The 57,322-nt window shown below is 60.8% G+C and carries 48 protein-coding genes (1 of these 48 cut by a window edge); 25 read left to right on the forward strand and 23 right to left on the reverse strand.

Annotated elements, in window-relative coordinates; genetic code table 11:
- Window positions 1-144 precede the first annotated feature (144 nt).
- The 5 genes from BSF44_RS19335 to betI all read right to left on the reverse strand — a co-directional run bounded on the left by BSF44_RS19335 (window position 145) and on the right by betI (window position 7,189).
- Window positions 145-1,482, reverse strand: coding sequence for a TldD/PmbA family protein (locus BSF44_RS19335; protein ID WP_095944872.1), 1,338 nt, complete (start codon window positions 1,480-1,482; stop codon window positions 145-147).
- Window positions 1,482-2,924 (reverse strand): TldD/PmbA family protein, encoded by a 1,443-nt coding sequence (locus BSF44_RS19340; RefSeq protein ID WP_095944873.1) that lies wholly within the window; start codon window positions 2,922-2,924, stop codon window positions 1,482-1,484. Before BSF44_RS19340 ends, BSF44_RS19335 begins: the two co-directional genes overlap by 1 nt.
- A gap of 284 nt (window positions 2,925-3,208) precedes the next feature.
- Window positions 3,209-4,909, reverse strand: coding sequence for a choline dehydrogenase (gene betA / locus BSF44_RS19345; protein WP_095944874.1), 1,701 nt, complete (start codon window positions 4,907-4,909; stop codon window positions 3,209-3,211).
- A gap of 151 nt (window positions 4,910-5,060) precedes the next feature.
- Window positions 5,061-6,533, reverse strand: a complete 1,473-nt coding sequence (gene betB / locus BSF44_RS19350) for a betaine-aldehyde dehydrogenase (protein ID WP_095944875.1) — start codon at window positions 6,531-6,533, stop codon at window positions 5,061-5,063.
- Between the two features lie 62 nt (window positions 6,534-6,595).
- Complete coding sequence (gene betI / locus BSF44_RS19355) at window positions 6,596-7,189, reverse strand: transcriptional regulator BetI (protein ID WP_095944876.1); 594 nt, start codon at window positions 7,187-7,189, stop codon at window positions 6,596-6,598.
- Window positions 7,190-7,570: 381 nt separating this feature from the next.
- Between betI and BSF44_RS19360 the strand changes: the two genes are divergently transcribed.
- Window positions 7,571-9,511, forward strand: a complete 1,941-nt coding sequence (locus BSF44_RS19360) for a BCCT family transporter (RefSeq protein ID WP_224789981.1) — start codon at window positions 7,571-7,573, stop codon at window positions 9,509-9,511.
- A 197-nt stretch (window positions 9,512-9,708) separates the two neighbouring features.
- On the opposite strand, the gene choV is transcribed toward BSF44_RS19360, so the two are convergent.
- The 3 genes from choV to BSF44_RS19375 form a co-directional block, all read right to left on the reverse strand.
- A complete protein-coding gene (gene choV / locus BSF44_RS19365; protein ID WP_095944878.1) occupies window positions 9,709-10,887 on the reverse strand; it encodes a choline ABC transporter ATP-binding protein in 1,179 nt (392 codons plus the stop codon).
- The gene (gene choW / locus BSF44_RS19370; RefSeq protein ID WP_095944879.1) at window positions 10,884-11,729 is read right to left on the reverse strand and encodes a choline ABC transporter permease subunit; all 846 of its coding nucleotides are present in this window, start codon (window positions 11,727-11,729) and stop codon (window positions 10,884-10,886) included. The genes choV and choW overlap by 4 nt, the downstream gene beginning before the upstream one ends.
- Before the next feature lie 66 nt (window positions 11,730-11,795).
- A complete protein-coding gene (locus tag BSF44_RS19375) occupies window positions 11,796-12,740 on the reverse strand; it encodes a choline ABC transporter substrate-binding protein (protein ID WP_095944880.1) in 945 nt (314 codons plus the stop codon).
- Window positions 12,741-13,175: 435 nt separating this feature from the next.
- Between BSF44_RS19375 and BSF44_RS19380 the strand changes: the two genes are divergently transcribed.
- Both BSF44_RS19380 and BSF44_RS19385 read left to right on the forward strand, forming a co-directional pair.
- Entirely contained in the window at window positions 13,176-14,552 is a 1,377-nt protein-coding gene (locus BSF44_RS19380) for an L-serine ammonia-lyase (protein ID WP_095944881.1), read from the forward strand.
- A 522-nt stretch (window positions 14,553-15,074) separates the two neighbouring features.
- A complete protein-coding gene (locus BSF44_RS19385) occupies window positions 15,075-16,178 on the forward strand; it encodes a GlxA family transcriptional regulator (protein ID WP_007975492.1) in 1,104 nt (367 codons plus the stop codon).
- A 91-nt stretch (window positions 16,179-16,269) separates the two neighbouring features.
- On the opposite strand, the gene BSF44_RS19390 is transcribed toward BSF44_RS19385, so the two are convergent.
- From BSF44_RS19390 to BSF44_RS19420, 6 genes are all read right to left on the reverse strand, one after another.
- A complete protein-coding gene (locus BSF44_RS19390; protein ID WP_095944882.1) occupies window positions 16,270-16,536 on the reverse strand; it encodes a hypothetical protein in 267 nt (88 codons plus the stop codon).
- 385 nt (window positions 16,537-16,921) lie between these two features.
- Window positions 16,922-18,085 carry a gamma-butyrobetaine dioxygenase gene (locus BSF44_RS19400; protein WP_095944883.1) on the reverse strand — a complete coding sequence of 388 codons (1,164 nt, stop codon included), beginning with the start codon at window positions 18,083-18,085 and terminating at the stop codon, window positions 16,922-16,924.
- 13 nt (window positions 18,086-18,098) lie between these two features.
- Window positions 18,099-18,575, reverse strand: coding sequence for a thioesterase family protein (locus BSF44_RS19405; protein ID WP_095944884.1), 477 nt, complete (start codon window positions 18,573-18,575; stop codon window positions 18,099-18,101).
- A 124-nt stretch (window positions 18,576-18,699) separates the two neighbouring features.
- Window positions 18,700-19,665 (reverse strand): L-carnitine dehydrogenase, encoded by a 966-nt coding sequence (locus BSF44_RS19410; protein WP_095944885.1) that lies wholly within the window; start codon window positions 19,663-19,665, stop codon window positions 18,700-18,702.
- 141 nt (window positions 19,666-19,806) lie between these two features.
- Complete coding sequence (locus BSF44_RS19415) at window positions 19,807-20,694, reverse strand: 3-keto-5-aminohexanoate cleavage protein (RefSeq protein ID WP_057712986.1); 888 nt, start codon at window positions 20,692-20,694, stop codon at window positions 19,807-19,809.
- Window positions 20,695-20,789: 95 nt separating this feature from the next.
- Window positions 20,790-21,734, reverse strand: coding sequence for a choline ABC transporter substrate-binding protein (locus tag BSF44_RS19420; protein WP_095944886.1), 945 nt, complete (start codon window positions 21,732-21,734; stop codon window positions 20,790-20,792).
- A 224-nt stretch (window positions 21,735-21,958) separates the two neighbouring features.
- Between BSF44_RS19420 and BSF44_RS19425 the strand changes: the two genes are divergently transcribed.
- On the forward strand, window positions 21,959-22,903 hold the full coding sequence (locus BSF44_RS19425; protein ID WP_095944887.1) for a GlxA family transcriptional regulator: 945 nt from the start codon (window positions 21,959-21,961) through the stop codon (window positions 22,901-22,903).
- Window positions 22,904-23,034: 131 nt separating this feature from the next.
- Here the strand turns inward: BSF44_RS19425 and BSF44_RS19430 are convergent, their stop codons facing one another.
- Window positions 23,035-23,451, reverse strand: a complete 417-nt coding sequence (locus BSF44_RS19430; protein WP_095944925.1) for a DUF3010 family protein — start codon at window positions 23,449-23,451, stop codon at window positions 23,035-23,037.
- 61 nt (window positions 23,452-23,512) lie between these two features.
- Entirely contained in the window at window positions 23,513-23,914 is a 402-nt protein-coding gene (locus tag BSF44_RS19435) for a lysozyme inhibitor LprI family protein (protein WP_095944888.1), read from the reverse strand.
- 235 nt (window positions 23,915-24,149) lie between these two features.
- Here BSF44_RS19435 and BSF44_RS19440 point away from each other — a divergent pair, with 235 nt between their 5' ends.
- From BSF44_RS19440 to BSF44_RS19470, 7 genes are all read left to right on the forward strand, one after another.
- Window positions 24,150-25,127, forward strand: a complete 978-nt coding sequence (locus BSF44_RS19440) for a dipeptidase (RefSeq protein WP_032829497.1) — start codon at window positions 24,150-24,152, stop codon at window positions 25,125-25,127.
- A gap of 78 nt (window positions 25,128-25,205) precedes the next feature.
- A complete protein-coding gene (locus BSF44_RS19445) occupies window positions 25,206-25,736 on the forward strand; it encodes a DUF5943 domain-containing protein (RefSeq protein ID WP_095944889.1) in 531 nt (176 codons plus the stop codon).
- A 15-nt stretch (window positions 25,737-25,751) separates the two neighbouring features.
- Complete coding sequence (dgcA, locus tag BSF44_RS19450; RefSeq protein ID WP_095944890.1) at window positions 25,752-27,812, forward strand: dimethylglycine demethylation protein DgcA; 2,061 nt, start codon at window positions 25,752-25,754, stop codon at window positions 27,810-27,812.
- A gap of 175 nt (window positions 27,813-27,987) precedes the next feature.
- On the forward strand, window positions 27,988-29,934 hold the full coding sequence (dgcB, locus tag BSF44_RS19455; protein WP_095944891.1) for a dimethylglycine demethylation protein DgcB: 1,947 nt from the start codon (window positions 27,988-27,990) through the stop codon (window positions 29,932-29,934).
- Window positions 29,934-31,154, forward strand: coding sequence for an electron transfer flavoprotein subunit alpha/FixB family protein (locus tag BSF44_RS19460; RefSeq protein ID WP_095944892.1), 1,221 nt, complete (start codon window positions 29,934-29,936; stop codon window positions 31,152-31,154). The genes dgcB and BSF44_RS19460 overlap by 1 nt, the downstream gene beginning before the upstream one ends.
- A 15-nt stretch (window positions 31,155-31,169) precedes the next feature.
- Window positions 31,170-31,940: an electron transfer flavoprotein subunit beta gene (locus BSF44_RS19465; RefSeq protein WP_095944893.1), complete on the forward strand. Its 771-nt coding sequence runs from the start codon at window positions 31,170-31,172 to the stop codon at window positions 31,938-31,940.
- Window positions 31,941-32,163: 223 nt separating this feature from the next.
- Window positions 32,164-33,384 (forward strand): retropepsin-like aspartic protease, encoded by a 1,221-nt coding sequence (locus BSF44_RS19470; protein WP_095944894.1) that lies wholly within the window; start codon window positions 32,164-32,166, stop codon window positions 33,382-33,384.
- Window positions 33,385-34,174: 790 nt separating this feature from the next.
- On the opposite strand, the gene gbcA is transcribed toward BSF44_RS19470, so the two are convergent.
- On the reverse strand, window positions 34,175-35,470 hold the full coding sequence (gene gbcA / locus BSF44_RS19475) for a glycine-betaine demethylase subunit GbcA (RefSeq protein WP_095944895.1): 1,296 nt from the start codon (window positions 35,468-35,470) through the stop codon (window positions 34,175-34,177).
- Between the two features lie 282 nt (window positions 35,471-35,752).
- Here gbcA and gbcB point away from each other — a divergent pair, with 282 nt between their 5' ends.
- Window positions 35,753-36,853, forward strand: coding sequence for a glycine-betaine demethylase subunit GbcB (gene gbcB / locus BSF44_RS19485; protein WP_095944897.1), 1,101 nt, complete (start codon window positions 35,753-35,755; stop codon window positions 36,851-36,853).
- 130 nt (window positions 36,854-36,983) lie between these two features.
- On the opposite strand, the gene BSF44_RS19490 is transcribed toward gbcB, so the two are convergent.
- Window positions 36,984-37,808, reverse strand: a complete 825-nt coding sequence (locus tag BSF44_RS19490) for an NAD(P)-dependent oxidoreductase (RefSeq protein WP_095944898.1) — start codon at window positions 37,806-37,808, stop codon at window positions 36,984-36,986.
- A 200-nt stretch (window positions 37,809-38,008) separates the two neighbouring features.
- Complete coding sequence (locus BSF44_RS19495) at window positions 38,009-39,049, reverse strand: low specificity L-threonine aldolase (protein ID WP_095944899.1); 1,041 nt, start codon at window positions 39,047-39,049, stop codon at window positions 38,009-38,011.
- Between the two features lie 131 nt (window positions 39,050-39,180).
- Between BSF44_RS19495 and BSF44_RS19500 the strand changes: the two genes are divergently transcribed.
- From BSF44_RS19500 to BSF44_RS19545, 9 genes are all read left to right on the forward strand, one after another.
- Window positions 39,181-39,933 (forward strand): TraX family protein, encoded by a 753-nt coding sequence (locus BSF44_RS19500; RefSeq protein ID WP_095944900.1) that lies wholly within the window; start codon window positions 39,181-39,183, stop codon window positions 39,931-39,933.
- Between the two features lie 284 nt (window positions 39,934-40,217).
- Window positions 40,218-41,471, forward strand: a complete 1,254-nt coding sequence (gene glyA, locus BSF44_RS19510; RefSeq protein ID WP_046039380.1) for a serine hydroxymethyltransferase — start codon at window positions 40,218-40,220, stop codon at window positions 41,469-41,471.
- A 23-nt stretch (window positions 41,472-41,494) separates the two neighbouring features.
- Window positions 41,495-42,745 (forward strand): sarcosine oxidase subunit beta, encoded by a 1,251-nt coding sequence (locus BSF44_RS19515; protein ID WP_007947735.1) that lies wholly within the window; start codon window positions 41,495-41,497, stop codon window positions 42,743-42,745.
- Between the two features lie 14 nt (window positions 42,746-42,759).
- Window positions 42,760-43,089 (forward strand): sarcosine oxidase subunit delta, encoded by a 330-nt coding sequence (locus BSF44_RS19520; RefSeq protein ID WP_046039383.1) that lies wholly within the window; start codon window positions 42,760-42,762, stop codon window positions 43,087-43,089.
- On the forward strand, window positions 43,086-46,103 hold the full coding sequence (locus tag BSF44_RS19525; RefSeq protein WP_095944902.1) for a sarcosine oxidase subunit alpha: 3,018 nt from the start codon (window positions 43,086-43,088) through the stop codon (window positions 46,101-46,103). Before BSF44_RS19520 ends, BSF44_RS19525 begins: the two co-directional genes overlap by 4 nt.
- 158 nt (window positions 46,104-46,261) lie before the next feature.
- Entirely contained in the window at window positions 46,262-46,894 is a 633-nt protein-coding gene (locus BSF44_RS19530) for a sarcosine oxidase subunit gamma (protein WP_095944903.1), read from the forward strand.
- A gap of 151 nt (window positions 46,895-47,045) precedes the next feature.
- Window positions 47,046-47,903 (forward strand): formyltetrahydrofolate deformylase, encoded by an 858-nt coding sequence (gene purU, locus BSF44_RS19535; RefSeq protein WP_007981374.1) that lies wholly within the window; start codon window positions 47,046-47,048, stop codon window positions 47,901-47,903.
- 175 nt (window positions 47,904-48,078) lie between these two features.
- Entirely contained in the window at window positions 48,079-49,278 is a 1,200-nt protein-coding gene (gene fdhA / locus BSF44_RS19540; protein WP_056726583.1) for a formaldehyde dehydrogenase, glutathione-independent, read from the forward strand.
- Window positions 49,279-49,512: 234 nt separating this feature from the next.
- Window positions 49,513-50,067, forward strand: coding sequence for a DUF2780 domain-containing protein (locus BSF44_RS19545; protein WP_095944926.1), 555 nt, complete (start codon window positions 49,513-49,515; stop codon window positions 50,065-50,067).
- A 1-nt stretch (window position 50,068) separates the two neighbouring features.
- Here the strand turns inward: BSF44_RS19545 and BSF44_RS19550 are convergent, their stop codons facing one another.
- On the reverse strand, window positions 50,069-50,956 hold the full coding sequence (locus BSF44_RS19550; RefSeq protein ID WP_095944904.1) for an acyltransferase: 888 nt from the start codon (window positions 50,954-50,956) through the stop codon (window positions 50,069-50,071).
- Between the two features lie 164 nt (window positions 50,957-51,120).
- Between BSF44_RS19550 and BSF44_RS19555 the strand changes: the two genes are divergently transcribed.
- From BSF44_RS19555 to creD, 4 genes are all read left to right on the forward strand, one after another.
- Window positions 51,121-51,627, forward strand: coding sequence for an ATP-dependent zinc protease (locus BSF44_RS19555; RefSeq protein WP_150672033.1), 507 nt, complete (start codon window positions 51,121-51,123; stop codon window positions 51,625-51,627).
- A gap of 59 nt (window positions 51,628-51,686) precedes the next feature.
- Window positions 51,687-52,367, forward strand: a complete 681-nt coding sequence (gene creB / locus BSF44_RS19560) for a two-component system response regulator CreB (RefSeq protein ID WP_095944906.1) — start codon at window positions 51,687-51,689, stop codon at window positions 52,365-52,367.
- Complete coding sequence (creC, locus tag BSF44_RS19565; RefSeq protein ID WP_095944907.1) at window positions 52,367-53,785, forward strand: two-component system sensor histidine kinase CreC; 1,419 nt, start codon at window positions 52,367-52,369, stop codon at window positions 53,783-53,785. Before creB ends, creC begins: the two co-directional genes overlap by 1 nt.
- 94 nt (window positions 53,786-53,879) lie before the next feature.
- Window positions 53,880-55,250 carry a cell envelope integrity protein CreD gene (gene creD, locus BSF44_RS19570; protein WP_095944908.1) on the forward strand — a complete coding sequence of 457 codons (1,371 nt, stop codon included), beginning with the start codon at window positions 53,880-53,882 and terminating at the stop codon, window positions 55,248-55,250.
- 181 nt (window positions 55,251-55,431) lie between these two features.
- On the opposite strand, the gene BSF44_RS19580 is transcribed toward creD, so the two are convergent.
- The 3 genes from BSF44_RS19580 to BSF44_RS19590 all read right to left on the reverse strand — a co-directional run.
- Window positions 55,432-56,061 (reverse strand): glutathione S-transferase family protein, encoded by a 630-nt coding sequence (locus BSF44_RS19580; protein ID WP_172435377.1) that lies wholly within the window; start codon window positions 56,059-56,061, stop codon window positions 55,432-55,434.
- Between the two features lie 158 nt (window positions 56,062-56,219).
- A complete protein-coding gene (locus tag BSF44_RS19585) occupies window positions 56,220-56,408 on the reverse strand; it encodes a hypothetical protein (protein WP_095944911.1) in 189 nt (62 codons plus the stop codon).
- Window positions 56,405-57,322: the 3' portion of a PepSY domain-containing protein gene (locus BSF44_RS19590; protein WP_095944927.1), read on the reverse strand. The gene runs 213 nt beyond the window's last position; 918 of the gene's 1,131 nt are visible here — the last part of the coding sequence; its start codon lies beyond the right edge, outside the window; its stop codon occupies window positions 56,405-56,407. The genes BSF44_RS19585 and BSF44_RS19590 overlap by 4 nt, the downstream gene beginning before the upstream one ends.

Consider the following 57,322-nt stretch of genomic DNA (forward strand, 5'->3'; position numbering starts at 1 on the left):
ACCCCCTGTAGGAGCGAGCCTGCTCGCGATGGTAGGAGCGAGCCTGCTCGCGATGGTCGTGAACGATGACGCGTGCTGCCTGGAAAAACGCAGCGCCTTCACATTCATCGCGAGCAGGCTCGCTCCTACAGGGGGTAGGCGTGTTTACAGTGTTAGAGTCAATCGGCTGACCAGTGCCCCCGGCAATAACGCCGAAGCCGTCGCCCGCTGACTATAGGTACTCGCCGACAGCAACATTTCGCGCTCCTCGGTCAACGCTTCCAGCTGTGAACCGAGCAGGCTGAACGCACTGTCATCGAAACGCATGGTGCTTACCGGTGCCTGAATCTCGCCGTTCTCGACCCAGAATGTGGCAAACCGGGTCATGCCGGTCAGGCGTGCGGCCGGTTGATCCGAGAAGTTCAGGTACCACAGGTTGCTGATGTACAACCCCGTGCCCAATTGCTTGAGGATGTCCGCGTCAGGCAATGCCCCGGCTTTCATATTCAACGCGCTCGGCGATTCACCACCGCTGGCGCCATTGGCGGTCAAGCCGTATTCGGCGGCGCTGCGCGAGCTGACCAGTTGTGCCCCGGCCTTGCCGTCGACGATCAACTTAAGATCGTTGCGTGGATAACCTTCATCGGAAAACGCCGGGCTCAGCGAGCCGCTGACTTTTTCATCCAGCGAGACCAGCGGGCTGAACGCGCTGTCGCCACCGTAGAGCTTTTGCAGCGGGCTGCTTTTGCTGGCAATCGACTGTGCCGAGAAACCACCCCAGCACAGCATGCCCATGATTTCTTCCAGCGCCGCCGGTGCCAGGTAGGCGCGGTATTGGCCGGGCGGCAAAGTGCGCAGCGGCCGGCCCAGAAACTCAAGCTGTTCGCGGGCCTGCTGGAAGCGTCTGGCAAAGCCTTCGCTGTTCCAGTCGTGCCCGGCGTAGCTGGCTTTCACGGCCTGGCCGTTCTCGTGGAACAGGCTGAAGTCGAAGTTGAAACTGTTGGCCTGATGCCAGCCAAAGGCGCCCGAAGAATTGGCAAAGCCACGACTGATCGGGCCGGCAGCGTAGAACCCGACAAGGTCCAGGCCTTCGGCGGCCTGGGTGATTTGCGCGACGACCTGCTCGGTGTCCGGCAGCGGGTGCGACTGCACGTTGTTGCTCTGCCAGCCGTTGTGGTTGAGCAGCAGGTACGGGTCCGCAGGCAGCAGTGGCAGGGTTTCACGCAACTGTTGCAGACCTTCGCTCAGGCGCTGCGCATCCACCTGCGGATCGCCGGCCAGGGTGATGTGCAGGTCGGCATGGCGGCCTTCGTTGATCAGTTTCAGGCCGATACTCGCCTGCTGCACCTGACCGGCCTGACGCACCTTGGCATGGTTGAATCGTACGAAGGCCGACGATTCTGCGGCGTAGCTGAGGGTGAACTGCTCGGGCTCGAGAAGCGCCTCACGCAAGCTGTTGACCAGCGCCTTGAACGACGCGGACTGGCTGTTTGAAGGATTCATCAGGCGTCTCCTCCGAATACATCAACGTTGCTGAACACGCAGGCCGGTGATGCGTGGCCGACGCGGATCACCTGGTTCGGTTCACCCTTGCCGCAGTTCGGTGTGCCGAGGACCTTCAAGGTACTGGCATCGCCGACGGCGCTGAGGCTCTTCCAGAATTGCGCGGAGATGCCCCGGTAGTTGGGGTTCTTCACCACGCCCTTGAGTTCGCCATTTTCGATCAGTTGGCCCCATTCGCAGCCGAACTGGAATTTGTTGCGCGCATCGTCGATCGACCATGAGCGGTTGGTCGACATCAGCACGCCGTGTTCGATGCCGCCGATCATCTGTTCGATGGATTGATCACCGGGCTCGATGTTGAGGTTGGCCATGCGGTCGATCGGCGGGCGGTTCCAGCCACAGGCACGGCTGTTGGCGACACCGTCCATGCCGGCACGGAATTGCGATAACGCGCCGCCCAGCGGACGCAGCAACAGGCCTTCGCGGATCAGGAACTGTTTGCTGGCAGGCGTTCCGTCGTCGTCATGGCCATAGCTGGCGAGCTCTTCGGGGATGTCCGGGTCAAAGGTCACGTTGAGCAGGCCGGAGCCGTATTGCAGGCGGCCGAAATCGCAGGCAGTGACGAAACTGGTGCCGGCGTAATTGCGCTCGTCGCCGAGGATGCGGTCCAGTTCCAGTGGATGGCCGATGGACTCGTGGATTTGCAGCATCATCTGGTCGGGCATCAACAGTAGGTCGCGTTTGCCTTGCGGGGTATTCGGCGCCAGGAGCAATTGCAGGGCCTGATCGGCCACCTGGGCTCCGGCACCGATCAGGCCGCAGCGGCTGATGACGTCCGCCGCGCCTTGCTGACCGAAGTTCTCGCGGCCAAGGCTGCGGGTCTGGCTGTCGCTGCCGTCGTAGGCCGTGACGTCCAGGCCGGGGTACACAAAGCGTTGGGCCTGGCGCAGTTCGGCACCGGCGCTGTTGAGGTAGATCTGCTCGACGTGGGTGATACCGAGGCTGACCTGCCAGTTCACCAGGCGGTCATCCTTGGGCACTGCGGCGGATTCGGCGCCGAGCAACTGGTAGCAGTCGCTCAGGGACGGGAAAGCCTGATCGAGGTTGGGTGAAAAGTAATCGGCGCGGTCGCTGGAAACGGCTTGTTCGCGCAGGTCCAGCAAGGCGTGGGGCTTGAGTCGACGGGCCTGGAGTTCGGCGCGTTCGAGGGCGGCTTGCAGGCCCTGTTGCGACAGATCGTTGGTGGCCGCATAGGCCTCGACGCCATTGACCCGCACGGTCAGCATCGCCCCTTCGTCACGGCTCAGGCTCGGCGGTTCGGCGACGTTCTTGCGCACCGACAGGTACTGCCCGGATTCGCGCACATAACGCAGGGAAAAAAATTCGGCACCCGTGCGCAAGGCAGCGAAGCGCTGCTTGAGCTGGGGATGGAAATCGAACATTCGTGAACCTCCTGGAAATGGAGTGGCGATGGCGCGGTGCTGCGAGGAGAGGAGTGAAACGATTGCGTGGCGCTAGATTAGGCCTGCAAGGGGGGAGGATCAAGTGAAGAGGGGGTGTGGTAGGCATTACTGTGAATCAGGGAGAGGTGCGCTGATTTGTAGGGCCTCATCGCTGGCAGGCCAGCTCCCACATTTGATCTTCAGTGTTCACAAAATATGTGTTCACTACCGATCCCCTGTGGGAGCTGGCCTGCCAGCGATTAGCCGTAACGCAGTGTAGCGCCTTACGCAGTCTGGCTCAGTTCCCGCACCGGCTTGCCCTTCACCGGCGCTTCACCCGCCACATAGTAAGTGGCGGTGCTGCGCGGCAACGGCTTGCGGCCACGGATCTTGTCGGCGATTTTCTCGGCCATCATGATCGTTGGTGCGTTGAGGTTGCCGGTGGTGATGATCGGCATGATCGACGCATCGACCACCCGCAGGCCTTGCATGCCATGCACGCGACCTTCGCCATCGACCACGGCCATTTCGTCGGTGCCCATCTTGCAGGAGCAGGACGGGTGGAACGCGGTTTCGGCGTGTTCGCGGATGAACTTGTCCAGTTGCTCGTCGCTCTGCACGTCGATGCCCGGGCTGATCTCGCGACCACGGAAGGCGTCCAGTGCAGGTTGCTGCATGATTTCCCGGGTCAGGCGGATGCCGTCGCGGAATTCCTGCCAGTCCTGCTCGGTGGCCATGTAGTTGAACAGGATGCTCGGGTGCTGGCGCGGGTCCTTGGACTTGGCCTGGATGCGCCCGCGGCTTGGCGAACGCATGGAGCCCATGTGCGCCTGGAAACCGTGCTCTTTCACACCGTTGCTGCCGTTGTAGTTAATCGCTACCGGCAGGAAGTGGTACTGGATGTTCGGCCATTCGAATTCCGGACGGGTACGGATGAAACCGCCGGCTTCGAACTGATTGCTGGCGCCAATGCCGGTGCCGTTGAACAGCCACTCGGCACCGATGGCCGGCTGGTTGTGCAAGAGCAGCGACGGGTACAGCGAGACCGGTTGGGTGCAAGCGTATTGCAGGTACAACTCAAGGTGATCCTGCAGGTTTTCACCGACGCCCGGCAGGTCGTGGACCACCGGAATGTCGAGCTTGTTCAGCAGTTCGGCCGGGCCGACGCCGGAGCGTTGCAGGATCTGCGGCGAAGCGATGGCGCCGGAGCACAGCAGCACTTCCTTGCGCGCCTTGACCTCAACGCGCTCTTCAGCGGCGCCGACCAGGTAACGCACGCCGACCGCACGCTTGCCTTCGAACAGGATCTTGTCGGTCAGGGCGTGGGTGACGATGGTCAGGGTCGAACGCTTCTTGGCCACGTCCAGGTAACCACGGGCGGTGGAGGCACGACGACCTTTGGGTGTCACGGTGCGGTCCATCGGGCCGAAGCCTTCCTGCTGGTAGCCGTTCAAGTCTTCGGTACGCGGGTAACCGGCTTGCACGCCGGCTTCAACCATGGCGTGGAACAGCGGGTTGTTGCCGGCTTTCGGCGTGGTCACGCTGACCGGACCATCGCCACCGTGGTAGTCGTTCGGGCCGATGTCGCGGGTTTCCGCTTTACGGAAATACGGCAGGCAGTCCAGGTACGACCAGTCTTCCAGGCCTGGCAGTTTCGCCCAGCCGTCGTAGTCCATGGCGTTGCCGCGGATGTAGCACATGCCGTTGATCAGCGAGGAACCACCCAGGCCCTTGCCGCGACCGCATTCCATGCGACGGCCATCCATGTGTGGTTCTGGGTCGGTTTCGTAGGCCCAGTTGTAGCGACGGCCTTGCAGCGGGAACGCCAGGGCGGCCGGCATCTGCGTGCGGAAGTCGAAACGGTAGTCCGGGCCGCCCGCTTCGAGCAGCAGGACGGTGACGCCGGCGTCTTCGGTCAGACGAGTCGCCAGGGTGTTACCGGCCGAGCCGGCACCGATGATGATGTAGTCGAATTCTTGGGACATTGAATGCACCCTCTTTGATGTTGGTCAGGTCTGGCCTTGGCGAGTGCTGTGCACTCGATCGCCAGCAGGCTGGCTCCCACAGGAGTACGCGTTCCAATGTGGGAGCCAGCCTGCTGGCGATGACGGCCTCGCAGGCGAAGCGGATATCGCCTTAGAACACCGAGACGTAATCGCCCAGCTCGACCTGTACCGATTTGATGCGGGTGAAGTTGTTCAGCGAACTGATGCCGTTCTCACGGCCGACACCCGACTGCTTGTAGCCGCCAACCGGCATCTTCGCGTCGGACTCGCCCCAGGCGTTGATCCAGCAGATACCGGCTTCCAGTTGATGAATCACGCGGTGCGCGCGGTTCAGGTCCTTGGTGACGATACCGGCAGCCAGGCCGAAGTCGGTGTCGTTGGCGCGGCGGATCACTTCTTCCTCGGTTTCGTAGGACAGGATCGCCATCACCGGGCCAAAGATTTCTTCACGCACGATGGTCATGTCGTCGGTGCAGTCGGTGAACACGGTCGGCGCCACGAACGCACCCTTGGCGAATTCGCCGTCGGTCAGGCGCTCACCGCCGCACAGCAGGCGGGCACCTTCTTCCTTGCCCTTGGCGATGTAGCCCAGCACGCTTTCCATGTGCGCAAAGCTGACCAGCGGACCGAAGTTGGTGTTTTCGTCTTCCGGGTTGCCGATGCGGATGCGTGCAACGCGCTCGGCGATCCTGGCTTCGAAAGCGGCCTTCAGGTGAGCCGGTACGAACACGCGAGTGCCGTTGGTGCAGACCTGGCCGGAGCTGTAGAAGTTGGCCATCATCGCGGTGTCGGCGGCGCGATCGAGGTCGGCGTCGTCGCAGATGATCAGCGGGGATTTGCCGCCCAGTTCCATGGTCACGTCCTTGAGCGAAGAGCTCGAAGCGCTGGCCATGACTTTCTTGCCGGTGTCGGTGCCGCCGGTGAACGAAACTTTCTCGATGCGCGGGTGCTCGGTCAACCAGGTGCCGACTTCACGGCCGCTACCGGTCAGGACGTTGAACACACCGTTTGGCACGCCGGCTTCGGTGTAGATCTCGGCCAGTTTCAGGGTGGTCAGCGAGGTGACTTCGCTTGGCTTGAAGATCATCGCGTTACCGGCCGCCAGGGCTGGCGCGGATTTCCACAGGGCGATCTGGATCGGGTAGTTCCATGCGCCGATACCGGCCACGACGCCCAGCGGCTCGCGACGGGTGTAGACGAACGAAGTGGTGCGCAGCGGAATCTGCTCGCCTTCGATGGCCGGTACCAGGCCTGCGTAGTACTCCAGCACGTCAGCGCCGGTGACGATGTCGACGTAGCGGGTTTCAGAGTAGGCCTTGCCGGTGTCCAGGGTTTCCAGGGCGGCCAGTTCGTCGTTGCGCTCGCGCAGGATTTCCACGGCGCGACGCAGGATGCGCGAACGCTCCATGGCGGTCATGGCGGCCCAGATTTTCTGGCCCTTCTCGGCGCTGACGACGGCACGCTCGACGTCATCGAAGGTCGCACGTTGCACTTTTGCGAGGACTTCACCGTTAGCCGGGTTGATGGCTTCGAAAGTGGCGTCGCTGCTGGCGTCGCTGTACGCGCCATCGATGTAGAGTTTTTGCAGTTCGAAACGGGCCATAAAGTCCTCGCAAGAGCATTAAGTGGCTGGCGCGGTTCGGTGGTTGAGCGTTTATGTGTGCTCTAACTCACCCGCTTTGCCAGTTGGGTATCCATGTATTCGTAAGCAATCTGTTGCGCCTGCTCGGTGTCGAAAGCGTCTCCCGACAGCGCGCCGCGCAACCACAAGCCGTCAATCAACGCTGCCAGGCCTCGGGCGGCACTGCGCGCATCCTTGAGCGGCAGCACACGGCGGAACTGGCAGCACAGGTTGGAATACAGGCGGTGATCGTTGATCCGCTGCAACCTGTGCAAAGACGGCTGGTGCATGCTGGTGGCCCAGAAGGCCAGCCAGGTTTTCATTGCCGGGCCATTGACCTGGCTGGCGTCGAAGTTGCCTTCGATGATCACCTGCAGATGTGCCCTCGGGCTGTCATCTGTCAGCGCCAGTCGGCGCAGGGTGACGTTCTCGCTCAGGACGGCCATCAGGTACCCCATGGTGGCGGCAATCAGGCCGTTCTTGTCCTGAAAGTAGTGACTGATGATGCCATTCGAGACACCGGCCAAACGGGCGATCAGCGCAATGCTGGCGTCCCCCATTCCGACCTGATCGACGGCCTGCAAAGTGGCTTCGATCAATTGCTGGCGACGGATGGGTTGCATACCGACCTTGGGCATCTTGCACATCTCCTTAGGCCTTCCGGTGGACGTACGACGGCAACCGGGTTGAAGGCCAGTCTATTTTGTTTTGATTGAACGTTCAATCAACAAAGAATAAGATCTGCGACAAATCGTCGCTGCCTGCAGATTTTTCCTATATGTAGCGGCGGAAAAAACGACTTCCGAAACTGCTCGAAACCTACGCGCTGCGGCGCTCCAGGGGTTTCGGGCTTTTTTCGGGCTGTCTTTATATCACCCGCCGGTCGGCTGCCCACTAACCGATTGGTCGGGTAACCCGTTTGCCTTGCGTTCTTCTCTCGCACTGCCCGGAGCATCTGTGCCATGAGTTCTGCCTCGCTAATAAAGACCCCACCCGAGAAGGTGACGGTCAACGGTTGGGTGTTCTACACCTCTACCGCGTTGATTCTGTTGTTGACCGCCATTCTGATCATCGCCCCGCAAGAGGCCGGCAGAATGCTGGGTACGGCGCAAGCCTGGTTGTCCCGCAGCTTCGGCTGGTACTACATGGTGGTGATTGCCGCCTATCTGATTTTTGTCGTCGGCCTGGCGTTTTCGTCCTACGGCAAACTGAAACTGGGCAGCAAGGACGACACCCCGGACTTCAGCTACGGCGCCTGGGCGGGAATGCTGTTCTCCTCGGGTATCGGCATCTCGCTGCTGTACTTCGGCGCGTCGGAGCCCCTGGACCATTACTTCAACCCGCCGGAAGGCGTGGCCGGCAGCAACCTTGCCGCCCGTCAGGCCGTTCAACTGACGTTCCTGCACTGGGGCTTGCATGGCTGGGCGATCTACGCGCTGGTAGGTTTGGCCGTGGCGTACTTTGCCTACCGGCATAACCAGCCGCTGGCGTTGCGTTCGGCGTTGTATCCGCTGGTGGGCGAGCGTTGGGTCAAGGGCGCGGCCGGACACGCGGTGGACGGCTTCGGCATGTTCGTGACCCTGCTGGGCCTGGTGACGAACCTGGGGATCGGTTCGCTGCAAGTGTCATCGGGGCTGGAAAACCTGTTCGGCATGGAACACAGCAACACCAACCTGCTGATCGTGATCATCGTGATGAGCACCGTGGCGACCATCGCTGCCGTGTCGGGCGTGGAAAACGGCATCCGTCGTCTGTCCAACCTCAACATCGTGCTGTTCAGCGGCCTGCTGATTTTCGTCCTGCTGTTCGGCCCGACCCTGCACCTGCTCAACGGCTTCGTGCAAAACGTCGGTGACTACCTGAACGGCGTGGTGCTCAAGACCTTCGATCTGTATGTGTACGAAGGCGACAGTGAGAAGTCCGACCGCTGGCTCGGCCTGTGGACCCTGTTCTACTGGGCCTGGTGGATTTCCTGGGCGCCATTCGTGGGCATGTTCATCGCGCGTATTTCCCGTGGTCGCACCGTGCGCGAACTGGTGGCCGGTGTGCTGCTGATTCCGCTGGGCTTCACCCTGGCGTGGCTGTCGATCTTCGGTAACTCGGCTTTGGACCTGGTGATGAACCATGGGGCGGTGGAGCTCGGAAAGACTGCGCTGGAACAGCCGTCCATGGCGATCTACCAGTTGCTTGAGCATTACCCGGCGTCGAAGGTTGTGATCGGCGTGTCGATCTTTGTCGGTTTCGTGCTGTTCCTGACCCCGGCGGACTCCGGCGCGGTGATGATGGCCAACCTTTCGTGCAAGGGCGGCAATGTCGATGAGGATGCGCCGCACTGGCTGCGGATTTTCTGGTCGGCGGTGATCACCCTGGTGACCATCGGCCTGCTGTTCGCCGGCAACTTCGAAGCCATGCAAACCATGGTAGTGCTGGCCGGTCTGCCGTTCTCGGTGGTGCTGGTGTTCTTCATGTTCGGCTTGCACAAGGCCATGCGCCAGGACGTGCAGATCGAACAGGAGCAAGCGGAGCTAGCAGCGCGCGGTCGCCGTGGTTTCAGCGAGCGTTTGACCCAACTGGACTTGCAACCGAGCCAGTCGGTGGTGCAGCGCTTCATGGACAAGCACGTGAGCCCGGCGCTGGAAGACGCGACGGCGCAAATGCGTGCTCAAGGCCTGCAAGTGCAGACACTGCTGGGCAAGTCCAAACGTTGCATGGGCGTACGGGTGGAGATGGAAGAGGGCAACCCTTTCGTCTACGAAGTGAGCCTGGATGGCTACCTGGCCACACCGACCGAGTCGGCGCAGTCCGATGAAGCACGTCAGCGTTTCTATCGCGCCGAGGTGTACCTGCACAACGGCAGCCAGGACTACGACTTGATGGGCTTCACCCAGGATCAGATCACCCGTGACGTGCTCGATCAGTTTGAAAGCCATCGGCAGCTCCTTGGCCGGGTTTACAGCTAAGGTGTGAGTGACGCGGTGTTTCAGTCAGAAGCTCCGCGTCGGCATCATCGCCAGCAGGCTGGCTCCCACATTGGATGCATTCCCCTGTGGGAGCCAGCCTGCTGGCGATGGGGCCTTCAACTTCAACACAGCAGCGCCCGCTGTCCCGATAAACAAAAACGCCGCGATTCTATCGCGGCGTTTTTGCATCTGTTGCCTTACCCCAGGTTCTTGCCGAGCAGTGCGTGATACAGCTCGCTGTCGCCAAGGATCCCCACCACCTTGTTGTTGTCGTGCAGCACCAGCTTGTTGCCGGTCTGATAACGAATCTGCAACGCGTCGCGCATGCCGATGCTGGAGTCCACCAGAGTCGGCTTGCGTTCCAGGCCTTCGACGGCTTGCCCAGGCATCCAGTTCTGCAGGTCCATGTTCGAGCCGTTCTTGCGCGCGCCTTTGATGGTGTTGCCTTCAGCCAGGTCCAGCCACGAATCGCCGCCCGGATCGAGACATACCGAACCGTTGATGCGTTTGCAGTTGTCCAGGCTGCGCATCAGGCTGCGGCCGCACAGCACGTTCAACGGGTTGGTGTGGGCTACGAAGGTCCGCACGTAATCGTCCGCAGGGTTGAGGACGATTTCTTCCGGTTTGCTGTACTGGATGATCCGGCCGTCCTTCATGATCGCGATACGGCTGCCGAGTTTCAGCGCTTCATCAAGGTCGTGGCTCACGAAGACGATGGTCTTGTGCAACTTGCGTTGCAGTTCCAGCAGCTCGTCTTGCAGGCCCTGGCGGATCAGCGGGTCGAGGGCCGAGAACGGTTCGTCCATCAGCAGAATGTCGGCGTCCATCGCCAGCGCACGGGCCAGGCCCACGCGTTGCTGCATGCCACCGGACAGCTCATCGGGTTTCTTGTTGCGCCACTGGGCCAGGCCCACCAGCTCAAGCTTTTCGTCCACCAGTTTGCGTCGTTCCTTTTCCGGACGACCCTGCATTTCCAGGCCAAAGCTGATGTTCTCGCGCACCGTCAGCCAAGGCATCAGGGCGAACTTCTGGAACACCATCGCGATGCGCTTGGTGCGCATCATTTTCAGTTCCGCCGGGGTACAGGAGGCAATGTCGATCTGCTTGCCTTCGTGTTCGACGAACAACTTGCCACGGCTGACGGTGTTGAGGCCGTTGATGCAGCGCAACAGGCTGGACTTGCCGGAACCGGACAGGCCCATCAGTACGCAGATCTCACCTTTTTCGATATCCAGGCTGGCCTTTTCGACCCCCACGATCTGCCCGGTCTTTTTCAGGATCTCGTTACGGGTCATGCCTTGATCCAGCAGCTTGAGCGCCTCGCGTGGATCCCTGGAGAAGATAACGTCAACGTTATCAAAGCGAATAATGCTCATGCATCACCCCCTACTTTGGCGTCGGGTTGTTTGCAGATACGGTCGAGCATGATCGCCAGCAGTACGATCGCCAGGCCTGCTTCGAAGCCCAAGGCGATATCAGCAGTGTTCAGTGCGTTGACCACCGGTTTGCCCAAGCCATCGGCACCCACCAGTGCCGCGATCACCACCATCGAAAGAGACAGCATGATGCACTGGGTGATGCCGGCCGCGATGCTTGGCATGGCGTGGGGCAGTTCGATCCTTGAGAGCAATTGGCGACGCGAGCAGCCGAAGGCCTTGCCGGCGTCCATCAATTCTTCCGGAACATCGCGGATACCCAGGTAGGTCAGGCGGATCGGCGCAGCGATGGCGAACACTACCGTGGAGATCAGGCCCGGAACCACACCCAGCCCGAAGAGGGTGAGGGTAGGAATGAGGTACACGAAGGTCGGTACGGTCTGCATCAGATCGAGTACCGGACGCATTAAAGTATAGAACATCGGCTTATGCGCGGCGACGATGCCCAGCGGCACGCCGATGACCACGCAGACCAGGGTGGCGAACAGCACCTGGGCGAGGGTTTCCATGGTTTCCTGCCAGTACCCCAGATTGAGGATCAGCAGAAAGGAGGCAACGACAAACGCGGTCAGGCCCCATTTGCGTTGAATGAAGTGTGCCAGTAGTGCGATCAGGCCGATCAATGCCAGCGGGTTGAACCAGGTCAGCGCAAACGTCACGCCGTGGATCATCGTTTCCAGTGTCACGGCGATGGCGTCGAAGGTGTTGGCGCCGTGTTGCGTCAACCATTCAACGAAGCCTGCGATGTACTGGCCTAGGGGTATTTTCTGATCAATCAGCATGGTAGTGAACGTCCGCATGCAAGGAAATAAACAGCCCGGGCAGGCGAACCTGCCCGGCATAAGCGATTACTGCAGTTTGGCTTTCACGGCCTCCAGGCCAGGTTTACCGTCAATGGTGGTCACGCCAGCGAGCCAGGTATCGAGCACCTGTGGATTCTTTTTCAGCCAGGCCTTGGCGGCCGCGTCAGGCTTCATCTTGTCGTCCAGGATGTTGCCCATCAGTTCACTTTCCATGTCGACGGTGAACTCCAGGTTCTTCAGCAACTGGCCGACGTTGCCGCACTCCTGCGCATAACCCTTGCGGGTGTTGGTCGCCACGGTGGCGGCACCGAAGTCCGGGCCGAAGAAGTCATCACCACCGGTCAGGTATTGAATCTTGAAGCGCTTGTTCATCGGGTGCGGCGCCCAGCCGAGGAACACCACGGCGGTGTCGCGTTTCTGCGCGCGGTCGACCTGCGACAGCATGCCGGCTTCGGAGGATTCGACGACTTTGAAACCGGCGGTCTTCAGGCCGAAGGCATCCTTGTCGATCATGCTCTGGATCAGACGATTGCCGTCGTTGCCAGGCTCGATGCCGTAGATCTTGCCGTCGAGCTCTTTCTTGAATTTGGCGATATCGGCGAAGTCATGCAGGCCCTTGTCGTACAGCGCCTGAGGGACGGCGAGGGTGTACTTGGCGCCCTTGAGGTTGGTGCGCACGGTTTCCACGGTGCCGGCATCGCGGTAGGCCTTGATGTCGTTTTCCATGGTCGGCATCCAGTTGCCCAGGAACACGTCCATGTTCTTGCCGTCGGCCAGGGACTTGTAGGTCACGGGCACGGAAATCATGGTGGTCTTGGTCTTGTAGCCGAGGGCGTTGAGCACAACGCTGGTGGTCGCGGTAGTCGCGGTGATGTCGGTCCAGCCGACATCGGAGAAGTTTACGGTACTGCATTGCGCCGGTTCTGCGGCTTGCGCCAGAACCGGCAGACTAAGCATGGCGGCCAACAACAACGACGGGGAACCTTTCATGGATGGACTCCTTGGTGTTTTTTTTGGCAGTGTTCCGACTGGACCACCGCACTTATAGGTTGCGGTTGGATGGCGTTCTGGAGACAGCTCTACCACGTCGCCTTGCAATCGAGTCGATATGATCATGTACCAGTGAAAATCTGACGCCTACAGGGTGCGTCGTATCCAGTACAGGGATGGTCGCATCCAGTGTCGGTGACGTCGTTTACAGATTTTTTCAGCCCGATTTCCCCCTCTGAACCGCAAAAAAACGGTGAAAACACAGCGTAAAAGACACGCGGCGCTGGTGGGCATGAGTGCGTCGGTTAGAGACGTCGAACAACTGGATAAAAGCTTGATGATGCGGTCATCTCGGCGGATTGCAGCTTGAGCGTAGCAGCTCCGTCATCGTGCGCTTTTGCGTGCGCAGTGAGCCTATCCAGGAGTTCGGCAGTAATGGCTATCAGTGTTTTCGACCTGTTCAAAATCGGCATCGGCCCTTCCAGTTCACACACCGTGGGGCCCATGCGGGCGGCGGCGTTGTTTGTGCAGGGCTTGCGTGAGCGGGGGCTGCTTGAGCAGGTGCGGCGTGTCGAAGTCCAGTTGTTCGGTTCATTGTCGGCCACCGGCATCGGCCACGGCAGCGACAATGCCGTGATCATGGGCCTGATGGGCGAGTGGCCGGATGCGATCGATCCGTCGCAAATCGGCATTCGCATCGCCACCCTGCGCGAGACCGATACGCTGCTGCTCGACAGTCGCTTGCCAGTGCCCTTCATCTGGGCCCGGGACATGCGCCTGATCGACGAGAACCTGCCATTCCACCCCAACGCCATGACTCTTATTGTCGAAGGCGATGGCGGCGAGTTGTATCGCGACACCTACTATTCGGTCGGCGGCGGTTTTGTCGTCGATGAGGCTCAGGCCTCCAGCGGTGTCGTCGACCTCGACCGCACCGTGTTGCCATATGACTTTTCCAGCGCTGCCGAGCTGCTGGAGCTGTGTAAAAAACACAAGCTGCGTGTAGCTGAATTAATGATGGCCAACGAGAGGGTGTGGCGCAGCGAGGACGAAATCCGCAGCGGCCTGATGAAGCTCTGGCGCGCCATGCAGGATTGCGTCGAACAAGGCCTGAAGCACGAAGGCATCCTGCCCGGCGGGCTGAACGTGCGCCGTCGCGCGGCCAAGCTGCATCGCAGCCTGCAGGAACTGAACAAACCCAATGTGATCGGCTCGACCTTGAGCGCCATGGAATGGGTCAACCTGTTCGCCCTGGCGGTCAACGAAGAAAACGCCGCTGGCGGACGCATGGTCACGGCACCGACCAACGGTGCGGCGGGGATCATTCCGGCGGTGCTGCACTACTTCATGAAATTCAGCGAAGCCGTGACCGACGCCAATGTCGTCGACTACTTCCTCGGCGCGGCGGCGGTGGGAATCCTGTGCAAGAAGAACGCATCGATCTCCGGTGCCGAAGTCGGCTGCCAGGGCGAAGTCGGTTCGGCCTGTGCCATGGCGGCCGCCGGGTTGGCGGAAATCCTTGGCGCCACGCCAGAGCAATTGTGCAACGCGGCGGAGATCGGTCTGGAACACAACCTCGGCCTGACCTGCGACCCGGTGGGTGGGCTGGTCCAGGTGCCGTGCATCGAGCGCAACGCAATCGCCGCAGTGAAGGCGATCAATGCCGCGCAAATGGCATTGCGCGGTGATGGCCAGCATTTCATTTCGCTGGATCGGGTGATCCGCACCATGCGCGATACTGGTGCCGATATGCATGACAAATATAAGGAGACATCGCGGGGTGGGTTGGCGGTTAGCGCAGTGGAGTGCTGAGACCGCATCGCCCCTATCGCCAGCAGGCTGGCTCCCACAGTAGATTTGTATCGACCACAAAACCTGTGGGAGCCAGCCTGCTGGCGATAGGGGCAGACCAGTCAAAACTGCGCGCTAAGTGAACACCCGGTTTAAAGCGCGCCACCTTTTGGCGCGTCGCTCACAGATAAATCGTCTTGCCACTGATCAAGGGCCAACCGGCCTTCGACCGCCTGTCACCCGTGCCTGCGGTGACACTCCCTTCCATCGCGGCGCAACGCCGTTCCCACAAGTGCTACCGAATTGCTCACAGCTTGTGGGGCGGGGCGCTTGCCAGCCCTGATGGCCATTTAAATCCCCCTGCCTTGCAAGACATGTGTAGACACATTCCGACGTCGTTTTTAGGAGTTATTGAACGCGCATTCAAATTTAGGCATGGCAATTGCTCTGTCATTACAAAGCCCGTCTCCCACGCGAGAACGATGGCAATAAAAAGAGCCTCCGCCTGAGGCCATCACCCGCTTTGTGTGAGGAGATACCGCGATGACGACGTTCAACTCCGGGGCCCAACCCCAGAACCGTGCGCCTCAATCCATCGGCTTTCTGCTGCTGGACAATTTCACGCTGATTTCTCTGGCCTCCGCAGTGGAACCCCTGCGCATGGCCAACCAGTTGTCCGGTCGCGAGCTGTATCGCTGGACCACCCTCACCGTCGATGGCGGCCAGGTCTGGGCCAGTGACGGCCTGCAGATCACCCCCGACGCCTCCATGCACAAAGCCCCGCCAATGGACACGGTCATCGTGTGCGGCGGTATCGGCATCCAGCGCACTGTTACCCGCGAACACGTGTCATGGCTGCAAAGCCAGGCTCGCCAGTCCCGCCGTCTCGGTGCGGTGTGCACCGGCAGCTGGGCCCTGGCCTGCGCCGGCCTGCTCGACGGTTTTGATTGCAGCGTGCACTGGGAATGCCTGGCGGCGATGCAGGAAGCTTTCCCGCGTGTAGCGATGAGTACTCGCCTGTTCACCCTCGACCGTAACCGTTTCACCAGCTCCGGCGGCACCGCGCCGCTGGACATGATGCTGCACTTGATCAGTCGCGATCACGGTCGTGAGCTGTCGGCGGCCATTTCGGAGATGTTCGTCTACGAGCGCATCCGCAACGAGCAGGATCATCAGCGTGTGCCGCTCAAGCACATGCTCGGCACCAACCAGCCGAAGTTGCAGGAAATCGTTGCGCTGATGGAAGCCAACCTCGAAGAGCCGATCGACCTGGACGAACTGGCGGTGTATGTCGCGGTGTCCCGTCGCCAGCTGGAGCGGCTGTTCCAGAAATACCTGCACTGCTCGCCGTCGCGTTACTACCTCAAGCTGCGCCTGATCCGTGCGCGCCAGCTGCTCAAGCAAACGCCGATGTCGATCATCGAAGTGGCATCGGTCTGTGGTTTCGTGTCCACGCCGCACTTCTCCAAGTGCTACCGCGAATACTTCGGCATTCCGCCGCGTGACGAGCGCGTAGGGTCCAACACCACCCAGCAAGTGGCGATGATGCCGCTGCCACAAGCACTGGTGCTGTCGCCGTTGTCCGGGCCGTTGTCGGCGCTGAGCCAGGCGCGCAATGAGTCGACGTTTGCCAGTGTAAGGCTCTAGACCAGGTCGACTTCATTCGCGAGCAAACTCGCTCCCACATCTGTGTTGTTCACAGAACCAATGTGGGAGCGAGTCTGCTCGCGAAGGCGTTTTATCGGGCGGTGTGGCTTTGCTGGTACTCCGACAACGCCGGCAGCAGTTGTTTGTCGATGGCCTGGCGCACTGCCGGCAGGATCGTCGCGCTGCTGGTGTACATTTCCTTGACCATCTTGCGAAGCTCATACGCCCGAGCATCGTCCAGGCCCCTTACCACGCATTCGCAAGCCTGCTCGGCGGTGGCTCCGTTGGGCACGTTGAAGCCCAACGACTTGAGCTGGCCCAACAGGTCTTCCTGGTCTATCAAATCGGCGTGCATCATGACGCAATCCTTCTTCAGGGAACGGTGTCGTGGTTCGATTCTGGTAGGGGTGCCGGGTGTCGGCAAGGACGAATTGTCGCAATGGCTCAATTGGTTATGAACATGTCGTTTTCGGCTAACCTGGCGCGCGGGGGAGTGGGCACACTGGACTTAGCTCGCTTCACGAAGGTTTGGTCACCCTCGCATGGCAGCTCCTCAACAGTACCCTCTGCCTCGATCCTGTCACGGCTTGATCGGGGTTTTTTTTGTCTGTGATTCAGGGAGATATGCGGTGTCTGTCCGGGTGCCATCGCGAGCAGGCTCACTCCCACATTCAACCGCGTTCCCATGAGAGAACCCGGTCAACTGTGGGAGTGAGCCTGCTCGCGATGAACGATGACTCGGTTTAACGCTGCAACACCAGAATCCGCGACAACAACTCATCCCGGTCCACATAGCAGCCCTGGAAGTGCCGCGCCCCGGTGGCGGGGTCGAAGGCGTTGCGGGCATGCAGGGTGCGACGGTTGTCGAAGCACCACAGCTCGCCGGGATTGAGCCGCTGCATCAGCCTGAATCGAGGTTCGCGGGTCATTGCGATAAAGCGCCGATAGGCGTGGTAGAGCTTGGGCATCTGCTCCACCGAGGCATCGAACGGCCCGCGCAGAAAGTTCGCCATGCGGATTTCCGACACCTGCCCCAACGCATCCAGGGCAATGATCGGCGCGAGGCAGCGGTAGTCGCTGTGACGGTCCTTGTTGCGAAACTCCACGGGGATTTCGCAGAGGCTGTTGAAGGATTCGGGATCTTCCCGGCGCAAGGCGTCGGCAATGGCAAAACCGTCGACAAAAATGCTCTCGCCACCCTCGGCATCATTGACCAGGCAATGCAGGAATTGCAGCCCCGGTTGCAACTCCCGGGTCGGCAAATCGCTGTGCAGTGGCAGGTTGAAGGCGGTGTAGGCGTTGCTGTCGGCGTCGGCCTTGGATTGCACATTGAACAGCACGCCGAAATTGCTCTCGCGGATGAAGGAAATGCGTTGGGCGATCAGCTTCAGAGAACCGGGTTCGGTGGGCACGCCTCGGACCTGGGTCAATCCGACATCCCGCACCGCCAACAGCCATTGCAACAGAGCGTCGTTATCCGTCATCAGTGCTTGATATTCGAACACCGGCAACCGCAAATCGCTGTGCCAGAGCCTGGCTTTTGGCTTGCGTGCCTGGCGCTCGGCGCGGGATTCGTCGTCATAGGCGTGGGCGCGCAGCCAGCCGGGGTCGAAGCGGCTGCTGTGGCCGTCCTGCCAATCCACCGACAGGCAACCTTCGGTGTCGATGTGCACTTGTTCGGGTATCAGATCTTGAGCCACATCGACGATTTCCAGCACTTGCTCGCGAGTCACGGTGTAGACGCACTGCGGGCACGGGCAGTTATCCCGCAGCCATTGATGGTGGAAAGGGCTGACGCGATCGTCGGCCCACTTCACCAGAATACGGTCCGCCAGGGTCTGCACGCCAGTCAGCGCGCTGATCAACGGATAGGTACGAAAGTCGGCAAATGCTGCGGCGGTATTCATGGCGATCTCCTTGTTATTTTTGGGGGGGTAATGCGATCACTCGGCCAACGTAATCGGGCGCAGGCAGGTCCTCCTGTTCGGCGACGATGGCTTGCAGCCGGCTCAAGGATTGTTCGCTGAACGGCGCCGAACGCGGCCCGGCGAGATCCACGTGCAGCAGCATCTGTTCATTGCCTGCAAGTTCCTGGGCATCACCGACCAGATGCAGGCTGTGATAGAGGTGCACGCGCTTGCTGTCGTGGGCGATGATTTGGGTGTGCACTTCGACCTTGGCGTCGAGCTTCACTTCGTGCAGGTAATTCAGGTGCAGTTCGAGGGTGAACAGCGAGTTGCCGCTGGCCTCGCGGCTGTTGCTGTCCAGGCCCAGGCGATCCATCAGGGCGTCGGTGGCGTAGCTGAAGATCAGCAGATAGAAGGCGTCGCGCAGGTGGCCGTTGTAGTCGACCCAGTCGGGGATGATGGTGGTTTGGTAGGTGGTGAGGGTGGGCATGATGGCTGATCCAGAACAGATTATGATTGGAGTGCCGTCATCGCCAGCAGGCTGGCTCCCACATTGGAATGCATTCCCCTGTGGGAGCCAGCCTGCTGGCGATGGGGCCAGTCCAGATTGTCGATTACTCGCTGAAAGCCATCCCATGCTTCTCTTTGGTGGTCTTCACCGCCTCCAGCACCGCCAGCAGGCAGTCATCACGATAGCGCTCCAGCGCCGAAATGCTGTGTTTACCCAGTTGATCGCTGGTGCCATCGACCACGTCGTCGATCAGTTTGTCGGTCAACTCCGGTGCCGGCAGGTAGGTCCACGGCAACTGCAACGCCGGGCCGAACTGCGCCATGAAGTGGCGCATGCCGGCATCGCCGCCGGCCAGGGTGTAGGTCAGGAAGGTGCCCATGAACGACCAGCGCAAGCCCGCGCCGAAGCGGATGGCATCGTCGATTTCGCCGGTGGTCGCCACGCCGTCGTTGACCAGGTGCAGGGCCTCACGCCACAGCGCTTCGAGCAGGCGGTCGGCGATGAAACCCGGTACTTCCTTGCGCACGTGCAGCGGGCGCATGCCCAGGGATTCATAGACCCTCATGGCCGCTTGCACCGCTTCAGGGGCGGTGTTTTTGCCGCCGACCACTTCCACCAAGGGCAGCAGGTAAACCGGGTTGAACGGGTGACCGACCACGCAGCGTTCAGGATGCGTGGCGCTCTCGTAGAACTCGCTTGGCAACAGGCCAGAGGTGCTGGAGCCGATCAACGCATTGGGCTTGGCCGCCGCGCTGATTTTGCTGTGCAGGTCCAGTTTCAGCTCCAGTCGTTCCGGGGCGCTCTCCTGGATGAAATCGGCATCGCGCACGCACTCTTCGATGGTCGCGACAAAGCGCAGGCGATCTTGCGATGCACCCGGCGCCAGGCCTTGTTTCTCCAGCGCGCCCCAGGCATTGGCGACGCGTTTGCGCAAGGCGGCTTCAGCGCCGGGGGCCGGGTCCCAGGCCACTACATCCAGGCCATGGGCGAGGGCGCGGGACACCCAACCGCTGCCGATGACACCGCTGCCTAACGCTGCGAAGGTTTTGATTTCGGTGATAAAGCTCATGGTCGATTCCTGAATTTGGCTCGGAAAAAACTGTGGGAGCGAGCCTGCTCGCGATGGCGTCGGTACATCCGATGCATCAATTGAGGCAGGTAAACCGCTATCGCGAGCAGGCTCGCTCCCACAGGGGGAAAGTGGGTAGGGTCAACCGCGCTTGGTCAGGCCCATTTTTGCCCGGCCTTCAGCCGGGGTCAGGACGCGGGCGCCAAGGCGGCTGAGGATTTCGCTGGCGCGCTCGACCAGTTGGCCGTTGGTCGCCAGCACGCCCTTGTCCAGCCACAGATTGTCTTCCAGGCCGACCCGTACGTTGCCGCCGAGCAACACCGCTTGCGCCGCCATCGGCATCTGCATCCGGCCGATACCGAAGCCAGCCCAGACCGCATCGGCCGGCAGGTTGTCGACCATGGCTTTCATGGTGGTGGTGTCCGCCGGTGCGCCCCAAGGGATACCCAGGCACAGCTGGAACAACGGGTTGTCGAGCAGGCCTTCCTTGATCATCTGCTTGGCGAACCACAGGTGACCGGTGTCGAAGATTTCCAGCTCGGCTTTCACACCCAGCTCTTGAATGCGTTTGGCGCCGGCACGCAACTGGGCCGGGGTGGAGACGTAGATGGTGTCGCCGTCGCCGAAGTTCAGGGTGCCGCAGTCGAGGGTGCAGATTTCCGGCAGCAGTTCTTCGACGTGGGCCAGGCGGGTCAACGGGCCGACCAGATCGGTGTTCGGGCCGAATTCCATCGGATTCTCGCCGGCACCGATTTCCAGGTCGCCGCCCATGCCGGCGGTGAGGTTGACGATGATGTCCACGTCCGCCTCGCGGATGCGCTCCATCACTTCGCGGTACAGCGCCACGTCACGGCTGAACTTGCCGGTTTGCGGGTCACGCACATGGCAGTGAACCACGGTGGCGCCGGCCTTGGCGGCTTCTACGGCGGCAGCGGCGATCTGTTTCGGGGTGACCGGCACGTGTGGGCTCTTGGCGGTCGTGTCGCCAGCACCGGTGAGTGCGCAGGTGATGATGACGTCGTGGTTCATGAGGCGATTCCTTACAGGCGAGTTTTTGGCTTTGGCCAGGCGTGGTGGTCCCGTCCGCAGCCCGTTGGGGCTGCGAGTCGGTGGTTCAATCGTGTTTATTTAGTGGTCAGTTGCAGGTTTTCAGCGGCCGGTTTGCCGTCGAAGGTGGTGACACCTTCAAGCCAGCGTTTTTTGTCCAGCGGGTGATCCTTGAGCCATTGTTTGGCCGACTCGAAAGCGTCCTTGTGATCCAGCAGTGGCTGCATCATCCGGCTCTCGTCTTCGGCGGTGAACGTCAGGTTGCTCAGCAGGCGACCGATGTTCGGGCATTGTTCGGTGTATGTCGGTGCGGTGACGGTCCACACGGTGGCCTTGCCTTCGTTCGGGCCGAGAGCGTCGTCGCTGCCGGTGAGGTAGGTCATCTTGACGTTGACGTTCATCGGGTGCGGCGCCCAGCCGAAGAACACCACAGCTTCGTTGCGACGTACGGCGCGATCCACGGCGGCGAGCATGCCTGCTTCGCTGGATTCGACCAGCTGGAACTTGCCGAGGCCGAACTGGTTCTTGGAGATCATCGCCTTGATCTGGGTGTTGGCGCCCGAGCCAGGTTCGATGCCGTAGATCTTGCCGCCCAGTTCCTTTTCGAATTTGGCGATGTCAGCGAAGGTTTTCAGGCCCTTGTCGGCGAGGTAGGTCGGCACGGCGAGAGTCGCGCGGGCATCCTGCAGGCTCGGCGCTTCAAGCACCTTGACTTGTTTGGCGTCGACGAACGGGGTGATGGTCTGGGTCATCAGCGGGTTCCAGTAACCGAGGAACAGGTCCAGACGCTGGTCGCGGATCCCGGCGAAGATGATTTGCTGGGAGGCGCTGGTTTGTTTGGTGCTGTAGCCGAGGCCATCGAGCAATACCTGGGTCATGGCACTGGTGGCGATCACGTCGGTCCAGTTCACTACACCCATGCGCACGTTCTGACACGCGGCGGGTTCGGCGGCCATGACACTGGCGCTCAGCAAAGCGGTACCACTGAGTGCAAGAACACAGCTGCTGATCAGTCGTTTCATCTCAGGTTCCTCGGCAGTTCGTTTATTGTGAGTTCCGGTGTCTGATGCGCCGGTGATGCCAAGTTACGCAGCAAAGCACCGATGAAAACGCACTGCGGCGACCAGCTCTTGCACTGCAGCGACCTGCGCTCTTGAATGCCGCTCGCAAGTGGCGTATCAACATCCCTACGCTGCCCGCCCTCTCGTTACCTGGCCTCCTGTTACCTGCTAAGCGAGTGCGCTCCATGTCCCAGGATTTCTACTTCTTGTTGATGCCGGGTTTCTCGGCCATTGGATTTATCTCGGCCATCGAGCCGTTGCGGGTCGCCAATCGCTTTCGTGGCGAACTCTATCGCTGGCATGTGCTGAGCGCGGATGGCGGGGCGGTGTTGGCCAGCAACGGCATGTCGGTCAACGCCGATGCGGCGCTGGAACCGTTGAAGAAAGGTGCGACACTGCTGGTGGTCGCAGGGTTCGAACCCCTGAAGTTCACCACGCCGGCGCTGGAACACTGGCTGCGCCGCCTGGACAATGAAGGCGTGACCCTCGGTGCCATCGACACCGGCAGCTTCATCCTCGCAGAAGCCGGCCTGCTCGATGGCCATCGCCTGACCCTGCACTGGGAAGCCATCGATGCCTTCAAGGAATCTTATCCACAGCTCAGCGTCACCCAGGAACTGTTCGAGATTGATCGCCGGCGCATTACTTCCGCCGGCGGTACCGCTTCCATTGATCTGATGCTGGATCTGATCGCCCAGGCCCACGGCCCGGAACTGGCGATCCAGGTCAGCGAACAATTCGTACTCGGCCGCATCCGCCCGCGTAAAGACCACCAGCGCATGGAAGTCGCCACGCGTTATGGCCTCAGCAACAAGAAACTGGTGCATGTGATCGGTGAGATGGAGCAGCACAGCGAACCGCCGCTTAGCACTTTGGAACTGGCGGAATCGATCAAGGTGACGCGGCGCCAGCTGGAGCGCCTGTTTCGCCTGCACCTGAACGACACACCGAGCAATTTCTATCTTCGATTGAGGCTGGAAAAGGCCCGGCAGTTGCTGCGGCAGACCGACATGAGCGTGTTGGAGGTCAGTATTGCCTGCGGGTTTGAATCGCCGTCGTACTTCACCCGCAGTTATCGGGCGAAGTATGAGCGGTGCCCGCGGGAGGATCGGCGTACCGCCAAGGCATGAATACTTGATACCCCCTGTGGGAGCCAGCCTGCTGGCGATGGCGGTATGTCAGACACATGAATATCAACTGATGCACCGCCATCGCCAGCAGGCTGGCTCCCACAGTTAGTTTGTTCTGTCAGGAAGACCTGTTACTTCTTCAAAAGCGCCGAACACGCCGCCTTGTACGCCTCATGCTGGTACTTGTTCAGCGTTCCCGGCAATTCGAAGTTGTGCTTCTTGGCCTGGGCATTGATGGTCTGCGGCGACAACAGCATCACCTCGCAATTCTCCAGCAACTGGAAAACCCCCTCGATCTTGAACGTGGTCGGCCCCCCGGCGAACTCGCCTTTCTTGCTGCGCTTCTTGATCGCAATGCGGTCTATCGAGTTCTCGCGAACAAAGGACGCAACCTGAGCGGCGAACAGTTTGACGTTGGCGGCTTCGTCGTCATCGTCCAGGGCGATTTTCTTGGTGGCGAGTGCGACATGGCCCAGCGCCTGACCGTCCAGCGTGGCCACGGCGATGATCGCTTCGCTGCCTTTGATTTCGATGCCGCAGATTTTCATGTTCAATCCCATTAGTGACAGAGGGTGTGCAGCTTACAGCTCAAGCTGGCTGGTGAACGGATCACTCCTGCCCAATCGACTCCAAAAACTCCGATCGCTCATCACTCATCCGCGCCACACAATCGTTCTGGGCAATGGTGAATGCCTTGCTGCCGGCCGTGGCCGGAAAGGCTTCTACGGCGCAATCGGCATCGCGGGTTTTGAGCCATTGGGCCTGGGCGGCCTTGATTTTTGCGGTGACGTCGGTCAGTTGCGACGGGTTCTTGCCGTAGAGCGACTGCATGCGGTCGTTCAGGCTTTTGAGGTTTTCGCTCAACAGGTCTTCGGCGGAGGTTTTGCTGAAGGCCGAACATTCCAGGGTCTGGATGTCGTTTTCGACTTTGTCGCACGGGTTGTCGTCGGACACCTGCGCTGCGTGTACGCCGGTCGCAATCATTGCCATTGCCAGAATGATCGATTTCATTATCGTCGCCGCTCTTGTCCAGTGAAGCATCCAGTGATGCGGCGAATTCTGGCCCAAGCCGAGGGCCTTGAACAGGTCGCAGATTGTGCCTGGCGACGACCCTTTGTCGCGGATTGACGCTTTCGGCAAACCCCCTGTCGTTTTTGCACCCGGCTGCCCCTGCACCGAGGCATATGCTGGCCCCAAAGCGCCGGCAGACGATTCGGCGCATGAATCGCTAATAGGGGACAGCCTGATGAGCCCAGCCGAATTGCACGCCGACAGCATCGTTATCGACGGGCTGATTATCGCCAAGTGGAACCGTGAACTGTTCGAAGACATGCGCAAGGGCGGTTTGACCGCGGCCAACTGCACCGTGTCGGTGTGGGAGGGCTTTCAGGCCACCGTCAACAACATCGCCGCGAGCCAGAAGCTGATCCGCGAGAACAGCGACCTGGTGATTCCGGTCCGCACCACCGCCGACATCCGCAAGGCCAAGGAGCAGGGCAAGACCGGCATCCTTTTCGGCTTCCAGAATGCCCACGCCTTTGAAGACCAGATTGGCTATGTCGAGGTGTTCAAGCAACTGGGCGTCGGTATCGTGCAGATGTGCTACAACACCCAGAACCTGGTGGGCACCGGTTGCTACGAGCGTGACGGCGGCCTGTCGGGTTTCGGTCGCGAAATCGTCGCCGAGATGAACCGGGTTGGCGTGATGTGCGACCTGTCCCACGTCGGTTCCAAGACCTCCGAAGAAGTCATCCTCGAATCGAAGAAGCCGGTCTGCTACTCCCACTGCCTGCCGTCGGGGCTCAAGGAGCACCCGCGCAACAAGTCCGATGAAGAACTCAAGTTCATTGCCGACCATGGCGGCTTTGTCGGCGTGACCATGTTCGCGCCGTTCCTGGCCAAGGGCATCGACTCGACCATCGACGACTACGCCGAAGCCATCGAGTACGTGATGAACATCGTCGGCGAAGACGCTATCGGCATCGGTACCGACTTCACCCAGGGCCACGGCCAGGACTTCTTTGAATACCTGACCCACGACAAAGGCTACGCCCGCCGTCTGACCAGCTTCGGCAAGATCATCAACCCGCTGGGTATCCGCACCGTGGGCGAGTTCCCGAACCTGACCGAGACCCTGCTCAAGCGCGGCCACTCCGAGCGCGTGGTGCGCAAGATCATGGGCGAGAACTGGGTCAACGTTCTCAAGGACGTTTGGGGCGAGTAAGCCACAGCACCTCTGAATCCTTTCCCGCTGCCATCCGAGCAGCGGGCAACACAACGAATTTTCTGGAGTTAAGTTTCCATGGCCAAGATCGCCCCGCAATTGCCAATCGAAGTCGACAGCGAAACCGGTGTCTGGACCTCCGACGCCCTGCCGATGCTGTACGTGCCGCGCCATTTCTTCGTCAACAACCACATGGGCATCGAGGAGGTGCTGGGCGCCGAAGCCTACGCCGAAATCCTCTACAAGGCCGGCTACAAGTCCGCCTGGCACTGGTGTGAAAAAGAAGCCGAATGCCACGGCCTGGAAGGCGTCGCGGTGTTCGAGCACTACATGAAGCGCCTGTCGCAGCGCGGTTGGGGTCTGTTCAAGATCCAGGACATCGACCTCGACAAAGGCACCGCCAGCGTCAAGCTCGAACACTCGGCATTCGTCTACGTGTACGGCAAGGTCGGGCGCAAGGTCGACTATATGTTCACTGGCTGGTTTGCAGGGGCCATGGACCAGATCCTCGCCGCTCGCGGCAGCAAGATCCGCACCATGGCCGAACAAGTCTACGGTGGCTCCGAAGAGGGCCACGAAGACGGCTTGTTCACCGTCAAGCCGTTGTAAGTCGAGGAACCCGCCATGGCTTTCGAAGCAATGTTCCAGCCGATCCAGATCGGCAAACTGACCATCCGCAACCGCGTGCTCAGCACCGCGCACGCCGAGGTCTATGCCACCGACGGCGGCATGACCACCGACCGGTACGTCAAGTATTACGAAGAGAAAGCCAAGGGCGGGATCGGCCTGGCGATTTGCGGCGGTTCGTCCGTGGTGGCGATCGACAGCCCGCAGGAGTGGTGGAGTTCGGTGAACCTGTCCACCGACCGCATCATCCCGCACTTCCAGAATCTGGCCGACGCCATGCACAAGCACGGCGCCAAGATCATGATCCAGATTACCCACATGGGGCGTCGCTCGCGTTGGGACGGCTTTAACTGGCCAACCCTGATGTCGCCGTCGGGCGTGCGTGAGCCGGTGCACCGTGCCACCTGCAAGACCATCGAGCCGGAAGAAATCTGGCGGGTCATCGGTAACTACGCGCAAGCGGCACGCCGCGCCAAGGCCGGTGGCCTGGACGGCGTCGAACTGTCGGCCGTGCACCAGCACATGATCGACCAGTTCTGGAGTCCGCGAGTCAACAAGCGTACCGACGAATGGGGCGGCACCTTCGAAGGCCGGATGAAGTTCGGTCTGGAAGTCTTGAAAGCCGTACGCGCCGAGGTCGGTGACGATTTTTGCGTGGGCATGCGCATCTGCGGTGACGAGTTCCACCCGGATGGTTTGTCCCACGAGGACATGAAGCAGATCGCCAAGTATTACGACGACACCGGCATGCTTGATTTCATCGGCGTCGTGGGTTCGGGTTGCGACACTCACAACACCCTGGCCAACGTTATCCCCAACATGAGTTATCCACCGGAGCCGTTCCTGCACCTGGCCGCCGGTATCAAGGAAGTGGTCAAGGTTCCGGTGCTGCACGCGCAGAACATCAAGGATCCGAACCAGGCAACCCGTATTCTGGAAGGCGGTTACGTCGACATGGTCGGCATGACCCGCGCGCACATCGCCGACCCGCACCTGATCGCCAAGATCAAGATGGGCCAGATCGACCAGATCAAACAATGCGTCGGCGCCAACTACTGCATCGACCGTCAGTATCAGGGCCTGGATGTCTTGTGCATCCAGAACGCTGCGACCTCCCGTGAGTACATGGGCGTGCCGCACATCATCGAAAAAACCACCGGCGTGAAGCGCAAGGTCGTGGTTGTTGGCGCCGGCCCTGCGGGGATGGAAGCCGCTCGCGTTGCTGCCGAACGCGGCCACGACGTGACCCTGTTCGAGAAGAAAGAATTCATCGGCGGGCAGATCACGACCGCGTCGAAAGCGCCGCAACGGGACCAGATCGCCGGTATCACCCGCTGGTATCAGCTGGAACTGGCGCGACTGAAAGTCGACCTGCGCCTGGGCACTGCGGCCGATGCTCCGACCATCATGGACTTGCGTCCGGACGTGGTAGTGCTGGCGGTTGGCGGTCATCCGTTCATCGAGCAGAACGAACACTGGGGCGCGGCTGAAGGATTGGTGGTCAGCAGTTGGGACGTGCTCGACGGCAAGGTTCTGCCTGGCAAGAACGTGCTGGTCTACGACACCATTTGCGAATTCACCGGCATGTCTACCGCGGACTTCATTGCGGACAAGGGCAGCCAGGTCGAAATCGTCACCGACGACATCAAGCCAGGCGTGGCCATTGGCGGTACGTCGTTCCCGACCTACTACCGCAGCATGTACCCGAAAGAAGTGATCATGACCGGCGACATGATGCTGGAAAAGGTTTACCGCGAAGGCGACAAGCTGGTGGCGGTGCTGGAGAACGAATACACCGGCGCCAAAGAGGAGCGGGTGGTCGATCAGGTGGTCATCGAAAACGGTGTGCGCCCGGACGAGGAAATCTACTACGCGATGAAAGAAGGCTCGCGCAACAAAGGCCAGATCGACGTCGAAGCCTTGTTCGCGATCAAGCCGCAACCGTGCCTGGAGCAGAGCGGCGATGGCTACCTGCTGTTCCGCATCGGCGACTGTGTGGCGCAGCGAAACGTGCACGCGGCGATCTACGACGCGCTGCGGTTGTGCAAGGATTTCTAAGAGCTTGTGGATAACCCTCTGTAGGAGCGAGCCTGCTCGCGATGGACGTGAACGATAACGCGGGGAGTCTGATTCAACGCGGTGTTCTCAGGTTTTTCGCGAGCAGGCTCGCTCCTGCAAGGGATCAAGCAAGGCATCCAGATAGTTAAGCCCGAGGTCTTTGGGAGCTTCACCTATGTTGAACACCCTTCTTCCAATCCTGTTGTTCGCAGCCCTTGGCCTTGGTGTCCTGGGCGCGTTGCGGCGGGTGGCCATGTGGCGCCGGGGCCGGGCTTCGAAAGTCGACCTGATCGGCGGCCTGTTCGCCATGCCCAAGCGCTACATGGTCGATTTGCACCATGTGGTCGCGCGGGACAAATACATTGCCAACACCCACGTCGCCACGGCGGGTGGTGCGGTGGCGTCCATCGTGCTGGCGATCCTTGTGCATGGTTTCGGCCTGCATAACCGCTTCCTCGGCTACGCACTGCTGTTGATGACGGCGGTTATGTTCGTCGGCGCGATCTTTGTTTACCTGCGTCGACGCAACCCGCCGTCGCGCCTGTCGAAAGGCCCGTGGATGCGCCTGCCGAAAAGCCTGCTGGCGTTCTCGGCCTCGTTCTTCCTGTTGACCCTGCCGGTGGCGGGCATCCTGCCGGAAAACTTCGGTGGCTGGCTGTTGGCGGCGATTCTCGGGGTTGGCGTGTTGTGGGGCGTGTCGGAACTGTTCTTTGGCATGACCTGGGGCGGGCCGATGAAGCACGCCTTCGCCGGTGCGCTGCACCTGGCCTGGCACCGTCGCGCCGAACGCTTTGGCGGTGGTCGGTCCACGGGCCTCAAGCCTCTGGACTTGAGCGACCCGAGCGCGCCACTGGGCGTGGAAAAACCCAAGGACTTCACCTGGAACCAGTTGCTCGGCTTCGACGCCTGCGTGCAGTGCGGTAAATGCGAAGCGGCATGCCCGGCGTTCGCTGCCGGCCAGCCGCTGAACCCGAAAAAACTGATTCAGGACATGGTCGTCGGCCTGGCCGGTGGCACCGATGCCAAGTTCGCCGGCAGCCCGTATCCGGGCAAGGCCATCGGTGAGCACGCCGGCAATCCGCATCAACCGATCGTCAATGGTCTGGTGGACGCCGAGACCCTGTGGTCGTGCACCACCTGTCGCGCCTGCGTCGAGGAATGCCCGATGATGATCGAGCACGTCGACGCCATCGTCGACATGCGCCGTCATCTGACCCTGGAAAAAGGCGCTACCCCGAACAAGGGCGCCGAAGTCCTGGAAAACCTGATCGCCACCGACAACCCGGGCGGCTTCGCGCCGGGCGGACGGATGAACTGGGCGGCAGATTTGAACCTCAACCTGCTCAGCGAAAAGAAATCCACCGACGTGCTGTTCTGGGTCGGCGACGGCGCCTTCGACATGCGCAACCAGCGCACTCTGCGCGCCTTCGTGAAGGTGCTGAAAGCGGCGAAAATCGACTTCGCCGTGCTCGGCCTCGAAGAGCGTGACAGTGGTGACGTGGCCCGGCGCCTGGGCGACGAAGCGACCTTCCAGCTGTTGGCCAAACGCAACATCCAGACCCTGGCCAAATACAGTTTCAACCGCATCGTCACCTGCGATCCGCACAGCTTCCATGTGCTGAAAAACGAGTACGGCGCCTTCGATGGCAACTACCTGGTGCAGCACCACAGCACCTACATGGCGGAAATCATCGATGCTGGCGCGCTCAATCTCGGACAGCACAAAGGCGACAGCGTGACCTACCACGACCCGTGCTACCTCGGCCGCTACAACGGCGAATACGAGGCGCCGCGTCAGGTGTTGCGTGCCCTCGGGATCGAAGTGAAAGAGATGCAACGTTCCGGCTTCCGCTCCCGCTGCTGCGGCGGTGGTGGCGGCGCGCCGATCACCGACATTCCGGGCAAGCAGCGGATTCCCGACATGCGCATGGAAGACATCCGCGAAACCGGCGCCGAACTGGTGGCCGTGGGTTGCCCACAATGTACGGCGATGCTCGAAGGCGTGGTCGAACCCCGTCCGCTGATCAAGGACATTGCCGAACTGGTGGCCGACGCGCTGCTGGAAGACGACGCGGCAAAGCCGGCCGCGCCGGCAAAACGTGAACCTGCGGAGGTGCACTGATGAGCGACATTATCCGCCGCGACCCCCGGGCCGAATGGATTGCACGCAACCGTCTGCACCCGTTGCACGCGGCCATGCAGCCGGCACAACACAGCTGGATGGGGCCTAACGGCGTCATCCGCAAAAATCCCCATGGTGTCGGTTTCATTGGCCCCAACGGCATCAAACGCATCGACCGCAGCGGTGCTCAACAGGGCGGGGCGACCAAGCGCTCGGCTGCCGTCGAAGTGCAATTGCCGCTGCATCAGGTGGCCGCGCCGGCGTTTTACATCAGCGTGGTGCCGGACATGGTCGGTGGTCGCTTGAGCAGTCATGACCGCGACCTGCTGGGCCTGGCCCATCAACTGGCCGGCAGCGACGGCGCAGTGCTGGCCGTGGTGTTCGGTGAGCACAAGGAGAGCGCTTTTGCCACGGCGGGCGTCGACCGTCTGCTGGTGCTTGAGGGCGAAGAATTCAACGGTTATGCACCGGAACAACGGGTCCAGGGCCTGCGGGCTGTGGATAACCAGTTCAGCCCGCGTCACTGGTTGCTGCCGGACAGTCGCACCGGTGGCGGTGAATTGGGTCGGCGCTTTGCCGCCGCCCTGGGCGAACGCCCGGCCACGCGGGTCTGGCAGGTCAAGGATCAGGAGTGTATCGGCCGTGCCGGTGCCGGTTTGCAAGACTTGGCGCGGCCGCTGGCGCGGTTGATTCTGGCGGCTGTCGAATGCGCCGAACCGGTCAGCGAAACCCGTCACGAAGCCTTGCCGGTGGAGTTATCCACAACCGTGGCGCGTAGCCTGTCGCGGATCGAAGATCTGGGCGCGGTGGCCGTCGATCCGTCGGCAATTCCCATGGCCGAAGCCGAGTTCATTTTCTCCGGCGGCAACGGGGTCAAGGACTGGGGACTTTTCCACAGGACCGCCGAAGCCCTCGGCGCGACCGAAGGCGCATCGCGGGTGGCGGTGGACGACGGCTTCATGGCCCGCGACCGCCAGGTCGGCGCATCCGGCACCTGGGTCACGGCACGGGTCTATGTGGCAGTGGGGATTTCCGGGGCGATCCAGCACCTGCAAGGCATCGGTGCCTGCGACAAGGTGGTGGCGATCAACCTTGACCCTGGCTGCGACATGATCAAGCGCGCGGACCTCTCGGTGATCGGTGAGAGCGCGGAGATTCTTCAAGCCTTGATCGAGGCGGTAGAGGCTTACCGCAACGACGCCAAGCGCGATGCGGCTTAAGGGAAGGAAAGGGTTATGAGCACGAAAATCATCAGCCTGGTGTCCATCGGTGCCCACCCGACGTCCGGTCGACCGCGTCGCGCGGAACAGGATGCACGGGCGGTAGAACTGGGCCTGCAATTGGCTGGGGATAACCTGCAAGTGCTGCATGCCGGCGACATCGCCGAGCCTGCATTGCGCGCTTACCTGGGCATGGGGCTGGAGCAACTGCATGTGTTGGAGCAACCGCAAGGCGCCGATGCACTACCAGCGCTGACCGAGTATCTGCGCGATGCCGGTGCTCAGGTGGTGTTGACCGGCAGTCAGGCGGAAACCGGCGAAGGCTCGGGCATGCTGCCGTTCCTGCTCGCCGAAAGCCTGGGCTGGCCGCTGGTGGTGGGGCTGGCGCAGGTCGAGTCCATCGACGGCGGTTCGGCGCTGGTGCTGCAGGCCTTGCCGCGCGGTCAACGTCGGCGGCTCAAGGTGCGCTTGCCGTTTCTGGCAACGGTGGATAACGCCGCTCCCAAGCCTCGGCAGAGCGCTTATGGCCCGGCCCGACGCGGCGTGCTGCAAGCGCAGGACGTCGAGGTCATCGACGATGAGCTGCTCGCGGTCGCCACCCTGCAACCGGCCAAGCCACGGCCCAAGCGCTTGAAGGTGATCAAGGCCAAGAGTGGCGCCGACCGCATGAAAGCCGCGACGGCCAAGGCCAGTGGTGGAGGCGGGCAGGTGCTCAAGGGTGTGACGGCTCAGGCCGGCGCCGAGGCGATTCTCAAATTGCTGATTGAAGAAGGTGTAGTTCGCTAGCAAACACTGTGGGGGCGGCTTGTTCGCGAAAGCGTCGTATCAGGCGGCATTGATGTCGACTGATACTCCGTCATCGCGAGCAAGCTCGCTCCCACAGGATCTCTTCGTCCCGCACCACACTCGTCAGGGCGGTGAGCTACAGTTTTCTATGCGCTGATCAAGGGTGCGGCACGCTTTCTGGAGCTTTCAGACATTCAGCGCTGACTCATAAAACCCTGTTTTTATGACTGGTCTGAATATGAGGACTTTCGCTCTTCTGTTGCTCTTTGCATTGGCCATGTGGTTATCCACAGGCTTGATCTCTGCGGCCCAGACAAAAGCGTCCGAGGCTGATCAGGATTTTTACCGCTGGATAGACTCCGAACAGGGTCGTAGCGCGTCCCTGGCGCAACTGCGGCAACAGTGCGATAAGGTGCTGGATGCCGATAGACACCTCAGCTGCTCGGTGACGGTCTTTGCCAGATTGCTCGAAGCCAAAGCTGCCAACCAAATCCCCGAATACTATCTGGCGATCAAGACCAAGCATGCTGGGGCGATTGCGGCCAGCGCCGATCTGAAGCCCCTGTTCTCCACGTTTGGCAGTAAATCACTGGCTATCCTGGCGGCGACCGGCGATTTCACGATCAACGGTTCGGCGCGGCATGAGGTGCTGCCGCTTCATCCGTATGCTGACGACTCATACACTGCTGAACAAGTGCTGCCATTTATCGAGGTCGGCGCGGCCAATGGTGTCTCGGCGCGTTTTGTCCTGGACACGGGCGCACCGCAAACCCGGGTTAACATCGACACTGCGAAACAGATGGACATCAGGTTGTTGCCCGATGCTTTTTATCGCTACAGCACGTTTTATGGCGAAAAGGGCTTGGCCGCGAGACTGGGAATTCTCCGGTCGCTGAAAGTCGGCACCCGCGAGTTCAGGAACGTCCTGGTCTTTGTCAGCGACCGGGATAATCTGTTGGGGCTCGATCTGATCGGCAAGCTGGGGCGCTTGAGGATCACCAGCAGAACACTGGAGCTGAATCCGCCGCCGGCCACACGCTGTGATGCGTCGATTGTCATTAGCCGCCTGGATCTCAATCAACGGTTGGTGATGGCCGCACAGCTGGATCGCCGGGCAACGCAGGCCATCATCGATACCGGAAATGTCGACTACCTGACGGCCTCGTCGCCCGGCAGACAGCTCAGTGTCGTGCAGGGGCTGACACCCGGAAGCTCAAGCGTTTCCACCAACGACAACAAGCGTTTCCAACGCTACGACGGCGTATTGGCCCTGCAAGGCAACACCATGGCGGTCACCTACAAATACTACCCGGGCTTTACCATCCCGCCGTCGCTGATATTCGGGCAATACGTCCCGTCGATATTGCTCGGATGGCGCGCGTTCAAAGACTTTGAGTTGAACCTGGACCTGGATTCAGGTCGCTCATGCCTCAATAAAGTTTGAACAACGTCGGTGTTTACCCACAATCCCTGTTGGTGGTTCTGTGGATAACATGTTCGCCCCTCGCTACACCCCATACAAATCAAGCCTTGCAAGTCGTCGTTCAAAAAACAACCAGTGTTGCTCGTGGTTTTTCCAAGCTTTTTCAAGGGGATAAGTGCTGCTGTAGATGCCGACTTGCCCCCAATCTCTGTTGGCGCTTCTGTGGATAAGATGTTTGTTATCGGCTGTAGGCCTTATAAACAGCGGCTTTCATGGGTTCGATCAAAAAGTGATCAATTGGTGTGTTTGAGCCATGGAATTCCACGCAAACACCGGTTTCTTACGGGTTGTAGCGGTTTTCCACAGAGCCTTCGAAGTTAACCCCAAAGTCTGTTGGCGTTTCTGTGGATAAGGTGTTTGCGATCCTCTGTAAGCTACGCAGTCCGTGTCTTTCAGACTTGTGGCTAAAAAACGATCAGCTCGCCCGTGGAAGCATGCTTCTGGATAAGTCACGATTTATCTTTGGGTTTTGTGAAGAAAATTTGCGGTCTTTCCACAGTTGTCCCCAATAGCTGTGGGTGGAGATGTGGATAACTTGTTCGCGGAAGGCTGGGAGGTGCGGCGGGCATAGGCCTGAACGAGATAGGTCATATTTCGTACAGTTCTAATGCGCTGAGAGAAACCTGTCGCGGGCAAGCCCCTTGTAGGAGCGAGCTTGCTCGCGAAGGTCGTGAACGATAACGCTTAAAACCAGATGCCAGCGGTGGCTTTGGGTTTTTCGCGAGCAAGCTCGCTCCTACAGGGAGTTGCTTCAGCCTTGTACTGGTACACCCTTGAGGTACGGCGCAGGCTCGGCCCCCAGGTTGCTCAGCAGGCGCTCGCTGTACCAGTCCACGAAGTTGACCACGCCGAACTCATAGGTCTTGGAGTACGGACCAGGCTGGTACGCGGTGGAGTTGATGCCGCGCTGGTTCTCTTCGGCCAGGCGACGGTCCTGGTCGTTGGTGGCGTCCCAGACCTGGCGCATACGCTCCACGTCGTAGTCCACGCCTTCGACCGCATCCTTGTGCACGATCCACTTGGTGGTGACCATGGTTTCCTGGGCGCTGATCGGCCACACGGTGAACACGATGATGTGGTCGCCCATGCAGTGGTTCCAGGAGTGCGGCAGGTGCAGGATACGCATCGAGCCCAGGTCCGGGTTCTTGATGCGGCCCATGAGCTTGGCGCAGCCCTGTTTGCCGTCCATGGTCATCGACACGGTGCCCTTGAGCAGCGGCATGCGCACGATGCGGTTACGCAGGCCGAAGCTGGCGTGGGCGTAAGGGATTTTCTCGGCTTCCCAGGCAGCGGCGGAGGCGGCTACGTGGTCCTTGAAGGCCTGGTCCGCGCGCGGGTCGGTAACGTCGTCCCACTCCAGCAGGGTTTTCAGCAGTTCCGGGTGCGACGCGTTGCAGTGGTAGCACTCACGGTTGTTTTCCAGCACCAGTTTCCAGTTGGCCTTTTCCATCAAGGTGGTGGTAATTGCCACCTTGGTGTTTTCCATGTCGTACGGTTCCATGTAATGGTTGAGCGTCGACAGGAAGTCATCGATGGCCGGCGGGTTCTCCGCCAGGCTGATGAAGATGTAGCCGCCAGCGGTCTTCACGTTCACCGGCTTGAGGCCGTACTGGTTCATGTCGAAGTCGGCGCCCATTTCGGTGCCGGCGAACAGCAGGCGACCGTCGAGTTCGTAGGTCCACTGGTGGTAGTGGCAGACTAGCTTGGCGACCTTGCCCTTGTCGCTGGTGCACAGGCGCGAGCCACGGTGGCGGCAGACGTTGTGAAACGCATGTACCACGCCTTCGGCTCCACGAATGACGATGATCGGGTTCTTGCCGATCTGCAGGGTCAGGTAGTTGCCCTTGGTCGGGATCTCGCAGGTCATGCCGGCGATCAACCACTCTTTCTGAAAGATTTCCTGCATGTCGATATCAAACAGGCGTTCGTCAGAGTAAAACGGCTGCGGCAGCGAGAACGTGCGCTCGCGCTCTTGCAGCATCTGTGCGGTGGCCTTGCGTGCGGGTTCCAGCGGATCGCCCAGGCTCAGGGTAGTAGTGACGTCCATCGTTTAATCCTCAAGGCCATCTGCGTGGCCGGCGAAAGTGGCTAATCAGGGTTGCTACGCAAGGTGTAATGGTTGTGTCTTGGTATGGGGCGAGTGTGGGGCCGGCGCTGGCCAGAACCTTATCCATGGGCGACATGGTGCAATCTGTTCCCGACGCGCAAGCCCCGGTCGTTGGGGGCTGGTCGCGATAAGCATGTCAATGTCGCAGATAGGTAAATGGATGATTCGCGCTATACGCAGAATCGCCAACATGAAGGCCGGCAGTCGGCCGTGGAGATCAGCATGTCCAACAGCTTCCTGAACCCGGTAACCACCCAGACCTGGGCCAATGGTCGACACATCGTCCGTTGCGTCAAAGTCATCCAGGAAACCTGGGATGTGCGCACCTTTTGCTTCATGGCCGACCAGCCGATCCTGTTCTTCTTCAAACCGGGGCAGTTTGTCACCCTGGAGCTGGAGATTGAAGGCCAGCCGATCATGCGTTCGTACACCATTTCCAGCTCGCCGTCGGTGCCGTACAGCTTTTCGGTGACCATCAAGCGCGTGCCGGGCGGCAAGGTGTCCAACTGGCTGCACGACACTCTGCACGAAGGCCAGGAGCTGGCGGTGCACGGGCCGGTCGGACTGTTCAATGCCATGGACTTCACCGCGCCGAAGGTGCTCTACCTCAGCGGCGGCGTTGGTATCACGCCGGTCATGTCCATGGCGCGCTGGTTCTATGACACCAACGGCAATGTCGACATGGTGTTTATCCACAGCGCCCGTTCGCCCAAAGACATCATTTACCACCGCGAACTGGAACACATGGCATCGCGGATCGAAAACTTCAGCCTGCACCTGATCTGCGAGAAGCACGGCATGGGTGAGCCCTGGGCCGGTTATCGCGGTTACCTGAACCACAGAATGCTTGAATTGATGGCGCCGGACTTCCTTGAGCGCGAAGTGTTCTGCTGTGGGCCGACACCCTATATGAATGCGGTCAAGCGCTTGCTGGAAGCCGCTGGCTTCGACATGTCGCGTTATCACGAAGAATCCTTCGGTGCGACCCCGCCAGAGGCGCGCGCTGACGCCGTGGAACACGCTGAACAAGCGGCCGAGGCGCCGGAAGTCGACGTGGCGGATCTGCATCAGGTGGAATTCACGGCGTCCGGCAAGAGCATTCGTGTGGCCCCGGGCGAGACCGTGCATGCGGCGGCGGCCAAAGTCGGCCTGATGATTCCGAAAGCCTGCGGCATGGGGATTTGCGGGACTTGCAAGGTGCTGAAGCTGGGCGGCGAAGTGGAGATGGATCACAACGGCGGGATCACCGAGGAAGACGAAGCGGAAGGGTTCATCCTGTCGTGCTGCAGCGTGCCGAAGGGGGATGTGCGGATCGAATATTGATGGTCGCGCAATAACCCCTGTAGGAGCGAGCATGCTCGCGATGGACGTCAACGATAACGCTTGCAACCTGACACCCCGCGGCGTTCTCAGGTTCATCGCGAGCATGCTCGCTCCTACAGGGGAGGGTGTTTCAGTCAATAAACAGGTCAGTCATCAGCTTGTCGCTGCTGTCGGGCGCGAACCGATAGTGTTCGAATTCCGTCACACCGCTTTCCCGCAGAATTTCCTCATCAATCAGCAAGCGCCCGGTCAGGCTGCGGTTTGCGCTGCTCAGAATCACATGGGCGGCATCCGCCATGATCGTCGGCAGACGCGCATGCTTGAACGACTCCCTCGACCCCAGCTGAAACTCGATCGCGGCAGTGGCGATCATGGTCTGTGGCCACAGCGAGTTGACGCTGATCCCGTAGTTCTTGAATTCCTCGCTCATGCCCAAAGTCAGCATGCTCATGCCGTACTTGGTGACGGTGTAGGGGCTGTATTGGGCGAACCACTTGGTGGCCAGGTTCAGCGGCGGAGACAGGTTGAGGATGTGGCCGCTGGATTTCTTCAGGTACGGCAACGCAGCCTGACTGCACAGCAAGACGGCGCGGGTGTTGATCTGGTGCATCAGATCGAAGCGCTTGAGCTCAAGGTGCTGGACCCCGGTGAGCTTGATCGCCCCGGCGTTGTTGATCAGTGCATCGATGCTGCCGAAATGTTCGTTGGCCTGGGCCAGGGCCGCACGTACGGCATCCTCTTCACGCACATCCACCTGCAAGGCCAGCGCCTTGCCGCCCGCGGCTTCCACTTCCTTGGCCACACTGAAAATCGTGCCTGGCAGCTTGGCGTGGGGTTCGGCACTTTTGGCGGCGATCACGATGTTGGCCCCATCGCGTGCGGCCCGCAGCGCGATCTCGCGACCGATGCCGCGGCTGGCGCCGGTGATGAACAGGGTTTTGCCTTGCAATGACATGCTGACGCTCCTGATTGTTGTTATGTGAGCGGGGTGGCTCGACAGACAATGTAGACGAAGTCTTCAGGTGCGGACTGTCAGGGGATGCGGATGGCTTTTGTAGGAGTGAGCCTGCTCGCGATAGCGGTCTTTCATCCAGCAGATCTGGTGAATGATCGGGCCTCATCGCGAGCAGGCTCGCTCCCACAGGGTTTGTGGCGTTAGTGAGACATCACTTCACGGATATCCCGCGCCAATTCACGCACCCGCTCTTCCTCGGTATCCCACGAGCACATGAAGCGTGCGCCGCCGTTGCCGATGAAGGTGTAGAAGCGCCAGCCCTTGGCGGTCAGTGCGGCGATGGCCGGTTCCGACAGTTGCAGGAACACGCCGTTGGCCTGTACCGGGAACATCAGTTCCACGCCAGGGATGTCGCTGACCAGTTCGGCCAGCAATTGCGCGCAGTGGTTAGCGTGGTTGGCGTATTTGAGCCAGGCGTCGTTTTCCAGGATCCCGACCCACGGCGCCGACAGGAAGCGCATCTTTGAAGCCAGCTGCCCGGCTTGCTTGCAGCGGTAATCGAAGTCTTCAGCCAGTTTATGGTTGAAGAACAGAATCGCCTCGCCCACCGCCATGCCGTTTTTCGTGCCGCCAAAGCACAGCACGTCGACGCCGGCCTTCCAGGTCAGATCAGCCGGAGTGCAGCCGAGGAATGCGCAGGCGTTGGAGAACCGTGCGCCGTCCATGTGCAGGTTCAGGCCCAGTTCCTTGCAGGTGGCGCTGATGGCGCGAATTTCGTCCGGGGTGTAGACGCTGCCGACTTCAGTGGCCTGGGTCAGGGTCACAACGCGGGGTTTCGGGTAGTGGATGTCCTGGCGCTTGAGCGCGACTTCGCGGATCGATTCCGGGGTCAGCTTGCCGTTTTCAGTGCGGGCGATCAGCAGTTTGGAACCGTTGGAGAAGAACTCCGGGGCGCCGCATTCGTCGGTTTCGACGTGGGCGGTTTCCGAGCAGATCACGCTGTGGTAACTCTGGCATAGCGACGACAGCGCCAGCGAGTTGGCGGCGGTGCCGTTGAAGGCGAAAAACACTTCGCAGTCGGTCGCAAACAGTTTGCGGAAATCATCGGACGCGCGGGCGGTCCACTCGTCGTCGCCGTATGCGCGCTGGTGGCCGTGGTTGGCCTGTTCCATGGCAGCCCATGCTTCAGGGCAGATGCCGGAATAGTTGTCGCTGGCGAATTGTTGGCTCTTGTCGGTCATGGCCTGCTTCCGTGGTCGAGATGCCTATGGTGAAGCGTCCCGTGGTAATGAGGGTGCGCACTGTACCCAAGATCGTCAGGTAGAGCGCACAGGATGTCGCTGTCGGGAACATACACAGTCGAAGGGCAATTATGCACGTGACTATTCACAAGAGCATGCACAAGGCCATGCACTTAAAACAGCGCGACGGTGCACTGGATCTGCTCAAGTGGCTGGCGCTTTTGAGCATGGTGCTCGATCACCTGCGATATGTCGGTTATTCCGCCGATTGGCTGTATGTGCCGGGGCGCCTGGCGTTTCCGTGGTTCTGCCTGGCAATGGCGGCCAATCTGGCGCGCGCGCGAACTACGACGACCGGTGGCCAGTGGCGCTATCTGGGCTGGTTGTTGCTGTTTAGCGCGGTGAGTGAAATTCCTTACCGGATGTATATTCCCAATCCCGACACCTTGAACGTACTGCCCACCCTTGCCCTGGGTTTGCTGGTGATTCGTGGCTGGCAGCAGCCGGTGTTTGCCTCGCGCCTGATGGCCGTTGGCGCGTTGCTGCTGGCAGGGGTTTTCTCCCAGCGATTGATGTTCGGGTTTTTTGGCGTGCTGTTGCCGCTGGCGATGCTGCTGTTACTGCAGCGGCCCTGGTATTTCGCGCTGTTGGCGGGGGTGGTATGCCTGGCGGCCAATCAGTGGCAGGTACTGTATTACGCCACTCGTCTGGGCAATGTCGCGGCGATTCCGGCCATCGTCACGTGCCTGATTGCGCCATGGCTCGGGCTGTTCTTGTTGCGACATGCAAAGGGCGTAAAACCACCGCCGATGCGGCGCTGGGCGTATGCGCTCTATCCCGCGCATTTCCTGTTATTGCTCGTAGTGCGACAGGTCATCGCCTGACCCTGTAGGAGTGAGCCTGCTCGCGATGGCGGCGCCACATTCGGTAATGATGGTGGCTGACCCACCGCTATCGCGAGCAGGCTCGCTCCTACAGAGGATCTGCGCCGGATCGACGGTCGTGTCCGGCATGCCATTTACCGTCATGTCGTAAACGCACCTTTGCGTGGCGCCCGTAGGCATTTGACGACTCCAAGCCAGTCATACCATCGCTACCAAAGGGCACTGCCGAAACGCCAGTGCCTCACCGAGACGAATGGCGCACCGCCGCCGCTGGGAGAGACGCGATGTTCAGCAAGCAAGACCAGATCCAGGGTTACGACGATGCACTGCTGGCGGCGATGAATGCCGAGGAGCAACGTCAGGAAGATCATATCGAGCTGATCGCGTCGGAGAACTACACCAGCAAGCGCGTGATGGAAGCGCAAGGCAGCGGCCTGACCAACAAATATGCCGAAGGCTATCCGGGCAAGCGCTACTACGGTGGCTGCGAGCACGTTGATAAGGTTGAGGCGCTGGCCATCGAGCGCGCCAAGCAGCTGTTCGGCGCCGATTACGCCAACGTGCAGCCGCACTCCGGTTCCTCGGCCAACAGCGCCGTGTACCTGGCCCTGCTGCAAGCCGGCGACACCATCCTCGGCATGAGCCTGGCCCACGGCGGTCACCTGACCCACGGCGCCAAAGTGTCGTCCTCGGGCAAGCTGTACAACGCCGTGCAGTACGGCATCGACACCAAGACCGGTCTGATCGATTACGACGAAGTCGAGCGCCTGGCCGTCGAGTGCAAGCCGAAGATGATCGTTGCCGGCTTCTCGGCCTACTCCAAGACCCTGGACTTCCCGCGCTTCCGCCAGATCGCCGACAAGGTCGGTGCGCTGCTGTTCGTCGACATGGCCCACGTTGCCGGTCTGGTCGCAGCTGGTCTGTATCCGAACCCGCTGCCTTACGCTGACGTGGTCACCACCACCACCCACAAGACCCTGCGCGGTCCGCGTGGTGGCCTGATCCTGGCCAAGTCCAACGAAGAAATCGAGAAGAAGCTCAACGCGGCAGTTTTCCCGGGTGCCCAGGGCGGCCCGCTGATGCACGTGATCGCCGGTAAGGCCGTGTGCTTCAAGGAAGCGCTGGAGCCTGGCTTCAAGGTTTACCAACAACAAGTGATCGACAACGCCCAGGCCATGGCCGGCGTGTTTATCAAACGCGGCTACGATGTAGTGTCCGGCGGTACCGACAACCACCTGTTCCTGGTCAGCCTGATCCGTCAGGGCCTCACCGGCAAAGAGGCGGATGCAGCACTCGGTCGCGCCCACATCACTGTGAACAAGAACGCTGTCCCGAACGATCCACAGTCGCCGTTCGTGACCTCCGGCCTGCGCATCGGCACCCCGGCGGTCACCACTCGCGGCTTCAAGGTGACCCAGTGCGTCACGCTGGCCGGCTGGATCTGCGACATCCTCGACAACCTCGGCGACGCCGATGTCGAGGCCAATGTCGCCGAGCAAGTGGCAGCCCTGTGCGCGGACTTCCCGGTTTATCGCTGAGTGCGGTTTTGGAGTAAATGACTATGCAACGCTACTCGGGCTTCGGCCTCTTCAAACACTCTCTCAGCCATCATGAAAACTGGCAGAAAATGTGGCGCACGCCGACCCCTAAAAAAGTCTACGACGTGGTCATCGTCGGCGGTGGCGGGCATGGTCTCGCCACGGCCTACTACCTGGCCAAGGAACACGGCATCACCAACGTGGCCGTGGTCGAGAAAGGCTGGCTGGGCGGCGGTAACACCGCGCGCAACACCACCATCGTTCGCTCCAACTACCTGTGGGACGAGTCGGCGCACCTGTACGAACACGCGATGAAACTGTGGGAAGGCCTGTCCCAGGACCTGAACTACAACGTGATGTTCTCCCAGCGCGGCGTCTACAACCTGTGCCACACCCTGCAGGACATCCGTGATTCCGAGCGTCGGGTCAGCGCCAACCGCCTCAACGGCGTGGACGGTGAACTGCTCGATGCCAAGCAGGTTGCCGATGAGATTCCGTACCTCGACTGCTCGAAAAACACTCGCTACCCGGTGATGGGCGCTACCGTCCAGCGTCGCGGCGGTGTGGCCCGTCACGATGCCGTGGCCTGGGGCTTTGCCCGGGCCGCCGACGCCCTGGGCGTGGACCTGATCCAGCAGACCGAAGTGATCGGTTTCCGCAAGGAAAACGGCGTGTGCATCGGCGTTGAAACCAACAAGGGCTTCATCGGCGCCAAGCGCGTCGGCGTAGTGACCGCCGGTAACTCCGGGCACATGGCCAAGCTCGCCGGTTTCCGCCTGCCGATCGAATCCCACCCGCTGCAAGCGCTGGTGTCCGAGCCGATCAAGCCGATTATCGACAGCGTGATCATGTCCAACGCCGTACACGGCTACATCAGCCAGTCCGACAAGGGCGACCTGGTGATCGGTGCCGGTATCGACGGCTACAACGGCTACGGCCAGCGTGGTTCGTACCCGGTGATCGAGCACACCATCCAGGCCATCGTCGAGATGTTCCCGGTGCTGTCGCGCGTACGCATGAACCGTCAGTGGGGCGGCATCGTCGACACCACGCCGGATGCCTGCCCGATCATTTCGAAAACCCCGGTACCGAACATGTTCTTCAACTGCGGTTGGGGTACCGGTGGCTTCAAGGCCACACCTGGCTCGGGCAACGTGTTTGCCGCGAGCCTGGCCAAGGGTGAAATGCACCCATTGGCCGCACCTTTCTCCATCGACCGTTTCCACAACGGTGCGTTGATCGATGAACACGGCGCTGCTGCGGTTGCCCACTAACAGGAGAAATCCCCATGTTGCATATCTTCTGTCCTCACTGCGGCGAACTGCGCTCCGAAGAGGAATTCCATGCATCCGGCCAGGCGCACATCCCGCGTCCACTGGATCCGAACACCTGCACCGACGAGGAGTGGGGCGACTACATGTTCTTCCGCGATAACCCGCGCGGTCTGCACCACGAACTGTGGGATCACGTCGCCGGTTGCCGTCAGTACTTCAACGTCACCCGCGACACCGTGACCTACGAGATTCTCGAAACCTACAAGATCGGCACCAAGCCACAATTCACCGACAAGACCGATAGCCCGAAAGCGGCCAGCACGGCTCTGGGAGAGAAGGTATGAGCCAGATCAATCGCCTGTCCAACGGCGGACGGATCGACCGCAACAAAGTCTTGACCTTCACCTTCAACGGCCAGAACTACAAAGGCTTCGAAGGCGATTCCCTGGCCGCTGCACTGCTGGCCAACGGTGTCGACATCATTGGTCGCAGCTTCAAGTATTCTCGTCCGCGCGGCATCTTCGCCGCAGGCAGCGAAGAGCCGAACGCGGTGCTGCAGATCGGCGCCACCGAAGCCACGCAGATCCCGAACGTGCGCGCCACGCAACAGGCGCTGTATCAAGGCCTGGTCGCCACCAGCACCAACGGCTGGCCGAGCGTGAACAACGACATGATGGGAATTCTCGGCAAGGTCGGCGGCAAGCTGATGCCGCCGGGCTTCTACTACAAAACCTTCATGTACCCGCAATCGTTCTGGATGACTTACGAGAAGTACATCCGCAAGGCCGCCGGCCTTGGCCGCTCGCCGACCGAGAACGATCCGGACACCTACGACTACATGAACCAGCACTGCGACGTGCTGATCGTCGGTGCCGGCCCTGCCGGTCTGGCCGCAGCACTGGCCGCTGCGCGCAGCGGTGCTCGTGTGATCCTGGCGGACGAACAGGAAGAGTTCGGCGGCAGCCTGCTCGACTCCCGCGAAAGCCTCGACGGCAAGCCTGCGATGGAGTGGGTGGCCAGCGTCATCGACGAGCTGAAGAACACCCCGGACGTGCTGCTGTTGCCGCGCGCTACCGTCAACGGCTACCACGACCATAACTTCCTGACCATTCACGAGCGTCTGACCGATCACCTCGGCGACCGCGCACCGATTGGCCAGGTGCGTCAGCGCATCCACCGGGTCCGCGCCAATCGCGTGGTACTGGCGACCGGCGCTCACGAGCGTCCACTGGTCTATGGCAACAACGACGTACCGGGCAACATGCTCGCCGGCGCCATCTCGACCTACGTGCGTCGTTACGGCGTGGCACCGGGCAAGAAGCTGGTGCTGTCGACCAACAACGACCACGCCTACCGCGTTGCCCTGGATTGGCTCGATGCCAGCCTGCAAGTGGTGGCGATCGCCGACGCCCGCAGCAATCCCCGTGGTGCGCTGGTGGAAGAAGCCCGCGCCAAAGGCATCCGCATTCTCACCGGTAGCGCCGTGATCGAAGCCCGTGGCAGCAAGCGCGTGACCGCTGCCCGTGTGGCCGCGATCGATGTCAAGGCCCACACCGTGACCAGCCCGGGTGAATGGCTCGACTGCGACGTGGTCGCCAGCTCCGGCGGCTACAGCCCGGTGGTTCACCTGGCTTCGCACTTGGGCGGCAAGCCGACCTGGCGTGAAGATATCCTCGGTTTCGTACCGGGCGAAGCACCGCAGAAACGCGTGTGCGTCGGTGGTATCAACGGCGTCTACGGCCTTGGCGATTCCCTGGCCGACGGTTTTGAAGGTGGCGTTCGCGCTGCTGGCGAAGCCGGCTTCCAATCGGTCGAAGGCGTACTGCCGAAAGCCCTGAGCCGTCTCGAAGAACCGACCCTGGCGCTGTTCCAGGTGCCTCATGAAAAGAACACCGCACGGGCGCCGAAGCAATTCGTCGACCTGCAAAACGACGTCACCGCCGCCGCCATCGAACTGGCGACCCGCGAGGGCTTCGAGTCGGTCGAGCACGTCAAGCGCTACACGGCGCTGGGCTTCGGTACCGATCAGGGCAAGCTCGGCAACGTCAACGGCCTGGCCATCGCTGCCCGCTCGTTGAACGTGACCATCCCGCAGATGGGCACCACCATGTTCCGTCCGAACTACACGCCGGTGACTTTCGGCGCCGTGGCCGGTCGTCACTGTGGGCACATCTTCGAGCCGGTGCGCTACACCGCACTGCATCAATGGCACCTGAAAAACGGCGCCGAGTTCGAAGACGTCGGCCAGTGGAAGCGTCCTTGGTACTTCCCGAAATCCGGTGAAGACCTGCATGCCGCCGTTAAGCGCGAATGCAAAGCCGTGCGCGACAGCGTCGGCCTGCTGGATGCTTCGACCCTGGGCAAGATCGACATCCAGGGCCCGGATGCGCGTGAGTTCCTCAACCGCGTCTACACCAACGCCTGGACCAAGCTCGATGTGGGCAAGGCCCGTTATGGCCTGATGTGCAAAGAAGACGGCATGGTCTTCGACGACGGCGTGACGGCTTGCCTGGCCGACAACCATTTCGTCATGACCACCACCACCGGCGGCGCGGCTCGCGTACTGCAGTGGCTGGAGCTGTACCACCAGACCGAATGGCCGGACATGAAGGTGTTCTTCACCTCCGTCACCGACCACTGGGCGACCATGACCCTGTCCGGGCCGAACAGCCGCAAGCTGCTCGCTGAAGTCACCGACATCGACCTGAGCAGCGAAGCGTTCCCGTTCATGACCTGGAAAGAAGGTCTGGTCGGTGGTGTGCCGGCGCGGGTATTCCGGATTTCGTTTACCGGTGAGCTGTCGTACGAAGTCAACGTGCAAGCCGACTACGCCATGGGCGTGCTGGAAAAAATCGTCGATGCCGGCAAGAAGTACAACCTGACCCCGTACGGCACCGAAACCATGCACGTACTGCGGGCCGAGAAGGGCTTCATCATCGTCGGTCAGGACACTGACAGCTCGATGACCCCGGACGACCTGAACATGGGCTGGTGTGTCGGTCGCACCAAACCGTTCTCGTGGATCGGCTGGCGTGGCATGAACCGTGAAGACTGCGTGCGTGATCAGCGCAAGCAACTGGTTGGCCTGAAGCCGATCGATCCGAACAAATGGCTGCCGGAAGGCGCGCAACTGGTGTTCAACACCAAGCAGGCGATCCCGATGACCATGGTCGGTCACGTGACCTCCAGTTACCTGCACAACTCCCTGGGCTATTCGTTTGCCATGGGCGTGGTCAAGGGCGGTCTGAACCGCATGGGCGAGCGCGTGTTCGCACCGCTGGCCGACGGCAGCGTGATCGAGGCGGAAATCGTTTCTTCGGTGTTCTTCGATCCGAAAGGCGAACGCCAGAACGTTTGATGGTTCGGATCCTGTGGGGTGCAGCTGCACCGTGGTGAATTCATCGCGAGCAGGCTCACTCCTACAGGTGACCGCGTAACCCTTGTAGGAGTGAGCCTGCTCGCGATGGCGGCAGTGCAGCCACCACAGGAACCAACAGAATTCAGAACAGGTGCTTTATGACCGCAGCCAATGTTTACCAACAACGCCCAACCACCGGGGCCAAGGCCGAGTCGTCGCTGCATCACGCCGACCTCGCCAGCCTGGTGGGCAAGGGTCGCAAGAACGCCGGTGTGACCGTGCGTGAGAAAAAACTCCTCGGCCACCTGACCATCCGTGGCGATGGCCACGATGCCGCATTCGCCGCGGGCGTGCACAAGGCCCTGGGCATCGAATTGCCGGGTGCGCTGAGCGTCATCGTCAAAGGTGAAACCAGCCTGCAATGGATGGGGCCGGATGAATGGCTGCTGATCGTGCCGACCGGTGAAGAACTGGCCGCCGAGCAAAAACTGCGCGAAGCACTGGGCGATCTGCACATTGCAATCGTCAACGTCAGCGGTGGCCAGCAACTCCTCGAACTGAGCGGCCCGAACGTGCGCCAGGTGCTGATGAAATCCACCAGCTACGACGTGCATCCGAACAACTTCCCGGTGGGTAAAGCCGTCGGCACGGTGTTCGCCAAGTCGCAACTGATGATCCGTCACACCGCCGAAGACACCTGGGAACTGCTGATTCGTCGCAGCTTCTCGGAGTACTGGTGGTTGTGGTTGCAGGATGCTTCTGCCGAGTTCGGGCTGAGCGTTCAGGCTTGATCACCACCTGACCCTGTAGGAGCGAGCTTGCTCGCGATGGACTTGAGAGCGACGCGTTAAGTCAGGAAGTACGCGTCATCGTTGACGACCATCGCGAGCAGGGCTCGCTCCTACAGTAGGCATCCACCGATTTCTCAGGAGTCACCGTACTATGAGCCGCGCCCCAGACACATGGATTCTGACCGCCGACTGCCCCAGCGTACTCGGCACGGTGGATGCGGTGACCCGCTTTCTGTTCGAGCAGGGCTGCTACGTCACCGAGCACCATTCCTTCGATGACCGGCTCTCGGGCCGTTTCTTCATTCGTGTGGAGTTCCGCCAGCCTGACGGTTTCGACGAGCAGTCCTTCCGCGCGGGCCTGGCCGAGCGCGGTGAAGCCTTCGGCATGATCTTCGAACTGACCGCGCCGAACTATCGGCCGAAAGTGGTGATCATGGTCTCCAAGGCCGATCACTGCCTCAACGACTTGCTCTATCGCCAGCGCATCGGCCAGTTGTCGATGGACGTCGCCGCCGTGGTCTCCAACCACCCGGACCTCAAGCCACTGGCTGACTGGCACCAGATTCCGTACTACCACTTCCCGCTGGACCCGAACGACAAGCCGTCGCAAGAGCGTCAGGTGTGGCAGGTGATTGAAGAGTCCGGTGCGGAACTGGTGATCCTTGCGCGCTACATGCAAGTGCTGTCGCCGGAACTGTGTCGCAAGCTCGATGGCAAGGCGATCAATATCCACCACTCCCTGCTGCCCGGTTTCAAGGGCGCCAAGCCCTATCACCAGGCCTACAACAAGGGCGTGAAACTGGTGGGCGCCACCGCGCATTACATCAACAACGACCTGGATGAAGGCCCGATCATTGCCCAGGGCGTCGAGGCGGTGGATCACAGCCATTACCCGGAAGACCTGATTGCCAAGGGGCGGGATATCGAAGGGCTGACCCTGGCCCGAGCGGTGGGGTATCACATTGAACGAAGAGTGTTTTTGAACGCGAACAGAACAGTCGTTCTTTAGATTGCCATCGCGAGCAGGCTCGCTCCTACATTGGAATGCATACCCCTGTAGGAGCGAGCCTGCTCGCGATGGCGGCATAACAGACAACACAAGACACACAGGCAATAACCCAAGCACTTAACGCGCTGCCTGCCTGGGCAACGCGGTTCCATAAAAACAACAGCGAGGTGAAAGCATGTCTGGTAATCGTGGTGTGGTGTATCTCGGCGCTGGCAAGGTCGAAGTGCAGAGTATTGACTATCCGAAAATGCAGGACCCGCGCGGCAGGAAGATTAACCACGCCGTCATCCTGCGTGTGGTTTCCACCAACATCTGTGGTTCCGACCAGCACATGGTGCGCGGTCGTACCACGGCGCAAACCGGCCTGGTGCTGGGTCATGAGATCACCGGTGAAGTGATCGAGAAGGGCAGCGACGTCGAGAACCTGCAAATCGGCGACCTGGTGTCCGTACCGTTCAACGTGGCTTGCGGGCGCTGCCGTTCCTGCAAAGAAATGCACACCGGCGTCTGCCTGAGCGTCAACCCGGCGCGTCCGGGCGGTGCTTATGGTTACGTCGACATGGGCGACTGGACCGGCGGCCAGGCCGAATACGCCATGGTGCCGTATGCCGACTTCAACCTGCTGAAACTGCCGGATCGCGACCGGGCGATGGAAAAAATCCGCGACCTGACCTGCCTCTCCGACATTCTGCCGACCGGCTATCACGGTGCCGTGACCGCTGGCGTCGGCCCGGGCAGCACCGTGTACATCGCCGGTGCCGGTCCGGTCGGCCTGGCGGCGGCCGCATCCGCTCGCCTGCTGGGTGCGGCGGTGGTGATCGTCGGTGACGTCAACACCGTCCGCCTGGCCCACGCCAAGGCCCAGGGTTTCGAAATCGCCGACCTGTCACTGGACACGCCGCTGCACGAACAGATCGCCGCACTGCTGGGCGAACCGGAAGTGGATTGCGCCATCGACGCCGTTGGCTTCGAAGCCCGTGGCCACGGCCATGACGGCGTGAAACACGAAGCCCCGGCCACCGTACTCAACTCGCTGATGGGCGTGGTGCGTGTGGCAGGCAAGATCGGTATCCCCGGCCTCTACGTGACCGAAGACCCGGGTGCCGTCGACGCTGCGGCGAAAATGGGCAGCCTGAGCATCCGCTTCGGCCTGGGCTGGGCCAAATCCCACAGCTTCCACACCGGCCAGACCCCGGTGATGAAGTACAACCGCGCGCTCATGCAAGCGATCATGTGGGACCGTATCAACATCGCCGAAGTGGTAGGCGTTCAGGTGATCAGCCTGGACCAGGCTCCACAGGGGTATGGCGAGTTTGACGCGGGCGTGCCGAAGAAGTTTGTGATCGATCCGCACAAGATGTTCAGCGCGGCGTAAGTCTTTGCGTAATACAAAACGGCGACCTTCGGGTCGCCGTTTTTGTTTGGATATCTTTTTCAAACGGTTGCCCGGTCATGCCATTCATCGCACGGCATCCAGGGATTCACGTTTCTTATACGTGACCTGTGTAAAAACGGATGCGCGGCAAGGAACATGATTGAAGATGCCCGGTCAAACCGGGAGTTTTACCGCCGGTTTTCGGATGGTTTCGTGGCACAAGAGGATGTCTGGATGAAGATTTCACGCGGTATTGCACTGGCTTCGCTGTTGGCGCTGTCCGCCAGCCCGGCCTTTGCACAGTTCAACCTGAGCGATGCGGCCAATGCGATTTCGGGCATGAAGGGCAGTGACGCGGCCGCGACTGCCGCACCGACGCCGCAGACAGCCGACCTGCTGAGCACCCTCAGTGAACTGGACATCACCCCGCAGCAAGCCATCGGCGGTGCCGGGGCGATGCTGGGGCTGGCGAAGAACCAGTTGAGCTCAACCGACTACTCGGAACTGGCCAAAAGCGTGCCGGGCATCGACATGCTCTCGGGCGGCGGTGAGTTGGGTGCGCTGGCCGGTCTGCTTGGCTCCAGCGGCAAAGCGGCAGGGCTGGATAACGCCCTGGGCAACGTTAAGGACACCAACGACCTCAACAACGCTTTCAGCGCCCTGGGCATGGACAGCGGGATGATTGGCCAGTTTGCCCCGGTGCTCCTGCAATACTTCGGTCAGCAGGGCGTCGGCGGTACGCTGCTGAGCAGCCTGGGCAGCATCTGGGGCGCTGGCGCCGGTAGCTGATTCAGCGGCACCCGGCGCGCAAGGCGTCGATGCGCCGGTCCTTCTCGATCCAGAGCTGGTTGACCCAGTTCTGGACCTTCTCGCGAAATACAGGATCGTTTTCGTAATCGCCCTGCCACAGCGCCGGGTCGAGTTCGCGGGTCTGGATATCGATGATGACCTTCGGCACATTGCCGCTGATCAAATCCCAGAACCCCGGAATCTGCTGCTGCGGGTAAACCACCGTCACATCGAGAATCGCGTCCAGCTGTTCACCCATCGCCGCCAGCACAAAGGCCACGCCGCCGGCTTTGGGCTTGAGCAGGTGATTGAACGGTGACTGTTGCCGGGCACTTTTAGCCGCCGTGAAGCGGGTGCCCTCCAGATAATTGACCACCGTCACCGGTTGGCGCTTGAACAGCTCGCAGGCCTGTCTGGTGATTTCCAGATCCTTGCCCGCCAGTTCCGGGTGTTTGGCCAGGAAGGCTTTGCCGTAGCGCTTCATGAACGGGTAATCCAGCGCCCACCAGGCCAGACCCAGGAAGGGCACCCAGATCAGCTCTTTCTTGAGGAAGAACTTGAAGAACGGCGTACGCCGATTCAGCGTCTGGATCAGTGCCGGGATGTCGACCCAGGATTGATGGTTGCTGATCACCAGATACGAGGTATCGCGACGCAGATCGTCACCGCCGCGGATGTCCCATTGGGTGGGGATACACAGGCGGAAGATCAGCTTGTCGATCTCCGACCAGGTTTCGGCGATCCACATCACCGACCATGAGGCGTAATCGCGAAAACGGCCGGGCAGGACCAGCTTGAGCAGGGCAAACACCATTAACGGCCCGATCAGAATCAGGGTGTTGAGCACAAGCAGCAGGGTCACGAAACAGCCGGTGAGCAGGCGGCGCATAAGTCACTCGTGGAAGCGGTTGGGCGCGCCATGATAAGCAGCTTCGGGCAGCAGGCCAAATCGGCGGTGACGAATGTTTCACTTTTGTGTCGGTAACCTTGTGGGAACGATCAAGCGAACGACGGTCTAAAATCCGACTGCTCACTCTCATGGAAACCCATTACGTGAAATCCCTCCTTGCAGTGCTCTCCCTCATCGCCCTGCCGGTAATGGCCGCCGAACCGACTCTGTACGGGCGTTATGAATACATCGCCCTGCCGGAAATCGGCGGGCAGGTCCTCAAGGCGAAAATGGATACCGGCGCCCTGACCGCCTCGCTGTCGGCCAAGGACATCGAAACCTTTACCCGCAATGGCGAAGAATGGGTGCGATTCCGCCTCGCCACCAAAGATGCCGGCAACAAGGTCTACGAGCACAAGATCGCGCGCATCAGCAAGATCAAGACCCGTTCCGAAGAGGAAGAGGATGACAGCGAAGTGATCGCACCCACCAAGCGTCCGGTGGTCGATCTGGAACTGTGCCTGGGCAACGTCAAGCGCACGGTCGAGGTGAATTTAACGGACCGCAGCAGCTTTAACTATCCGTTGCTGATCGGCGCCAAGGCATTGCGCGAGTTCGGGGCGGCGGTGAACCCGGCGCGGCGTTTTACGGCGGACAAGCCCGATTGCTGATTGACGGGGTGTGAGGCTTGGGGCACCGTTCGCCCATATCCCTGCCGGGCTCGGACGCCATGCCTCATATCCTGATTGTCGAAGACGAAGCGGCCATTGCCGACACCCTGGTTTTCGCCCTGCAAGGCGAGGGCTTCACCACTACATGGTTGAGCCTCGGCGCGGCGGCGCTGGAACATCAGCGCCAGACCCCGGCGGATCTGATCATTCTCGATATCGGCCTGCCGGACATCAGCGGCTTCGAAACCTGCAAGCAACTGCGGCGCTTCAGCGAAGTGCCGGTGATGTTTCTCAGTGCCCGGGATGGCGAGATCGATCGCGTTGTGGGCCTGGAAATCGGTGCCGACGATTACGTGGTCAAGCCGTTCAGCCCTCGGGAGGTGGCGGCGCGGGTCCGGGCGATTCTCAAGCGCATGGCGCCCCGCACGGTGAACGAACCGTCGACGGCGCTGTTTCGCATCGATAGAGAACGTGTGCAAATCAGTTATCGCGGTCAACTGCTGACCCTGACCCGTCATGAATTCCGCCTGCTGCAATGCCTGCTGGAGCAGCCCGAGCGCGTCTTCAGTCGAGAACAGTTGCTCGATGCCCTGGGCGTGGCCGCCGACGCCGGTTACGAGCGCAGCATCGACAGCCACATCAAGAGCGTGCGCGCCAAGCTGCGATTGGTGAAGGCTGACGCCGAGCCGATCCAGACCCATCGCGGTCTTGGCTACAGCTACAGCCCGGGACAAAGCTGATGCCGCTGGGAATCCGGATTTTCCTGGTCTACGCATTGTTCATCGGCCTGACTGGCTACTTTGTGCTCAACACGGTCATGCAAGAGATCCGGCCCGGCGTTCGTCAGTCCACCGAAGAAACCCTGGTCGATACCGCCAACCTGATGGCCGAGATCCTGCACGACGACTTCAAGGCCGGCAGCCTCAACCAGAACCGCTGGCCGGAACTGCTCAAGGCCTATGGTGAACGGCAGCCCGGAGCGAAAATCTGGGGCTTGCCAAAGAATCAGGTCAACCATCGCATTTACGTCACCGACGCCAAGGGCATTGTCATGCTGGACTCCAGCGGGGCGGCGGTGGGGCAGGATTACTCGCGCTGGAATGACGTCTACCTGACCCTGCGCGGCGAATACGGCGCTCGCTCCACGCGCAATGATGCGAACGATCCGGGGTCTTCGGTGATGCATGTCGGCGCGCCGATTCGCGACAACGGCCAGATCATCGGCGTGGTCACCGTGGCCAAGCCCAATAGCTCGTTGCAGCCTTATGTGGATCGCACCGAGCGCCGGTTGCTGGCTTATGGCGCCGGGCTGATCGGGCTCGGTCTGCTGTTCGGCGCGTTGTTGTCCTGGTGGCTGAGCCGCGCCCTGCGAAGATTGACGGCGTACGCCCAAGGCGTCAGTGAAGGCCGGCGGGTTGAAGTGCCGCATTATCACGGCGGTGAGCTGGAGCAATTGGCTACAGCGGTGGAGCAGATGCGCACGCAGCTTGAAGGCAAGGCCTACGTCGAGCGCTACGTACACACCTTGACCCATGAGCTGAAGAGTCCGCTGGCGGCGATTCGTGGTGCGGCGGAGTTGCTGCAAGGCGAGATGCCGTTGGCCCAACGGCAGCGGTTTGTCGGCAACATCGACAGCGAAAGTGCGCGCATGCAGCAGTTGATCGAGCGCTTGCTGAATCTGGCTCAGGTCGAGCAGCGCCAGGGGCTGGAGGAGCGGGTGGCGGTGCCATTGGCGGCGTTGGTGAATGGCCTGCTGAACGCGCAAGCGGCGCGGATCGAAGGCAAACAGTTGCGCGTAGAGCAAACGATTCCATCGGACCTGGCGCTGATCGGCGAGCCGTTTTTGCTGCGTCAGGCACTGGGCAATCTGCTGGACAATGCGCTGGATTTCACCCCTGTTGAGGGGGGGCTGCGATTCACCGCCGAACGGGCAGGCGAGCAGGTCGAGTTCAAGCTTTTCAATCAGGCAGAGCCGATTCCCGACTATGCGTTGCCACGGTTGAGCGAGCGTTTCTATTCGTTGCCGAGACCGGACAGCGGGCGCAAAAGCACCGGGCTTGGGCTCAATTTTGTCGAGGAAGTGGTCAAGCTGCATGGCGGTACGATGAGCATCGGGAATGTCGATGGCGGTGTGGAAGTGACATTGCACTTACCTTAGGACCGGCCCAGTCTCCACAAAGTCTCCACACTCCCTCCATTCATTCCTCACACAGCCCACCCAGACTTTCCCCATCAAAAACAGGGAGAGTCCCATGAACCGTAGCCTGGCCCTAAAATTCGGGGCGATTGCCCTGTTGATTCTGTTATTGCTGGTTCCACTGCTGATGATCAACGGCGTGATCCAGGACCGCCAGCAATTGCGCGACGGCGTGCTCGAAGACATTGCCCGCAGTTCCAGTTACAGCCAGCAATTGAGCGGGCCGCTGATGGTGGTGCCATATCGTAAAGTCGTGCGCACCTGGAAGATCCACGAAAAAACCAACAAGCGTTATCAGGAGATCGGTGAGGAGCGCGGTCGGTTGTATTTTCTGCCGGAGCGCTTCGAAGTCGACGCAGACGTTCAGACCGAACTGCGTTCCCGAGGTATCTACCAGGCGCGGCTGTTCCATGCCGACAACCGCATCAGCGGCCACTTTTCCCTGCCGGTTCAACTGGGCATCAAGGAAGAGTTCGCCGATTACCGATTCGACCAGCCGTTCCTCGCCGTTGGTATCAGCGACATTCGGGGTATCGAAAACGCTTTGAAGCTTGAACTCAATGGCCAGAAACTGGATTTCATTCCGGGCAGCCAGGTGGGCTGGCTGGGTGAAGGCGTCCACGTGACCCTGCCAGCGTTGGAGACAAAACAGGTCACGGAGTTGGCCTTCGGTTTTGACCTGAAACTGCAAGGCACCGGTCAGTTACAGATCCTGCCGGTGGGCAAGACCAGCAACGTTTCGCTGAATGCCAACTGGCCTCATCCAAGCTTCATCGGCAACTACCTGCCTGCCCAGCGCGAGATCACTGATCTAGGTTTTACCGCCCATTGGCAGACCTCGTTTTTCTCCACCAACCTGCAAGAAACCTTGAACAGCTGCGTGTCCCGCGGCAGTTGTGAGGCGTTGTCCGGTCGCAGCTTCGGGGTGAGCTTCATCGACCCGGTGGACCAGTACCTGAAAAGCGATCGGGCGATCAAATACGCGTTGCTGTTCATTGTCCTGACCTTCGCCGGGTTCTTCCTGTTCGAAGTGCTGAAATGCCTCGCGGTGCACCCGGTGCAATACGCGTTGGTGGGGGTGGCACTGGCGTTCTTCTACCTGTTGTTGCTGTCGTTGTCCGAGCACATCGGCTTTGCCCTGGCGTACCTGTTGTCAGCCAGCGGTTGTGTGTTGTTGATCGGGTTCTACGTTTGCCACGTGTTGCGCAGCGTGCGACACGGGCTGAGCTTTTCCGCGGGATTGGCGGCGTTGTATGGGCTGCTCTACGGGTTGTTGAGTGCAGAGGATTACGCGTTGTTGATGGGCTCGTTGCTGCTGTTCGGCTTGCTGGGCGTGTTCATGGTGCTGACCCGCAAGCTGGACTGGTACGGGGTTGGGCAAAAAACGCCGAAACCTTTGGACTTCGATATTGGAGCGGTGCAATGAGCCGGTCGGTGGGGTTGCGGGAGGACCAGCGAGAGGGGAGGGTGTTGGCGACGCTGATTGCCGGGTTGTTTGAGCTGGATTCGTTGTGCTGCCATCGCGAGCAGGCTCGCTCCCACATGGGACCGCAGTCAAAGGTGGGAGCGAGCCTGCTCGCGAAGGGGGTGGAGCAGTCAGCGAAGATCTAAACCTTCGGCATCGTCGCAATCATCGAAGGCCGCTGGCTCACCTCGAAATACCACGCCGCCAACTGCGGATTCGCCGTGCGCCAATCCAGATCCGGATGGCGCAGGTCCAGGTAACCCAGTGCACAGGCCACGCTGATCGCGGCCACGTCGAAGTGGCAGGTCAGCTCGGCAATCGCGTCCTTTTCCAGCAATGCCAGGGCGCGACGGATCTTGTTGCGCTGGCCGTCGAGCCATTCGTCCCAGTGCTTTTCCGGGGCGCGCAGGGCGGTTTCGTAGCGTACCAGCACGGCCGCGTCCATGATCCCGTCGGCCAGCGACGCGAGGGTCAGGCGCCGCCAGCGGGCCGAGCCTTCGCGGGGGATCAGCGGGTTGCCGACGTGCTGGTGGTCGAGGTAGTCGAGGATGACCCGGCTGTCGTGGATGATGTTGCCGTCGGCCAGGCGCAGGGCCGGGATTTTGCTCAGCGGGTTATCTTCGATCAGGGTCAGGTCCGGGTTGACCGGGGTGAGCACGCTGGTCTGCAACGCCACACGATTCTGCTGGCCGGTTTCGTGCAGCAGCACCATGACTTTGCGAACGAAGGGAGAGAGCGGGTTGTGGTACAGGGTCATGCTCGGGGCGGACATGGCAGCGTCTCGGTCGGTGGCAGTGACGGGCAGCATAGCGTGTTGGAGCGATAGCTCAAGATGGCAAACACCCTTGTAGGAGTGAGCCTGCTCGCGATGGCGATGTGTGAGGCAATTCAATGTCGACTGATACGGCCCCATCGCGAGCAGGCTCGCTCCTACAGGGGGCAGCAGCGTTGGAATAGACCGCGAAGGGCCAGGGCTGCGGGGATGCCCAAGCCCAGCCAGCTAAGTGAATCCCACACACCATCACCGAGCAACGCGGCAAACAACCCGGCCGCGCTGAGCACTGCGATGACGGTCGGAATGGCAAATACCTTCCAGAAGTTCGACTGCCGGGGCTTCATGCCACGTTCTCCGCTTTTTCCGGCACCGGCCTGACCGCCTTGCGCCGCACCACCCACAGGTAGACCCCGCTGCCGAGCACGATGATGGTCAGCACATCCAGGGTCGCCCAGAGTATCTGCATCGGCATGCCACCGTAGTCACCGAAGTGCAGCGGTTGCGACATGCCCATGGCGTCCATGTACCACGGTCGTTCGGCCACGGCGGTGACTTGCAGGGTGCTGGCATCGATCAGTACCGGCGTCAGCAGGTGTGAGGTCAGGTGCGTGCGGCCTTTCATGAACACCGCGTAATGGTGTTCGCTGGAAAACCGCGTGCCAGGAAAGGCGATGAAGTCCGGCTGCATGCCCGGTGCGACTTCCTTGGCGATGTCGAGCAAACGGGTCGCGGGCGCGAGTTGCGTCAGCGGTGGCGCATCGCGGTACGGCGCGACCATCGCGCTCAGGCTGTCGTTGCGCCAGGCGGCAATGATCAGGTCGGCGCAGGCGCTGATCACGCCCGTCACGCCGACCACCAGAGCCCAGGTCAGCGTCACGACGCCGATCAGGTTATGCAGGTCGAGCCAGCGCAGGCGGGTGGATTTTTCCTGGCGCACGGTGGCGAATTTCAAGCGGCGCATGAACGGCAGGTACAGCACCGTGCCGGAGACAATCGCCACCACGAACAGAATGCCCATGAACGCCAGCAGCAACTTGCCCGGCAGCCCGGCAAACATGTCCACGTGCAGGCGCAGCATGGTCATCATGAAACCGCCGTTGGCCGATGGCGTTTCCAGTGCTTCGCCGGTACGGGCGTCCAGCATGAAAGTGTGGGACGCGTTCGGCTCGGTGCCCGCGGTCGCGGCCATGATGGTCAGCACCGCGTTGGGTTCATCGTCCTCGAAGCCGAAATACTGCATGACTTCACCGGGGCGATG

This window comes from Pseudomonas sp. ACN8 (assembly GCF_002303925.1).
In the GTDB taxonomy this organism is placed as follows: Bacteria; Pseudomonadota; Gammaproteobacteria; order Pseudomonadales; family Pseudomonadaceae; genus Aquipseudomonas.

What these genes read in the sequence shown, in the direction of transcription:
- BSF44_RS19400 (WP_095944883.1), bottom strand. Translation starts at nt 18,085, where the DNA reads ATGAATACCGCCGCAGCATTTGCCGACTTTCGTACCTATCCGTTGATC.
- dgcB (WP_095944891.1), top strand. Translation starts at nt 27,988, where the DNA reads ATGTTGAACACCCTTCTTCCAATCCTGTTGTTCGCAGCCCTTGGCCTT.
- gbcB (WP_095944897.1), top strand. Translation starts at nt 35,753, where the DNA reads ATGTCCAACAGCTTCCTGAACCCGGTAACCACCCAGACCTGGGCCAAT.
- gbcA (WP_095944895.1), bottom strand. Translation starts at nt 35,470, where the DNA reads ATGGACGTCACTACTACCCTGAGCCTGGGCGATCCGCTGGAACCCGCA.
- BSF44_RS19585 (WP_095944911.1), bottom strand. Translation starts at nt 56,408, where the DNA reads ATGAAGCCCCGGCAGTCGAACTTCTGGAAGGTATTTGCCATTCCGACC.
- BSF44_RS19515 (WP_007947735.1), top strand. Translation starts at nt 41,495, where the DNA reads ATGCAACGCTACTCGGGCTTCGGCCTCTTCAAACACTCTCTCAGCCAT.
- choV (WP_095944878.1), bottom strand. Translation starts at nt 10,887, where the DNA reads ATGAGCATTATTCGCTTTGATAACGTTGACGTTATCTTCTCCAGGGAT.
- BSF44_RS19380 (WP_095944881.1), top strand. Translation starts at nt 13,176, where the DNA reads ATGGCTATCAGTGTTTTCGACCTGTTCAAAATCGGCATCGGCCCTTCC.
- purU (WP_007981374.1), top strand. Translation starts at nt 47,046, where the DNA reads ATGAGCCGCGCCCCAGACACATGGATTCTGACCGCCGACTGCCCCAGC.
- BSF44_RS19335 (WP_095944872.1), bottom strand. Translation starts at nt 1,482, where the DNA reads ATGAATCCTTCAAACAGCCAGTCCGCGTCGTTCAAGGCGCTGGTCAAC.
- betA (WP_095944874.1), bottom strand. Translation starts at nt 4,909, where the DNA reads ATGTCCCAAGAATTCGACTACATCATCATCGGTGCCGGCTCGGCCGGT.
- BSF44_RS19415 (WP_057712986.1), bottom strand. Translation starts at nt 20,694, where the DNA reads ATGAACCACGACGTCATCATCACCTGCGCACTCACCGGTGCTGGCGAC.
- BSF44_RS19410 (WP_095944885.1), bottom strand. Translation starts at nt 19,665, where the DNA reads ATGAGCTTTATCACCGAAATCAAAACCTTCGCAGCGTTAGGCAGCGGT.
- BSF44_RS19500 (WP_095944900.1), top strand. Translation starts at nt 39,181, where the DNA reads ATGCACGTGACTATTCACAAGAGCATGCACAAGGCCATGCACTTAAAA.
- BSF44_RS19405 (WP_095944884.1), bottom strand. Translation starts at nt 18,575, where the DNA reads ATGCCCACCCTCACCACCTACCAAACCACCATCATCCCCGACTGGGTC.
- BSF44_RS19460 (WP_095944892.1), top strand. Translation starts at nt 29,934, where the DNA reads ATGAGCGACATTATCCGCCGCGACCCCCGGGCCGAATGGATTGCACGC.
- choW (WP_095944879.1), bottom strand. Translation starts at nt 11,729, where the DNA reads ATGCTGATTGATCAGAAAATACCCCTAGGCCAGTACATCGCAGGCTTC.
- BSF44_RS19465 (WP_095944893.1), top strand. Translation starts at nt 31,170, where the DNA reads ATGAGCACGAAAATCATCAGCCTGGTGTCCATCGGTGCCCACCCGACG.
- BSF44_RS19440 (WP_032829497.1), top strand. Translation starts at nt 24,150, where the DNA reads ATGAGCCCAGCCGAATTGCACGCCGACAGCATCGTTATCGACGGGCTG.
- BSF44_RS19520 (WP_046039383.1), top strand. Translation starts at nt 42,760, where the DNA reads ATGTTGCATATCTTCTGTCCTCACTGCGGCGAACTGCGCTCCGAAGAG.
- BSF44_RS19545 (WP_095944926.1), top strand. Translation starts at nt 49,513, where the DNA reads ATGAAGATTTCACGCGGTATTGCACTGGCTTCGCTGTTGGCGCTGTCC.
- BSF44_RS19445 (WP_095944889.1), top strand. Translation starts at nt 25,206, where the DNA reads ATGGCCAAGATCGCCCCGCAATTGCCAATCGAAGTCGACAGCGAAACC.
- BSF44_RS19420 (WP_095944886.1), bottom strand. Translation starts at nt 21,734, where the DNA reads ATGAAACGACTGATCAGCAGCTGTGTTCTTGCACTCAGTGGTACCGCT.
- BSF44_RS19490 (WP_095944898.1), bottom strand. Translation starts at nt 37,808, where the DNA reads ATGTCATTGCAAGGCAAAACCCTGTTCATCACCGGCGCCAGCCGCGGC.
- BSF44_RS19470 (WP_095944894.1), top strand. Translation starts at nt 32,164, where the DNA reads ATGACTGGTCTGAATATGAGGACTTTCGCTCTTCTGTTGCTCTTTGCA.
- creC (WP_095944907.1), top strand. Translation starts at nt 52,367, where the DNA reads ATGCCGCTGGGAATCCGGATTTTCCTGGTCTACGCATTGTTCATCGGC.
- BSF44_RS19425 (WP_095944887.1), top strand. Translation starts at nt 21,959, where the DNA reads ATGTCCCAGGATTTCTACTTCTTGTTGATGCCGGGTTTCTCGGCCATT.
- BSF44_RS19430 (WP_095944925.1), bottom strand. Translation starts at nt 23,451, where the DNA reads ATGAAAATCTGCGGCATCGAAATCAAAGGCAGCGAAGCGATCATCGCC.
- BSF44_RS19530 (WP_095944903.1), top strand. Translation starts at nt 46,262, where the DNA reads ATGACCGCAGCCAATGTTTACCAACAACGCCCAACCACCGGGGCCAAG.
- BSF44_RS19580 (WP_172435377.1), bottom strand. Translation starts at nt 56,061, where the DNA reads ATGTCCGCCCCGAGCATGACCCTGTACCACAACCCGCTCTCTCCCTTC.
- creD (WP_095944908.1), top strand. Translation starts at nt 53,880, where the DNA reads ATGAACCGTAGCCTGGCCCTAAAATTCGGGGCGATTGCCCTGTTGATT.
- betI (WP_095944876.1), bottom strand. Translation starts at nt 7,189, where the DNA reads ATGCCCAAGGTCGGTATGCAACCCATCCGTCGCCAGCAATTGATCGAA.
- BSF44_RS19550 (WP_095944904.1), bottom strand. Translation starts at nt 50,956, where the DNA reads ATGCGCCGCCTGCTCACCGGCTGTTTCGTGACCCTGCTGCTTGTGCTC.
- BSF44_RS19435 (WP_095944888.1), bottom strand. Translation starts at nt 23,914, where the DNA reads ATGAAATCGATCATTCTGGCAATGGCAATGATTGCGACCGGCGTACAC.
- creB (WP_095944906.1), top strand. Translation starts at nt 51,687, where the DNA reads ATGCCTCATATCCTGATTGTCGAAGACGAAGCGGCCATTGCCGACACC.
- BSF44_RS19340 (WP_095944873.1), bottom strand. Translation starts at nt 2,924, where the DNA reads ATGTTCGATTTCCATCCCCAGCTCAAGCAGCGCTTCGCTGCCTTGCGC.
- glyA (WP_046039380.1), top strand. Translation starts at nt 40,218, where the DNA reads ATGTTCAGCAAGCAAGACCAGATCCAGGGTTACGACGATGCACTGCTG.
- fdhA (WP_056726583.1), top strand. Translation starts at nt 48,079, where the DNA reads ATGTCTGGTAATCGTGGTGTGGTGTATCTCGGCGCTGGCAAGGTCGAA.
- BSF44_RS19375 (WP_095944880.1), bottom strand. Translation starts at nt 12,740, where the DNA reads ATGAAAGGTTCCCCGTCGTTGTTGTTGGCCGCCATGCTTAGTCTGCCG.
- BSF44_RS19525 (WP_095944902.1), top strand. Translation starts at nt 43,086, where the DNA reads ATGAGCCAGATCAATCGCCTGTCCAACGGCGGACGGATCGACCGCAAC.
- BSF44_RS19390 (WP_095944882.1), bottom strand. Translation starts at nt 16,536, where the DNA reads ATGATGCACGCCGATTTGATAGACCAGGAAGACCTGTTGGGCCAGCTC.
- dgcA (WP_095944890.1), top strand. Translation starts at nt 25,752, where the DNA reads ATGGCTTTCGAAGCAATGTTCCAGCCGATCCAGATCGGCAAACTGACC.
- betB (WP_095944875.1), bottom strand. Translation starts at nt 6,533, where the DNA reads ATGGCCCGTTTCGAACTGCAAAAACTCTACATCGATGGCGCGTACAGC.
- BSF44_RS19385 (WP_007975492.1), top strand. Translation starts at nt 15,075, where the DNA reads ATGACGACGTTCAACTCCGGGGCCCAACCCCAGAACCGTGCGCCTCAA.
- BSF44_RS19495 (WP_095944899.1), bottom strand. Translation starts at nt 39,049, where the DNA reads ATGACCGACAAGAGCCAACAATTCGCCAGCGACAACTATTCCGGCATC.